Annotated in this window: 32 protein-coding genes (2 of these 32 only partly in view); 5 read left to right on the top strand and 27 right to left on the bottom strand. The window is 74.1% G+C overall.

The genetic code is table 11. The annotated features are described in order from the left end of the window. The 8 genes from ACZ6KO_RS04155 to ACZ6KO_RS04120 form a co-directional block, all read right to left on the bottom strand. A protein-coding gene (locus tag ACZ6KO_RS04155) for an amino acid adenylation domain-containing protein (RefSeq protein WP_469299693.1) crosses the window boundary here: on the bottom strand, nt 1-10,907 show its 5' portion. 1,537 nt of this gene lie to the left of the window's left edge; 10,907 of the gene's 12,444 nt are visible here — the first part of the coding sequence; it begins with the start codon at nt 10,905-10,907; the stop codon falls past the left edge of the window. A gap of 73 nt (nt 10,908-10,980) precedes the next feature. Further along, nucleotides 10,981-11,190, bottom strand: coding sequence for an MbtH family protein (locus ACZ6KO_RS04150; RefSeq protein ID WP_469299691.1), 210 nt, complete (start codon nt 11,188-11,190; stop codon nt 10,981-10,983). Between the two features lie 75 nt (nt 11,191-11,265). Beyond that, nucleotides 11,266-21,567, bottom strand: coding sequence for an amino acid adenylation domain-containing protein (locus ACZ6KO_RS04145; protein WP_469301532.1), 10,302 nt, complete (start codon nt 21,565-21,567; stop codon nt 11,266-11,268). 297 nt (nt 21,568-21,864) lie between these two features. Beyond that, nucleotides 21,865-23,271 carry a serine hydrolase domain-containing protein gene (locus ACZ6KO_RS04140; protein WP_469299689.1) on the bottom strand — a complete coding sequence of 469 codons (1,407 nt, stop codon included), beginning with the start codon at nt 23,269-23,271 and terminating at the stop codon, nt 21,865-21,867. 131 nt (nt 23,272-23,402) lie between these two features. Next, nucleotides 23,403-24,791, bottom strand: a complete 1,389-nt coding sequence (locus tag ACZ6KO_RS04135) for a sensor histidine kinase (RefSeq protein ID WP_469299686.1) — start codon at nt 24,789-24,791, stop codon at nt 23,403-23,405. A gap of 21 nt (nt 24,792-24,812) precedes the next feature. Beyond that, nucleotides 24,813-25,484, bottom strand: coding sequence for a response regulator transcription factor (locus ACZ6KO_RS04130; protein ID WP_469299684.1), 672 nt, complete (start codon nt 25,482-25,484; stop codon nt 24,813-24,815). A gap of 156 nt (nt 25,485-25,640) precedes the next feature. Next, on the bottom strand, nt 25,641-27,614 hold the full coding sequence (locus ACZ6KO_RS04125; protein ID WP_469299682.1) for an FtsX-like permease family protein: 1,974 nt from the start codon (nt 27,612-27,614) through the stop codon (nt 25,641-25,643). Next, the gene (locus ACZ6KO_RS04120; RefSeq protein ID WP_469299679.1) at nt 27,614-28,363 is read right to left on the bottom strand and encodes an ABC transporter ATP-binding protein; all 750 of its coding nucleotides are present in this window, start codon (nt 28,361-28,363) and stop codon (nt 27,614-27,616) included. The genes ACZ6KO_RS04125 and ACZ6KO_RS04120 overlap by 1 nt, the downstream gene beginning before the upstream one ends. Before the next feature lie 149 nt (nt 28,364-28,512). On the opposite strand from ACZ6KO_RS04120, the gene ACZ6KO_RS04115 reads away from it, so the two are divergent. Then, a complete protein-coding gene (locus ACZ6KO_RS04115; RefSeq protein WP_469301530.1) occupies nt 28,513-29,790 on the top strand; it encodes a sensor histidine kinase in 1,278 nt (425 codons plus the stop codon). Beyond that, a complete protein-coding gene (locus ACZ6KO_RS04110) occupies nt 29,778-30,461 on the top strand; it encodes a response regulator transcription factor (protein WP_469299677.1) in 684 nt (227 codons plus the stop codon). The genes ACZ6KO_RS04115 and ACZ6KO_RS04110 overlap by 13 nt, the downstream gene beginning before the upstream one ends. 16 nt (nt 30,462-30,477) lie before the next feature. On the opposite strand, the gene ACZ6KO_RS04105 is transcribed toward ACZ6KO_RS04110, so the two are convergent. The 6 genes from ACZ6KO_RS04105 to ACZ6KO_RS04080 all read right to left on the bottom strand — a co-directional run bounded on the left by ACZ6KO_RS04105 (nt 30,478) and on the right by ACZ6KO_RS04080 (nt 36,718). Then, complete coding sequence (locus tag ACZ6KO_RS04105) at nt 30,478-31,638, bottom strand: glycosyltransferase family 4 protein (RefSeq protein ID WP_469299675.1); 1,161 nt, start codon at nt 31,636-31,638, stop codon at nt 30,478-30,480. Nucleotides 31,639-31,713: 75 nt separating this feature from the next. Further along, complete coding sequence (locus ACZ6KO_RS04100; RefSeq protein ID WP_469299673.1) at nt 31,714-32,544, bottom strand: FkbM family methyltransferase; 831 nt, start codon at nt 32,542-32,544, stop codon at nt 31,714-31,716. After that, on the bottom strand, nt 32,541-33,827 hold the full coding sequence (locus ACZ6KO_RS04095) for a glycosyltransferase 87 family protein (RefSeq protein ID WP_469299671.1): 1,287 nt from the start codon (nt 33,825-33,827) through the stop codon (nt 32,541-32,543). Before ACZ6KO_RS04095 ends, ACZ6KO_RS04100 begins: the two co-directional genes overlap by 4 nt. A gap of 133 nt (nt 33,828-33,960) precedes the next feature. After that, complete coding sequence (locus tag ACZ6KO_RS04090) at nt 33,961-34,479, bottom strand: toxin-antitoxin system, toxin component (protein WP_469299669.1); 519 nt, start codon at nt 34,477-34,479, stop codon at nt 33,961-33,963. A 63-nt stretch (nt 34,480-34,542) separates the two neighbouring features. Next, the gene (locus tag ACZ6KO_RS04085) at nt 34,543-35,787 is read right to left on the bottom strand and encodes a DUF6545 domain-containing protein (protein WP_469299666.1); all 1,245 of its coding nucleotides are present in this window, start codon (nt 35,785-35,787) and stop codon (nt 34,543-34,545) included. A gap of 193 nt (nt 35,788-35,980) precedes the next feature. Next, nucleotides 35,981-36,718 (bottom strand): SDR family oxidoreductase, encoded by a 738-nt coding sequence (locus tag ACZ6KO_RS04080; RefSeq protein WP_469299665.1) that lies wholly within the window; start codon nt 36,716-36,718, stop codon nt 35,981-35,983. A gap of 92 nt (nt 36,719-36,810) precedes the next feature. On the opposite strand from ACZ6KO_RS04080, the gene ACZ6KO_RS04075 reads away from it, so the two are divergent. Continuing rightward, a complete protein-coding gene (locus tag ACZ6KO_RS04075) occupies nt 36,811-37,698 on the top strand; it encodes a LysR family transcriptional regulator (protein ID WP_469299663.1) in 888 nt (295 codons plus the stop codon). 85 nt (nt 37,699-37,783) lie between these two features. On the opposite strand, the gene ACZ6KO_RS04070 is transcribed toward ACZ6KO_RS04075, so the two are convergent. The 6 genes from ACZ6KO_RS04070 to ACZ6KO_RS04045 form a co-directional block, all read right to left on the bottom strand. Beyond that, the gene (locus tag ACZ6KO_RS04070) at nt 37,784-38,701 is read right to left on the bottom strand and encodes a C40 family peptidase (RefSeq protein ID WP_469299660.1); all 918 of its coding nucleotides are present in this window, start codon (nt 38,699-38,701) and stop codon (nt 37,784-37,786) included. A 43-nt stretch (nt 38,702-38,744) separates the two neighbouring features. Continuing rightward, nucleotides 38,745-39,770: an SPFH domain-containing protein gene (locus ACZ6KO_RS04065; protein WP_469299658.1), complete on the bottom strand. Its 1,026-nt coding sequence runs from the start codon at nt 39,768-39,770 to the stop codon at nt 38,745-38,747. 205 nt (nt 39,771-39,975) lie between these two features. Next, on the bottom strand, nt 39,976-40,494 hold the full coding sequence (locus ACZ6KO_RS04060; RefSeq protein ID WP_469299654.1) for a hypothetical protein: 519 nt from the start codon (nt 40,492-40,494) through the stop codon (nt 39,976-39,978). A 93-nt stretch (nt 40,495-40,587) separates the two neighbouring features. Continuing rightward, nucleotides 40,588-41,634 carry an SCO0930 family lipoprotein gene (locus ACZ6KO_RS04055; protein ID WP_469299652.1) on the bottom strand — a complete coding sequence of 349 codons (1,047 nt, stop codon included), beginning with the start codon at nt 41,632-41,634 and terminating at the stop codon, nt 40,588-40,590. Nucleotides 41,635-41,808: 174 nt separating this feature from the next. Then, a complete protein-coding gene (locus tag ACZ6KO_RS04050; protein ID WP_469299650.1) occupies nt 41,809-43,260 on the bottom strand; it encodes an NADH-ubiquinone oxidoreductase-F iron-sulfur binding region domain-containing protein in 1,452 nt (483 codons plus the stop codon). After that, nucleotides 43,257-44,270: a hypothetical protein gene (locus ACZ6KO_RS04045; protein WP_469299648.1), complete on the bottom strand. Its 1,014-nt coding sequence runs from the start codon at nt 44,268-44,270 to the stop codon at nt 43,257-43,259. The genes ACZ6KO_RS04050 and ACZ6KO_RS04045 overlap by 4 nt, the downstream gene beginning before the upstream one ends. Nucleotides 44,271-44,730: 460 nt before the next feature. Here ACZ6KO_RS04045 and ACZ6KO_RS04040 point away from each other — a divergent pair, with 460 nt between their 5' ends. Next, nucleotides 44,731-46,221: a PucR family transcriptional regulator gene (locus tag ACZ6KO_RS04040; RefSeq protein ID WP_469299646.1), complete on the top strand. Its 1,491-nt coding sequence runs from the start codon at nt 44,731-44,733 to the stop codon at nt 46,219-46,221. 416 nt (nt 46,222-46,637) lie between these two features. On the opposite strand, the gene ACZ6KO_RS04035 is transcribed toward ACZ6KO_RS04040, so the two are convergent. Continuing rightward, entirely contained in the window at nt 46,638-48,017 is a 1,380-nt protein-coding gene (locus tag ACZ6KO_RS04035; protein WP_469299643.1) for a DUF1996 domain-containing protein, read from the bottom strand. Between the two features lie 9 nt (nt 48,018-48,026). Continuing rightward, nucleotides 48,027-48,689, bottom strand: a complete 663-nt coding sequence (locus ACZ6KO_RS04030) for a DUF4142 domain-containing protein (protein WP_469299641.1) — start codon at nt 48,687-48,689, stop codon at nt 48,027-48,029. 310 nt (nt 48,690-48,999) lie between these two features. On the opposite strand from ACZ6KO_RS04030, the gene ACZ6KO_RS04025 reads away from it, so the two are divergent. Further along, entirely contained in the window at nt 49,000-49,665 is a 666-nt protein-coding gene (locus ACZ6KO_RS04025; RefSeq protein ID WP_469299638.1) for a DUF4291 domain-containing protein, read from the top strand. A 1-nt stretch (nt 49,666) separates the two neighbouring features. Here the strand turns inward: ACZ6KO_RS04025 and ACZ6KO_RS04020 are convergent, their stop codons facing one another. From ACZ6KO_RS04020 to ACZ6KO_RS04000, 5 genes are all read right to left on the bottom strand, one after another. After that, nucleotides 49,667-51,337 (bottom strand): AMP-binding protein, encoded by a 1,671-nt coding sequence (locus ACZ6KO_RS04020; RefSeq protein ID WP_469299636.1) that lies wholly within the window; start codon nt 51,335-51,337, stop codon nt 49,667-49,669. 101 nt (nt 51,338-51,438) lie between these two features. Further along, nucleotides 51,439-51,852, bottom strand: coding sequence for a PaaI family thioesterase (locus ACZ6KO_RS04015; RefSeq protein WP_469299633.1), 414 nt, complete (start codon nt 51,850-51,852; stop codon nt 51,439-51,441). 61 nt (nt 51,853-51,913) lie between these two features. Next, on the bottom strand, nt 51,914-53,929 hold the full coding sequence (locus tag ACZ6KO_RS04010; protein WP_469299630.1) for an oxidoreductase: 2,016 nt from the start codon (nt 53,927-53,929) through the stop codon (nt 51,914-51,916). Between the two features lie 108 nt (nt 53,930-54,037). Beyond that, entirely contained in the window at nt 54,038-57,130 is a 3,093-nt protein-coding gene (locus ACZ6KO_RS04005; protein WP_469299627.1) for an alpha-mannosidase, read from the bottom strand. Nucleotides 57,131-57,212: 82 nt separating this feature from the next. Next, on the bottom strand, nt 57,213-57,671 hold the 3' portion of the coding sequence (locus ACZ6KO_RS04000) for a carbohydrate ABC transporter permease (RefSeq protein WP_469301528.1). It continues 312 nt past the right edge of the window; only the last 459 of its 771 coding nucleotides appear in the window; its start codon lies off the right edge, out of view — the gene reads right to left on this strand; it ends in the stop codon at nt 57,213-57,215.

The following is a 57,671-nucleotide window of genomic DNA, read 5'->3' as shown; positions in this document are numbered from 1 at the left end:
TCGTGGACGCCGACCTTCTCCACGCCCAGCACCTCCGACCAGACCTCGGATAGGGCCTCCTCGGTGGCGTCGCGCGGGGCTGTGTAGGGGGTGCCGAGCTGCTCGGCCGGGGCCTCCGGCTCGGGCAGGGCGCGCCGGTCCACCTTGCCGCTGGGGGTGAGCGGGAGCCGTTCCAGCGGGACGAAGAGCGCCGGGACCATGTAGTCGGGCAGCGTCCGCGCCAGGTGGGCACGCAGCTCCGCCGTGGGGATCGCCTCGTCGGCGACGACGTAGGCGACGAGCCGCTTGTGGCCGTCGGCGCCCTGGTGGGCGATCACGACGGTCTCACGCACCAGGCCGTGGCGCACCAGCGCCGTCTCGATCTCGCCGAGCTCGATGCGGAACCCGCGGATCTTGACCTGGTCGTCGGCCCGGCCCAGATGCTCGAGCGTGCCGTCGGCCAGCCAGCGGGCCACGTCGCCGGAGCGGTACATCCGCTCGCCGGACGCACCGTACGGGTTGAGGGGGAAACGTTCCTCCGTCAGGTCGGGGCGGTGCAGGTAGCCGCGGGCCAGCCCGGCCCCGGCGACGTAGATCTCGCCGGCGACACCGACCGGGACGGGCCGGCGGTGCTCGTCGAGGAGCAGGACCCGGTAGCTGGGCAACGGCCGCCCCGCCGGGAGCCGGCCACCGGCCGCGAGGTGTTCGGCGGTGATCTCCTGGTAGGTGACGTGCACGGTGGTCTCGGTGATGCCGTACATGTTCACCAGCCGCGCGCCCGACGCACCGGCGTACCGCTCGAACCAGGCCAGCAGGTGCTTGGGCTCCAGCGCCTCACCGCCGAAGACCACCCACCGCAGGTCGGCGGGCACCGGGGCGCCCGACCGGACGGCCTGTTCGACCAGCTCGCGGAACATCGACGGGGTCTGGTTGAAGACCGTCACGCCCTCGTCGCGCAGCAGCTGCCACATCGACTCCGGGCTGCGGGCGGTGTCGTGGGGCACGACCACCGCCCGGCCCCCGGTGATCAGCGCACCCCACAGCTCCCACACCGAGAAGTCGAACGCGTACGAATGGAACACCGTCCACACGTCGTCCGCGCCGAAGCCGTAAGCGGGCTGGCAGTTGGCCAGCAGGTTCAGCACCGTACGGTGCTCGACCGCCACACCCTTGGGACGGCCCGTCGACCCCGACGTGTAGATCACGTACGCCAGGTGCGTGCCCGTGACGTCCGTCTCGGGTGCGGTCGCGGGCCGGGCCGCGATCACCCCGGCGTCGGCATCCAGGTCCACCACCCGTGCGCTGCCGACCGGCAGTTGACGGTTCAGTCCGCGGTGGGTGACGAGCAGTTCGGCCCCGGAGTCCGCCAGCATGTAGGCGAGCCGGTCCGCCGGATAGGCAGGATCCAGCGGCACGTACGCCGCACCCGCCTTCATGATCCCCAGCAGACCGACGGCCATGTCCAGACCGCGCTCCACCGACAACGCGACAAGCCGGTCCGGGCCCGCACCCAACCCCACGAGATGGTGTGCCAGCCGGTTCGCCCGCTCCTCCAGCTCCCGGTACGTCAAGGACTCACCCTCGAACGTCACCGCACGCGCCTCCGGAGACAGCACCGCCCGCTCCGCCACCAGACCGTGCACCGTCCCCACCGGCGCCTCGACCCCACCCGTCGCGTTCCACTCGTGCACCACCCGCTCGAACTCCCCGGGCGTGAGCAGCGGCAGCTCGGCGACGGACCGGCCCGGCTCCGCGACGGCACCGGCCAGCAGCACGTTCAGGTGCTCGCCGAACCGGGCCATCGTCGACGCGTCGAACAGCTCGGTGCTGTACTCGACCAGCGCGCGCAGCCCGCCGTCGTACTCCTCGAACTCCACGGTCAGGTCGCCGAGCGCGGTGTCCCGCTCCAGGCGGTACTCCTCGACCCGGACCGGGCCCAGGTCCGGGTGCATGCCCGGGGCGTTCTGGAGGACGACCATGGCCTGGACGAGCGGGGTGCGGCTGGTGTCGCGCTCCGGCTGGATCGCCTCCACCAGGCGCTCGTACGGCACCTCTTCGTGGGCGAAGGCGTCCAGGACCGTCTCGCGCACCTGCCCGAGCAGGGCCGCGAAGGACGTGTCCGGCTCGATGGACGAGCGCAGCACCACCGTGTTGACCAGGAAGCCGACCAGCTGCTCCAGGTCCGCGTGGCCGCGGCCCGCGGAGGCGGTGCCGACGGCGATGTCGCGCTGCCCGCTCCAGCGGGCGAAGACGGCCTTGACCGCCGCCGTCAGCGCCATGAAGAGGGTGGCGCCGTGCTCGCGGGCCAGCTCCTTGACGGCGTCGGCCGTGGCGGCCGGCACCTCGAAGGCGTGGACGGCGCCCGCGGAGGAGCGGACGGCCGGGCGGGGCCGGTCGGTGGGCAGTTCCAGCGGGGAGATGCCGGCCAGCCGCTCGCGCCACCAGTCCAGCTGCTCCGCCAGCAGACCGCCGTCCTCCAGTCGGCCGCGCTGCCAGGCGGCGAAGTCCGGGTACTGGACCGGGACTTCGGCCAGTCGGGCGGGGCGGCCCTCGGTGCGGGCCGCGTACAGCTCGCCCAGTTCGCGGGCGGCGACGCCCATGGACCAGCCGTCGGTGACGATGTGGTGCATGCCGAGCAGGAACAGGTGCTCCTCGGCGGCCAGCCGGACGAGCAGGACCCTCACCAGCGGGCCGCCGCGCAGGTCGTACGGGCGCTCCAGCTCCTCCCGGGCCAGTGCGCGCAGTCGCTCCTCGTCCCCGTCCGGCACCTCGGCCGTGCGCCACTGCGGCGCCAGCTCCGGGTGGACGATCTGCACGCCCCGGCCGCCGGCCACGTCGAACGTGGTCCGCAGGGACTCGTGGCGTGCCACCAGGTCGCCGACGGCGGCGCGCAGCGCGTCCGGGTCCAGCGGGCCCGTCAGGCGCAGGCCCGCGGCCGAGTGGTACTCGGTGCTGCCCTCGTTGAAGTCCTCCAGGAACCACAGGCGCTGCTGGCCGAAGGACATCGGCAGCACGCCGTCGCGCGGCACCACCGGGATGGCGGCGGTGTCGGCCGGCTCCTGCGGGGCCACGGCCGCCGCGAGTTCCGCGACGGTGGGGGCCTCGAAGAGCAGGCGCGGCGAGAGGCTGGTGCCCAGGGCCCGGCGGGCCCGGGAGACGACCTGGATGGTGAGGATGGAGTCGCCGCCGAGGTCGAAGAAGTTGTCGTGGACGCCGACCCGCTCCACGCCCAGGACCTCGGCCCAGACGGCGGCCAGGGCCTCCTCGGTGGCGTCGCGCGGGGCGGTGTAGGGGGTGCCGAGCTGTTCGGTGCGCAGTTCGGGGGCGGGCAGGGCGCGCCGGTCGGCCTTGCCGCTGGGGGTGAGCGGGAGCCGTTCCAGCGGGACGAAGAGTGCCGGGACCATGTAGTCGGGCAGCGTCTGCGCCAGGTGGGCACGCAGCTCCGCCGTGGGGATCGCCTCGTCGGCGACGACGTAGGCGACGAGCCGCTTGTGGCCGTCGGCGCCCTGGTGGGCGACGACGACGGTCTCGCGCACCAGGCCGTGACGCACCAGGGCCGTCTCGATCTCGCCGAGTTCGATGCGGAACCCGCGGATCTTGACCTGGTCGTCGGCGCGGCCCAGGTACTCCAGGGTGCCGTCGGCCTTCCAGCGCGCGACGTCGCCGGAGCGGTACATCCGCTCGCCGGGCGCACCGTACGGGTTGAGGGGGAAACGTTCCTCTGTCAGCTCGGGGCGGTGCAGGTAGCCCCGCGCGAGGCCGCCGCCCGCGACGTGGATCTCGCCGGCGACGCCGACCGGGACCGGCTGTCGGTGCTCGTCGAGGAGCAGGACCCGGTAGCTGGGCAACGGCCGCCCGGCCGGGAGCCGGCCACCGGCCGCGAGGTGTTCGGCGGTGATCTCCTGGTAGGTGACGTGCACGGTGGTCTCGGTGATGCCGTACATGTTCACCAGCCGCGCGCCCGACGCACCGGCATAGCGCTCGAACCAGGCCAGCAGGTGCTTGGGCTCCAGCGCCTCACCGCCGAAGACCACCCACCGCAGGTCGGCCGGAGCGGCCGCACCCGCCTGCGCGGCGTTCTCGACGAGCTCGCGGAACATCGACGGGGTCTGGTTGAAGACGGTCACGCCCTCGTCGCGCAGCAGCTGCCACATCGACTCCGGGCTGCGGGCGGTGTCGTGAGGCACGACCACCGCCCGGCCCCCGGTGATCAGCGCACCCCACAGCTCCCACACCGAGAAGTCGAACGCGTACGAGTGGAACACCGTCCACACGTCATCGGCGCCGAAACCGTACGCCGGCTGGCAGTTGGCCAGCAGGTTCAGCACCGTACGGTGCTCGACCGCCACGCCCTTGGGACGGCCCGTCGATCCCGACGTGTAGATCACGTACGCGAGGTCGGTACTGCTGACGGCGGTTTCGGGAGCCGTGGCCGGCTGCGAGCCGACCGCGGAGCGGGCGGCGTCGAGGTCGACCACGGTGACGTCGCCCTCGGGCAGCTGACGGTTCAGTCCGCGGTGGGTGACCAGCAGTTCGGCCCCGGAGTCCGCCAGCATGTAGGCCAGCCGGTCCGCCGGATAGGCAGGATCCAACGGCACGTACGCCGCACCCGCCTTCATGATCCCCAACAGACCCACGGCCATGTCCAGACCGCGCTCCACCGACAACGCCACCAACCGGTCCGGACCCGCACCCAACCCCACCAGATGATGCGCCAGCCGGTTCGCCCGCTCCTCCAGCTCCCGGTACGTCAAGGACTCACCCTCGAACGTCACCGCACGCGCCTCCGGAGACAGCACCGCCCGCTCCGCCACCAGACCGTGCACCGTCCCCACCGGCGCCTCGACCCCACCCGTCGCGTTCCACTCGTGCACCACCCGCTCGAACTCCCCGGGTGCCAGCATCGGCACCGCCGACACGGCGCGCGCGGGCTCGGCGACCATCCCCGCCAGCAGCGCGCGCAGGTGCGCCGCCATGCGGGCGACGGTGTCCGCGTCGAACAGCGCGGGGTCGTAGGCCAGGGCGTACGCCAGCTCCTCGCCGGCGTAGGCGACCAGGTTCAGCGGGAAGTTGGTGACGTCCGCGCCCTCCAGGCCGTGCAGGCGGACCGGGTCGCCGTCCTGGCCGGTGTCCCCGTCCACGGGGAAGTTCTCGAACGCCACCAGGCTCTCGAAGAGGTGGGTGCCGCGCTCGACGCCGCTCCAGCCCTGGATCTGCGGCAGCGGCACGTACTCGTACTGGCGGGCCTCCACCTGGGCCTGCTGCACCCGGGCCAGCCACTCCCCCACCGGGGCCGCGCCGTCGATCTCGACGCGCACGGGCAGGGTGTTGATGAGCATGCCGACCATGGAGTCCACACCGGGCAGATCGGCCGGGCGGCCGGAGACGGTCGCGCCGAAGACGACGTCCCGCTCGCCCGAGTAGCGGGCCAGCAGCAGCGCCCAGGCGCCCTGGAGGACGGCGTTGACCGTCAGGCGGCCGGCCCGTGCGAAGTCGTACAGCCGCCGGGAGTCCTCGGCGGACAGCCAGGTCACCAGCCGCTCGGCGGACTGCGCCCGGTGGCTCGCGGCCGGCCGGCGGTCGAAGGGCAGCGCGGTCGGCTCGGTGACCCCGCCCAGCAGGCCGCGCCAGTACGCCTCCGCCTCGGCCAGGTCCTGGCGCTCCAGCCACTCCACGTAGGCGGAGAACGGCCGGCGCGCGGGCAGCACGGGCTGCTGCCCGGCGGCCAGCGCCCGGTAGGCGGTGGTGAGTTCGTCGAGCATCTGGAAGGTGGACCAGCCGTCCAGGAGGACGTGGTGCGAGGTCCGCACCACCCGTACGGAGGTGTCGGAGATCCGTACGAGCGCCAGCCGCGTCATCGGCGCCGCGGACAGGTCGATGCCCCGGGCGCGGTCCTCGGCCAGGTAGGCCGTGAGCGCGCCCGCCTGCTCCTCGGCGGTCAGCCCCCGCCAGTCCAGGTGGACCACGGGCAGCGGGGTGCGGCGGTGCACGACCAGGAGCGGCCGGTCGACCTGCTCCCAGACCACGGCGCCGCGCAGGACCTCCAGGTGGTCGGTGACGTGCTGCCAGGCGCGCTCCAGCAGCGCGGTGTCGGTGACCCCGTCCAGCAGGAAGGACATCTGCTCGAAGTAGGCGCCGGAGCCGGGCTCGGCCAGGGTGTGGAAGAGCATGCCGCTCTGCATGGGCGTGAGCGGGTAGATGTCCTCGATGCCCGTGCCGTCGCCCACGATCCGGTCGACGGCCGCCTGGTCCAGGCGGGCCAGCGGGAAGTCGGACGGGGTCGCGCCGCCGCTGCCGGGCCGCAGGCAGTGGGTGATCAGTGCCCGCAGGGCGTCCCGGAAGGCGTCGGCGACCCGCTGGACGGTCGCCTCGTCGAAGACCTCGCCGGAGAAGATCCAGCTGAAGCCGAGGGTGCCGGACTCCACCATGCCGACGACGTCGAGGAGGTACGGGCGGGGCTCGTCCGGTTCGTGGTCCAGGCCGAGGGCGGGCAGGCGGTCGCGGACCAGGCCGTCGTCGGCGGTGGTGCGGTCCCACTGGCCGAGGTAGTTGAAGCTGATCTGCGGCAGCGGGTCGGCGGCCAGCGCGTGGCCCGGGGTGCCGGGCAGCGACAGGAAGCGCAGGGCGTCGTAGCCCAGGCCCCGGCCGGGAACCGCGCGCAGCTGCTCCTTGACCGCCTTGACGGTCTCGTCCCAGCCGCGGCCGCCGGGCAGGGCGAGGGCGACGGGGAAGTGGGTGGTGTACCAGCCGACGGTGCGGGAGAGGTCGAGGTCCTCGAAGAGCTCCTCGCGGCCGTGGCCCTCCAGGCCGAGGACGAGGCGGTCCGCGCCGGTCCAGTCGGCCAGGGTGCGGCCCAGGGCGCTGACGAGCACGTCGTTGATCTGTGTTCGGTAGACCGACGGTACGCGCTGGAGGAGGGCCTCGGTCTCCTCGCGGGTGAGGGCGACGCGGACGGTGCGCTCGTGCGCGGTTACGTTGCGGCCGGCCGGGTGGTCGACGGGCAGGGCGGGGGCGTGACCGGGGGCCACGGCGCGCCAGTGCTCGATCTCGTGGTCGAGGCCGCCGGAGCGGACGTGGTCGGTCAGGCGCCGGGACCACTGCTGGTAGCTGCTGCTCTTCGCCCCGAGGTCGGCGGGCCGGCCGGCGGCGAGCTGCGCGTAGGCGGTGGCGAGGTCCTCCAGGAGCACGCGCCAGGAGACGCCGTCCATGACGATGTGGTGCACGGCGAGGAAGAGGCGGGGGGCCTCGCCCTCGGGGAGGCGCAGGAGGACGCCCTTGACGAGGGTTCCGGAGGCCAGGTCCAGGGCGCGCTGGGCCGCGAGCGCGGTGTCGTGCAGGGCCTGCTCGCGCGCGGCGGCGCCCAGGTCGGTGAGGTCGCGCACGGAGAACGGGGCGGCCGGGTGGTCGCCGTACTCCTGGGTCCAGGTGCCGTCGGCGGTGTCGCGCCGGTAGCGCAGGCGCAGAGCGTCGTGGTGGGCGACGACCGCGGCCAGGGCCCGCTCCAGCAGGGCGGCGTCGGTGTCCGGCGCGAGTCCGAGCTGGACGGACATGGCGTAGTGGTCGGGGTTGACGGTGTGCTCGGCGAGGAACCACCGCTGGATCGGGGTGAGTTCGGCGGTGCCGCCGACCTCGGTGGGTGCCGCGGCGGCTCCCGGGGCGGCGGGCGCGCCGACAGCGCCGGCCAGGGCGGCGACGCTCTGGTGCAGGAAGAGCAGTTTGGAGGTGAGGTGCAGTCCGGCCTGGCGGGCGCGGGAGACGACCTGGATGGAGAGGATCGAATCGCCGCCGAGGTCGAAGAAGTTGTCGTGGACGCCGACCTTCGGCACGCCGAGGACCTCGGCCCAGACGGTGGCCAGGATCTCCTCGGTGGCGTCGCGCGGCGCGGTGTACTCGGTGCCGGGCCGCCCGGCCTCCGGGTCGGGCGCGGGCAGGGCGCGCCGGTCGACCTTGCCGCCCGGGGTCAGCGGCAGCCGCTCCAGGGGGACGAAGACGGCCGGGACCATGTAGTCGGGCAGGCTGCCGGAGAGGTGCGCGCGCAGGCCCGGGGTGTCGGTGTCCGGTCCGGCCACGACGTACGCCACGAGGCGGCGCCGGCCGGTGTCCTCCTGCCGGGCGAGGACGACGGCGTCGGTGACGTCGGGGTGGGCGAGCAGGGCGCTCTCGACCTCGCCGAGCTCGATGCGGAAGCCGCGGATCTTGACCTGGTCGTCGGCACGGCCGAGGAACTCCAGGTCGCCGGTGGGCAGCAGGCGGGCCCGGTCGCCGGTGCGGTAGAGCCGGTCGCCCTGGACGAAGGGGCTGGGCACGAACCGCTCGGCGGTCAGGTCCGGCCGCCCGTGGTAGCCGCGGCCGATGCCCGCGCCGCCGATCCAGATCTCGCCGGGCACGCCGACGGGGACGAGGCCGCGGCGGGCGTCGAGGACGTACACGCGGGTGTCGGGCAGCGGGCGGCCGATGGGGACGTACACGCTGTCGCGCAGGGTCTCCTCGGCCGGGACGAAGACGGTGGAGTCGATGGTGGCCTCGGTGCCGCCGTAGGCGTTGACGACGACGGCGTCGTGCCGGATCTGGCGCAGCAGGGCGCGGCAGTCCTCGACGCGCCAGCCCTCGGAGCCGACGGAGATCAGGCGCAGCGGCGGGAAGCCGTCCCCGCGCCGGTCGACCTCGGCCAGGACGGCGTTCAGCAGCGAGGGGACGATCTCCAGGCCGGTGGCGCCGGTCCGGGCGATCAGGTCCAGGAGCGCGGAGGGCTCGGTGGTGACGTCCTTGGAGGCGATGACGAGGGCGCCGCCGAAGGGCAGGGAGCGGATGAGGTCGGCGAAGAAGAGGTCGACGGAGAGGCTGGAGACGGACAGGAAGCGCAGCTTCAGCTCGTCCAGCCCGTACCGCTCGTCCCAGGCGGCGCAGATGTGCCGGACGTTGCGGTGCTCGATGGCGACGCCCTTGGGGTTGCCGGTGGAGCCGGAGGTGTAGATGACGTACGCGAGGTCGTCGGCGGTGACCGTGGTCTGCGGGGCGGTGGCGGGCCGGGCGCCGATCTCGGCGGCGTCGGCGTCGAGGTCCACGAGGCGGGCCCCGGAGCCGGCGAGCCGGTCGCGGACGGCGCCGTGGGTGACGACGAGGGGGGCGCCGGAATCGGCCAGCATGTAGCCGAGCCGGTCGGCGGGGAAGCCGGGGTCGAGCGGTACGTAGGCGGCGCCGGCCTTGAGGATGCCGAGCAGGCCCACGGCCATGGCGGAGCCCCGGGCGACGCTGAGGCCGACGAGGGAGCCGGGGCCGGCGCCGAGCGCGGTCAGGTGGTGGGCGAGCCGGTTGGCGCGCTCGTCGAGTTCGCGGTGGGTGAGGGTGGCGTCCTCGGCGATGACGGCCGGCGCGTCGGGCGTCCGGGCGGCCTGGGCGGCGAGCCGCTCGTGGATGAGGGCGGGGTCGACCGCGGCCAGTTCGGTGGCGTTCCACCGGTCGCGGATCTGCTCCTCCTCGGCGCCCGTCAGCAGCGGCAGCGCGCCGACGGCGGTACCGGGGGCCGCGATCGCCGCGTCGAGCAGGACGCCGAGGTGGCCGGTGAGGCGGGCGACGGTGGCGGTATCGAACAGGTCGGTGCTGTATTCGACGAGTCCGGCGAGGCGGCCGTCCCGCTCCTCGAACTCGAAGGTGATGTCGAAGAGCGAGGCGTCGCGCTCCAGCGGGTAGCCGGTGGTGCGGGCACCGGGCAGGTCCAGGGCGTCGGCCGGGGCGTTCTGCAGGACGACCATGGCCTGGACGAGCGCGGTGCGGCTGGGGTCGCGCTCGGGCTGGACGGCCTCGACGAGCTTGTCGAAGGGGACGTCCTCGTGGGCGAAGGCGTCCAGGACGGTGTCCTTGACCCGGTCGAGCAGGTCGGTGAAGGCGAGGTCCGCCTCGACCTGGGTCCGCAGGACGACGGTGTTGACGAGGAAGCCGACGAGGCCTTCGAGTTCCTGGTGGCCGCGGGCGGCCGAGGAGGTGCCCACCGCGATGTCCTCCTGGTCGGACCAGCGCGCGAGGACGGCCTTGACGGCCGCGGTGAGCACCATGAAGAGGCTGGCGCCCCGGTCGCGGGCGAGGTCCTTCAGGCCGTCGACGGTACCGGCGGGCAGCTCGAAGGCGTGGACGGCGCCGGCGGAGGTGCGCACGGCCGGGCGGGGCCGGTCGGTGGGCAGTTCCAGCGGGGAGATGCCCGCCAGCCGCTCGCGCCACCAGTCGGTGGTCCGCTCCAGCAGGCCGCCGTCCGCCAGCCGGGCGCGCTGCCAGGCGGCGAAGTCCGGGTACTGCACGGCGACTTCGGGCAGGCGGGCCGGACGGTTGTGGAGGCGGGCCGCGTACAGCTCGCCCAGTTCGCGGGCGACGACGCCCATGGACCAGCCGTCGGTGACGATGTGGTGCATGCCGAGCACGCAGATGTGCTCGTCGGCGGCGAGGCGTACGAGCAGGACGCGGACCAGCGGTCCGGCCGCGAGGTCGTACGGGCGGGCCATCTCCGCCCGTACGAGAGCGCGCGCCTCGTCCTCGTCACGGGCGTCGGCGGCCGTCCAGCCGGGGGCGAGGGTGTCGTGGACGATCTGGACGGGGCGGCCGTCGACGGCCCGGAAGGTCGTGCGCAGCGACTCGTGCCGGTCCACCAGGTCGCCGACGGCGGCGCGCAGCGCGCCGGCGTCCAGGGCTCCCGTGATCCGCAGGGGCAGCGCCGAGTGGTAGTCGGCGCTCTCCGGCTCGAAGTCCTCCAGGAACCACAGGCGCTGCTGTCCGAAGGACAGGGGCAGTTCGCCCCCGCGGGGGACCGCCGGGACGAGCGGTCCGGCGGCGGCCGCCCCGGCGGCGCCGGCCCGGCCGGAGAGGCGCTCGGCGAGCGCCTCCCGGAGCCGGTCGGGCAGAGCGGCTATCCGGTCCGCGCGGGAAGACGGCGTGTTCATCGAGGAATCCCCCAGGGAGTACAGGAGTACAGGGTGGTGAGCGGTACGGGCGGCGGTCGGCGGCGGGGCCGGGTCAGCCGGTGGTGGCGGCGGTCAGGCTCTGCGGGCGCATGTCGGTCCAGTGCGTCTCGACGTACGCCAGGCACGCCTCGCGGGGCCGGTCGGCGAGGACGGTGTGCCAGCCGGCCGGTACGGCGGTGGCGGCGGGCCACAGGGAGTGCTGGCCCTCGTCGTTGACGAGGACGCTGTAGGGGCGGTCGGCCTGCTCGAACGGGTTGGACACGGTGGTGCCTTTCGGTGGGGAGGAACCGGAACGGAAAGGAGGGGAAGGGGGGATGGAGGGAAGGCGGGGAAGGGGTCAGGAGAGGGCGGCGGCGGCTTCGAGTTCGGCGAGGACGAGTTCCTCGACCGCGCCCGCGCTCTGCGCGACCGTCGGGAAGTCGAAGACCGCCCGCGGTGAGAGCGTGGTGCCGAAGACCGAGTTGATCCGCGAGGTCATGCGCAGGGCGAGGAGGGAATCGCCGCCCAGCGCGAAGAAGTTGTCGTGGACGCCGATCCGGTCGTGGCCCAGCAGCTCCTGCCAGAGCTCGACGAGGACCTCCTCGACGGCGGTGGCCGGGGGCTCGTACGCGGGGCCGGTGTCCGCGCCGCGCACCGGGTCCGGCAGGGCCCGGCGGTCGACCTTGCCGTTCGCGGTGAGCGGCAGGGCGGCGAGCGTGCCGAACGCGGCCGGGACCATGTACGCCGGCAGCGAGGCCGCCAGGTGGGCGCGCAGCGCGTCGGTGTCCGGGGCGGTGCCCTCGCCGGCCGCCGGGACCACGTGGGCCACCAGCAGCGTCCGCCCGCCCTCGGTGTACGGGACGACGGCGGCCTCGGCGACCGCCGGGTGGGCGGTGAGCGCGGTCTCGATCTCGCCGGTCTCGATCCGGAAGCCGCGGATCTTGACCTGGCCGTCGGTGCGGCCGAGGAACTCCAGGGTCCCGTCGGGCCGCCAGGCCACGAGGTCGCCGGAGCGGTACATCCGCTCCCCCGGGGCGCCGTACGGGTCGGCCAGGAAACGTTCCGCCGTGAGGCCCGGCCGCCCCAGGTAGCCGCGGGCCAGGCCCGCGCCGGCGATGTACAGCTCGCCGGGCACCCCGACCGGGGCGGGCGCGAGCGCCTCGTCGAGCACGTACACGCGGGTGTTGCCGATCGGCGCGCCCAGCGGGACGGCGCCGGTGGCAGTTCCGCGCAGATCGTGGGCGGTGGTGAAGGTGGTGGCCTCGGTGGGCCCGTAGCCGTTGGTCAGGCGCAGCGCGGGGTGGGCGGCCAGCACCCGGGCGCAGTGCTCCGGCGAGAGCCGGTCGCCGCCCGCGAGCAGCTGGCGCAGCCCGGCGAAGGCGCCGATGGCGTCGTCGGCGACCTGGTGGAACAGGCCGGCGGTGAGCCAGAGGTGGGTGACCTCGTGCTCCTTCAGGAAGCGGCCGAGCTCCTCGGCGGTGGGCAGCTGCGGCGGGTGCACGGCGAGCCGCGCGCCGCCGAGCAGGGCGGCCCAAACCTCGAAGGTGGAGGCGTCGAAGGAGAGCGAGGCGAACTGCGCGACGGTGTCGCCGGGGCCGATGTCGGTGTACGCCGCCCCGTGGACGAGCCGGACGACGGCCCGGTGGCTGGTCAGCACGCCCTTGGGCCGGCCGGTCGAGCCGGAGGTGTAGATGACGTAGGCGAGGTGGTCCGGGGACAGGGTGACCTCGGGGGCCGTCGCGGGGTGCGCGGCGATGCGCTCCCGGTCCCGGTCGAGGTCCACCACGTGGGCCGGGGAGGCGGGCAGCCGCTCGCGCAGGGTCTCCTCGGTGAGCAGCAGCCGTACTCCGGCGTCCTCGATCATGTACGCGAGCCGGTCGGCCGGGTACTCGGGGTCGAGCGGGACGTACGCCGCGCCCGCCTTGAGCACCGCGAGCAGTGCGGTGACCGCGTGCGGGCCGCGTTCCAGGCACAGGCCCACCAGGTGTTCGGGGCCGGCGCCGAGGGAGGTCAGGTGGTGGGCGAGCCGGTTGGCCCGCTCGTCCAGCTCCCGGTACGTGGTCTCCCGGCCGCCGGAGACGAGGGCGACGGCGTCGGGCCGCTCGGCGGCGCGGGCCGCGAACAGCTCCGCGAGCGTGGCCTCGGGCAGCGGGCGGGCGGTGTCGTTCCAGGCCGTCAGGGTCAGTTCGGCCTCGGCCGCGCCGAGCATCGACAGGGTGGCGACCGGCCGGTCCGGGCCGCCGGCGGCGATGTCCGCGAGCAGGGCGTCGAGGTGGGCGCAGATGCGCTCGGCGCTCTCCTCGTCGTACAGCTCGGCGTCGTAGGCCAGGGTGTAGGCCAGCTCGTCGCCGGCGTAGGCGATCAGGTTGAGCGGGAAGTTGGTGGCCTCGGTGCCCTCCAGGCCGCGCAGGCGCAGCCCGTGGGCGGCGGCCGCCTCGTCGTCCATCGGGTAGTTCTCGAAGACGACCAGGCTCTCGAAGAGCGCGGTGCCGCGCTCGACGGCGCTCCAGCCCTGGATCTGCGGGAGCGGCACGTACTCGTACTGGCGGGCCTCCACCTGGGCGGCCTGCACCCGGGCGAGCCACTGTCCGACGGGGGCTGCGGGGTCGACGGCGACACGGACGGGCAGGGTGTTGATGAGCATGCCGACCATGGAGTCCACACCGGCCAGGTCGGTGGGGCGGCCGGAGACGGTCGCGCCGAAGACGACGTCGCGCGTTCCGGCGTGCCGGGCCAGCAGCAGCGCCCAGGCGCCCTGGAGCACGGTGTTGACGGTGATCCGGTTGCCGCGCGCGAAGTCGAACAGGGCCCGGGAGGTCTGCGGGGAGAGCCGCCGGGCGCGCCGTCCGGTGGAGCCGGTGCGGTGGCCGGGCGCGACGCGCCCGGCGGCGGGCAGCGCGGTCGGCGCCTCGAAGCCGGCGAGCAGCTCGCGCCAGTACGCCTCGGCCTCGGCCAGGTCCTGGCGCTCCAGCCACTCCACGTAGGCGGAGAACGGCCGGCGCGGGGGCAGGACGGGCTGCTCCCCGGCTGCCAGGGCCGCGTACGCGGAGTACGTCCGGGTCAGCACGTCGAAGGTGGACCAGCCGTCGAGCAGCACGTGGTGGAAGGCGCAGACGAGCCGGACGGTGGTGTCGGAGAGCCGGATCACGGTCAGCCGCATCAGCGGGGCGGCGCTCAGGTCCAGCGGCCGGGCCCGGTCCTCGGCGAGGAAGCGGCGTACGTCCCGCTCCTGGTCGTCGGCGGTACGGCCGCGCCAGTCGAGGTGGGTGACGGGCAGCGGTGCCTGCCGGTGGACGACCATGAGCGGACGCTCGGTGTCCTGCCAGACCAGACCGGCGCGCAGGACGTCGGTGTGGTCGGCGACCAGCTGCCAGGCGCGCTCCAGCAGGGCGGGGTCGGTGACCCCGTCGAGCTCGAACGTCATCTGCTCGAAGTAGGCGCCCGCGCCCGGCTCGGAGAGGCTGTGGAAGAGCATGCCGCTCTGCATCGGGGTGAGCGGGTGGATGTCCTCCACGCCGCGGCCGTCGCCGGCGATCCTGTCGACGGCCGCCTGGTCCAGGCGGGCCAGCGGGAAGTCCGAGGGGGTCGCGCCGCCGCTGCCGGGGCGCAGGCAGTGCGCGATCAGGTCGCGCAGGGCCTGGGCGAAGGCGTCGGCGAGCCGCTGGACCGCGGCGGTGCTGTGGGTGCCCGGGGAGTGGATCCAGTCGATGCGCAGCTCGCCGTCGCCGACGGCGGCGACGATGTCGATGAGGTGCGGGCGGGGCTGCCCGGGTGCCTGGTCGGCGCCGAGGGCGCCGAGGCGGGCGCGGACCAGGCCGGTGCGGCTGGTGGTGCCGTCCCACTGGCCCAGGTAGTTGAAGCTGATCTGCGGGTGGAGGTGCCCGGCGGCGGCCAGCGCGGTGTGGGCCGCGCTGCCGGGCTCGCCGAGGTGGCGCAGGGCGCCGTGGCCCAGGCCCCGGCCCGGGACGGCGCGCAGGTCCTCCTTGACGCTCTTGAGCGCGGTGCCCCAGTCGCCGGCCGGGACGTCGAGGGTGACGGGGTGGATGGTGGTGAACCAGCCGACGGTGCGGGAGAGGTCGAGGTCGGCGAACAGCTCCTCGCGGCCGTGGCCCTCGAGGGCGACGGTGACGGGGCCGGCGGCCCAGTCGCCGAGGATCCGGCCGAGCGCGGTCAGCAGGACGTCGTTGATCTGCGTGCGGTAGGCGGCGGGGACCCGCTGGAGCAGCGCCTCGGTGTCGGCGCGGTCCAGGCTGACGGACACGGTGGCCGCAGCGCCGAAGGTGTGCGGGTCGTGCTCGGCGCCGGGTACGTCGTGGGGCAGGGCCCGGGTGGCGGCGGCGGCCCGCTGCCAGTGGCCGATCTCGTGGTCGAGGCCGCCGGAGCGGACGTGGTCGGTCAGGCGCCGGGACCACTGCTGGTAGCTGCTGGTCTTCGCCCCGAGGTCTGCGGGGCGGCCCTCGGCGAGCTGACCGTACGCGGTGGCGAGGTCCTCCAGGACCACGCGCCAGGACACGCCGTCCATCACCAGGTGGTGCACGGTCAGGGACAGCCGGGGCGGCCGGGCGGCGCCGAGCCGGAAGAACACGCCCTTGACCAGGTTTCCGGAGGCGAGGTCCAGGGAGCGCTGGGCGGCCGAGGCGGCCTCGTGCAGCGCCTCCTCGCGGGCGTCGTCGCCGAGGGCGGACAGGTCGCGCACGGAGAGCGGGGCGGCCGGGTGGTCGCCGTACTCCTGGGTCCAGGTGCCGGTGGCGGCGTCCCGGGTGAAGCGCATCCGCAGGGCGTCGTGGTGGCCGACGACGGCGGCCAGCGCGCGCTCCAGCAGGGCCGTGTCGGTGTCGGGGGCCAGCTCGACCTGGACGGACATGCCGTAGTGGTCGGTGTCGACGGTGTGCTCGGCGAAGAACCACCGCTGGATCGGGGTGAGTTCGGCGCTGCCGCTGACCTCGGCGGGCGCGTCGGCGCCCGGCTCGGCGACGGGGGTGACGGCGCCGGCCAGGGCCGCGATGCTCTGGTGGACGAAGAGCAGCTTGGAGGTCAGCAGCAGGCCGGCCTGGCGGGCGCGGGAGACGACCTGGATGGAGAGGATCGAATCGCCGCCGAGGTCGAAGAAGTTGTCGTGGACGCCGACCCTCGCCACACCCAGGACCTCGGCCCAGACCGCGGCGAGGACCTCCTCGGTCGCGTCACGCGGCGCGGTGTGGCCGGCGTCGGGGCCGGCCGCCTGCGGCTGGGGCTCGGGCAGGGCGCGCCGGTCGACCTTGCCGCTGGGGGTCAGCGGCAGCCGCTCCAGCGGGACGAACAGCGCGGGGACCATGTAGTCGGGGAGGCTGCCGGAGAGGTGGGAGCGCAGTTCGCCGGTGGTGGGGGTGCGGTCGGCCACGACGTAGGCGACGAGCCGCTTGCGGCCCGACTCGTCCTGGTGGACCACGACGACGGCGTCGCGGACGTCCGGGTGGCCGCCCAGGGCGGTCTCGATCTCGCCGAGCTCGATGCGGAAGCCGCGCACCTTGACCTGGTCGTCGGCGCGGCCGAGGTACTCCAGGCTGCCGTCGGCGCGGCGGCGGGCGACGTCGCCGGAGCGGTACATGCGGGCGCCGGGCTCGCCGTACGGGTCGGCGGTGAACCGCTCGGCGGTCAGGCCCGGGCGGCCGTGGTAACCGCGGGCCAGGTGCGGGCCGGCGATGTACAGCTCGCCGGGCACGCCGGCCGGGACCGGCTGGAGCGCGGCGTCGAGCAGCAGGACGCGGGTGTTGGGCAGCGGGGTGCCGATGGGCGGGATGGCGGAGCCGGTGAGCGGCTCGCTCATCGTGGCGACGACGGTGGCCTCGGTCGGCCCGTACGCGTTGATCATCCGGCGGCCCTCGGACCAGCGGGCGACCAGGTCGCCGGTGCTGGCCTCGCCGCCGACGACCAGGGTGCGCAGGTCCTCCAGGCCCTCGGGGACCAGGGTGGCGACGGCGGAGGGGGCGAGCAGGGCGTGGGTGATGCGGCGCTCGCGCAGGAAGGTCTGCAGGGCATCGCCGACGACGGGGCCGTGCGGCGGCAGCACCAGGGTGGCGCCGGCGGGCAGGGCCATCAGGATCTCCATGACGGCGCCGTCGAAGGAGGAGGAGGCGAACTGCAGGACGCGGCTGTCCTCGGTGACCTCCAGCCGCTCGGCCTCGGCGGCGGCGAGGTTGCCGACGCCGGTGTGCGGGACGAGGACGCCCTTGGGGGTGCCGGTGGACCCGGAGGTGTAGATCACGTACGCCAGGTCGGCCGGGCGCAGGGTGGTGGCGGGGGCGGTGACGGGCAGGGCGGCCAGCTGCTCCCGCTCGGCCACGAGGTCGACCAGGACGGCGTCGGTGGCGGGCAGTTCGGGCAGCAGCGGGGTCTGGGTGACGACGATCCGGGCGCCGGAGTCCTGGAGCATGAAGGCGAGCCGGTCGGCCGGGTAGTTCGGGTCCAGCGGGAGGTAGGCGGCGCCGGCCTTCATGATGCCGAGCAGGCCGACGACGAGGTCGGTGCCGCGCTCGACGCACAGGCCCACGAAGGTGCCCGGGCCGGCGCCGAGGGCGGCCAGCCGGTGGGCGAGCCGGTTGGCCCGCTCGTCCAGTTCGCGGTAGCCGAGGGTGGTGCGGGTGTCCTCGACGGCGGGCGCGTCGGGGCGGCGGCGGGCCTGGGCCTCGACGAGCTGCGGGAAGGTGCCGGCCGGCACCTCGGTGCGCGGGCCGCTGCCGTCCCGTACGGCCTTGTCGAACTCCTCGTCGGTGAGCATGGGCAGGGTGGCCAGGGACCGGTCGGGGGCCACGGCCGCGGCGAGCAGCAGGGTGTTCAGGTGCCCGGCGAAGCGGGCGACGGTGGCCTCGTCGAAGAGGGCGGTGCTGTAGCCGATCCGGGCGGTGAGGCCCCCGGACCCCTCGCCGGCCTCGTGGAACTCCACGGTCAGGTCGAAGGGGGCGGCCTCGCGGTGCACCTCGTAGCCGGCGGCGTGGACGCCGGGCAGGGCGACGGGGTCGGCGGGTGCGTTCTGGAGGACGACCATCGCCTGGACGAGCGGGGTGCGGCTGGTGTCGCGCTCGGTGCGGACGGCCTCGACGAGCCGCTCGAAGGGGACGTCCTCGTGGGCGAAGGCCTCCAGGACGGTCTCCTTGACCTGGCCCAGCAGCTGCCCGAAGTTCATGTCCGGCTCGACGTGGGAGCGCAGGACGACGGTGTTGACCAGGAAGCCGATCAGGTGCTCCAGGTCGCCGTGGCCCCGGCCGGAGGTGGCGGTGCCCACCGCGATGTCCTGCTGCCCGGACCAGCGGGCGAGGACGGCCTTGACGGCGGCGGTCAGCGCCATGAAGAGGGTGGCGCCGTGCTCCTGGGCGAGGTGCCTGACGGAGGCGGTGGTCTCGGCGGGCACCGCGAAGGTGTGGACGGCGCCGGCGGAGGAGCGGACGGCCGGGCGGGGCCGGTCGGTGGGCAGTTCCAGCGGGGTGATGCCGGCCAGCCGCTCGCGCCACCAGCCGAGCTGCTCGCGCAGCAGGCCGCCGTCCTCCAGGCGGCCGCGCTGCCAGGCGGCGAAGTCGGGGTACTGCACGGGCGCGTCGGGCAGCCGCGCGGGGCGGCCCTCGACGCGGGCGGCGTAGAACTCGCCCAGTTCGCGGGTGGCGACGCCCATGGACCAGCCGTCGGTGACGATGTGGTGCATGCCGAGCACGCACACGTGCTCCTCGGCCGAGAGGCGGACGAGCAGGACGCGGACGAGGGGGCCGGTCTTGAGGTCGTACGGGCGGGCCGTCTCACCGCGTACGAGTTCCCGCAGCCGCTCCTCGCGCAGGCCGGCGGCGGTGTCGGTGAGGTCGGCGGTGCGCCACTGCGGCGCGAGGGCGGGGTGGACCACCTGGACGCCGCGGCCGCCGACCACGCCGAAGGTGGTGCGCAGCGACTCGTGGCGGGCGGTGAGGTCGGTGACGGCGGCGCGCAGGGCGTCGGTGTCGAGCGTGCCGGTCAGGCGCAGGCCGAGGGCGGTGTGGTACTCGGCGCTGCCGGGGTCGAAGTCCTCCAGGAACCACAAGCGTTGCTGGCCGAACGACATCGGCAGGGCGCCCTCGCGGGGGACGACGGGGATGGCGGCGGCCGCGGTGTCCTCCTCGGGCGCCACGGACGCGGCGAGGGCGGCGATGGTCGGGGTGTCGAACAGCACGCGCGGGGACAGCTTGACGCCGAGGGCCTGGCGCATCCGGGAGACGGCGCGGACGGAGAGGATGGAGTTGCCGCCGAGGGCGAAGAAGTCGTCGTGGATGCCGACGCGGGAGACGCCGAGGACCTCGGACCAGACGCCGGCGAGGGTCTGCTCGACGGCGCCCCGGGGTGCCTCGTGCGCGTCGCCGGCCCCGTCCTCGCCGTCCTGGCCCTGCCGGTCGGCGCCCGGTTCGGGCAGCGCCTTGCGGTCGATCTTGCCGTTGGGGGTCAGCGGGAGGGTGTCGAGGACGACGATCGCCGCGGGGATCATGTGTGCGGGCAGGCCGGCGGCGAGGTGGGCGCGCAGTTCCTCGGCGGTGGGGCGGCGCTCGCCGGCGCGGGAGACGTACGCCCGCAGGTTGGTGTTGTGGGTGAGGACGACGGCCTGGGCGACGTCGGGGTGGAGGGCGAGGGCGCTCTCGATCTCGCCGAGTTCGATGCGGAAGCCGCGGACCTTGACCTGGTCGTCGGCGCGGCCGAGGTAGTCCAGGGTGCCGTCGGCGTTCCAGCGGGCGATGTCGCCGGAGCGGTACATGCGCTCGCCGGGCTCGCCGTACGGGTTGGCGATGAATCGTTCCGCCGTGAGGCCGGGGCGGCCGTGGTAGCCGCGCGCCAGGCCGATGCCGGCGATGTACAGCTCGCCGCGCACGCCCACGGGTACGGGCCGCAGGGCCTCGTCGAGGACGTAGACGCGGAAGTTCGCGATGGGGGTGCCGATCGGGGGCACGGTCGCGCCGCTGAGCGGGGCGCTCATGGTCGCGCAGACGGTGCTCTCGGTCGGGCCGTAGGCGTTGATCATCCGGCGGCCGGCCGACCAGCGGGCCACCAGGTCGGCCGTGCTGGCCTCGCCGGCGACGATGAGGGTGGCGCCGGCGGGCAGGCCGCGGCCCTCGGGGAGGACGGCGACGGTGGCCGGGGTGAGGGTGGCGTGGGTTACGCCGTGCTCGGCGGCGTAGGCGGCGAGCGGCTCGCCGGGCGCCAGGGTCTCCTTGCTGCCCATGACCAGGGCCGCGCCGGTGAGCAGGCCCATGCAGACCTCCCAGAACGCGGCGTCGAAGCTGGTGGACGCGAACTGCAGGACCCGGCTGTCGGGGGTGACGTCGAAGGCCTCGGCCTGGACGGCGGCCAGGTTGCCGATGCCGGCGTGGGAGACGAGCACGCCCTTGGGGCGGCCGGTGGAGCCGGAGGTGTAGATGGCGTAGGCGAGGTCCTCGGGGGCGAGCGCGACCTCGGGGGCCGTGGCGGGCCGGGCCTCGATCGCGGCGCGTTCCTGGTCGAGATCCACGACAACGGCGGTGTCGGCGGTGCCGGCGGTGCCGGTGGCGGCGGCCGGGAGCCTGTCGCGCAGCGCGTGCTGGGTGAGCACGATCCGGGCGCCGGAGTCCTCGAGCATGTACGCGAGCCGGTCGGCCGGATAGGCGGGGTCGAGCGGCAGGTAGGCGGCGCCGGCCTTCATGATGCCGAGCAGGCCGGCGGCCAGGGCTGCCCCGCGTTCGACGCACAGGCCGATCAACTGGTCGCGGCCGGCGCCGAGTCCGATGAGGTGGTGGGCGATTCTGTTGGCCCGCTCGTCCAGTTCGCGGTAGCTGACCGGGCCCTGCTCGTCGATGACGGCGGTGGCGTCGGGGCGGGCGGCGGCGTGGACGGCGTACAGCTCGGGGAAGGTGGCGAGCGGGACCTCGCGGGCGGTGTCGTTCCACGCGCGGACGACCTGCTCGAACTCGCCGTCGGTGAGCATGGGCAGGGCGGCGAGCGTCCGGCCGGGCTCTTCGCCGGCCGCGGCGAGCAGGACGGTGAGGTGGCCGGCGAGCCGGGCGGCGGTGGTCTCGTCGAAGAGTGCGGTGCTGTAGCGGATCCGGACCAGGGCCTGGTCGGCATCGGCCTCGAAGGAGAGGTCGAGCGGGTCGAACGCGCGCTGGTGGAGCGGGAGTTCGTCCAGCACGGCGACCGTGGCCTGGACGAAGGGGGTGGTGCTGGTGTCGCTGTGCGGGGCGAGGGTCCGGGCCAGCTCCGCCAGCGGGAGGCCGTCGTGGGCGAGGGCGTCGGCCAGGGCGCGGGCGGTGTCGCGCAGCAGGGCGGTGAAGGGGGCGGCGGTGTCGGCGGGGGTGCGCAGGACGAGGGTGTGGCCGGTGCGCGGGGAGGGGGTGCCGAGGGCGACGTCCTCCTGGCCGGAGTACCGGGCCAGGACGGCGAACGCGGCGGCCGCCAGTACGGCGGTGGCGGGTTCCGCTCCGGCGGTCAGGGCCCGCGCGGCGGCGGCCGGCAGGGCGCACTCGTACGTCGCGGTGCTGGTCGACCGGATGACGGGGCGCGGGCGGTCGGCCGGCAGTTCGAGGGGGGCGATGCCCTCCAGCCGGCCCCGCCAGAACTCCACCTGGCGGGGGAGATCCCGGTTAACCGACGCGTCGGCGCGAGCCACTGTGTACCTCCAGAAAGAGCGGATTCCGGGCAGGGGTGTGCCGTGGTGGCAGCCCGGAATCCGGCACGGGGGATGCGGGGAGAAGAGAAGAACGGGGAGAAGAGGGGGGCGGCCCGGCGTGTGGTCAGGTCGGGCCGGGCCGCCGGCCCGGGAGGGCGCCGGGGCGGTTAGGGGGTGTCCGGTGGTTCAGGGGCGGACAGCCCGGGTCGGCTGGTGCCGTGGATTGCAAGGCGGAGGAGGGAGCCACTGCGGAGCATTGGCGACCGACGACAACGCGGCAAGCCGCGGTGCCAGGCGACCCGGGCCCGCCCATGATCCGCCGGACACCCCCTAGGCCGCCGCGCGCCGGGCGCTGCGGCCGCCGAGCTGGAGCAGGGCGGCCTCGCCCGTGGCGGGGTCGATCACGAACCGGCCGGTGTAGGGGGCCTCGTCGGCGTCGGTGCGCCGGGCGGTGAAGACGTGTCCGTCGTGGAGGGTCATCTCGGCGGTGAGGCCGGTGCCGTCGGAGAAGCGCAGTCCGGTGCCGCCGTCGTCGGTGCGGACACGGAAACAGGTGTCCCCGTTGCGGTAGGCGCCGAGCAGCCCGGCGATGTCGTCGCGGCCGACGGGGGTGGTGGCCGGGCGCTGTGGGAGCGCCGGCCGGTAGTCGCCGACGGGCAGGCCGTCCGCGCGCAGGGCGTCCACCACGTCGGCCCACATCGAGGTGCCGGTGGTGGCGTTGGTGGTCAGCGCGACGGCGGTGCCGGAGGCGGGGTGGAACCGCAGGTGGGCGGTGCCGCCGTCGACGGTGCCGTCGTGCCCGAGCCATTCGCCGTCGAACTCGCCCTCGTACGTGCCCTCGTACGCGCCCTCGTGCGCGCCCGCGGCGTCGCCCGCCGGCGGGGCGTAGTGCGCCAGGCCCAGGCCCCAGCCGTCGGCCATGCCGAAGGCGTCGGCCGCCGGGAGGCGGGTCCGCATCGCGGTGCGGTGCTCCTCGTCCAGCAGCACGTCGGACTCGGGGTGGGTGCCCAGGTGCAGGCGGGCCAGTGCGACGAGGTCGTCGGCGCTGCCGGCGAGTCCGGCGGCGGGCGCCCAGCTGGCGGGCAGGAACAGGTCCACGGGGTGGGCCGTGCGCTCGCCGGGGCGGACCACGTGGCAGTCGGCCCGGGTCCGTCCGGCGGGCGCGGGATCGTGCAGGAACAGCGGGGTGATGCCGAGCGGGCGCAGGAGGAAATTCTCCATCGCGGCCTGCCACTTCATGTCGACGACGGCTTCGACGACCCGTCCCAGAATGTTGTATCCGGAATTCGAGTAGGAGAAGCAGTCGCCGGGCGCGTGCAGTGCTCCGGTGGCCGCGACGCTCGCCGCATAACGGGCCAGGGAGGCCTCGTCGGCATTGTCGAGTTCGTGGTCGGCGACCAGGCCGGCGGTGTGGCCGAGGAGGTCGCGCACGGTGGCGGACGCGATCCGGGGATCGGCTGCCGCGTCGAACTCCGCGAGGTATTCGGCGACGGGGTCGTCGAGTTCCAGATCGCCGTCGCAGACGAGCTGGGCGACCACGGTGGCGGTGAAGGCCTTGGTCACGGATCCGAATGCGAAGGCGGTCCGCGTGGTCACCGCTTCGGCGGTTCCCGACCGGGTCACCCCGGTGACCGTGGAACGGCTTTCCCCCGCCCGGTGGACGGTCAGTTGCGCGCCGGGAACCGAGTGGGCGTGCGCGAGTTCACGCAGCCGCTCCGCCGCTGGGTGCGCTTGCAATCTCTCTCCCCTCATCGAGTCCCTTGGTGCGGGTAGCCGCACCTCGGGGGGTGCGGGTAGCCGCACCCCCTCATCCTCGGCCACGCGGTCAAAAAAGGGCAAGAAGTTTCGATGTGAGGCAAAATTGCAGGTCAGACGGTGTTTATCGACCACGGCAGGGTGGCGCGGACCGTCGTGGGACCGCCCGGCGGACTGGTGACTTCCAGTCGCCCGGTGAGCGCCGCGGCCCGGTCCTCCAGACCGCGCAGGCCCGTTCCGGCCTGCAAGGACGCGCCTCCCGTCCCGTCGTCGGTGACGGAGACGACCAGGAGGTTGTCGTCGCTCTCCAGACAGACGTGGATGCTCGTGGCCGAGGCGTGTTTGACCGCATTCGCGAGACATTCCGCGATGATGTAATACGCCGTTGATTCCACGTTCACATCCGGCCGCCGGTGGAGGCTGCTGGACACCGTGACGGGTACGTGGAATTTCTCGGTCAGAGCGGTGACGGCCGCGTCCAGTCCGCGGTCGCTGAGAATCGGCGGCTGAATGCCCCGTACCAGGTCGCGTATTTCGTCCAGGGCCCGGCTGATCTCGTCGTGGGTCTCCTCGACCAGCGCGGCGAGAAACGCCGCGTCATTGCCCTTGCGGCGGCGTGCGTGCGAAAGGCTCATCAGGAGAACGGCGAGCCGGGCCTGGGCGCCGTCGTGCAGATCGCGTTCGAGCCGGCGGTAATCGGCGTCATTGACGCGCAGGGCGGCGATGCGCTGGCGTTCGGCGGCCTCGGCCCGGCGCTGGCTCTCGGCGACGTCGATCCGCCGCAGGATGCGCCGCACCATCCGGGCGCGCAGCCGGCCCATCCAGAACAGCAGGCACAGCAGGACGGCGAAGACCAGCAGGGAGCCCGCGCCGACCAGCAGCCGGGTGGTGGCGCCGGCCACCACGATGGTGTTGCCGGGGCCGAAGGCGAGCTGTTCGGCCGGGCCGATGGGCAGCGCGACGACGAAGGAGACGACGGGGACGGCCAGGGCGGCCATGGGCACCAGCCAGATGGTGCCGAGCAGCAGCAGCCCGAGGTAGCCGATGTCGTCCCAGTTCGTCTCGACGGGCCGGCGCGGCTCCTCGCGCAGGGACGCCGTACGGTGCGGCGGGTCACCGGAGCGGGAGGAGGCGTCCCCCTCGACGGAGTGGGCCAGCAGTCGTTCGAGGTCGGCGACGGCGCGCAGCAGCGGGAGGCTGAAGGAGAGGCCCTGGTGCAGCTCGGCCATGTTGGCCGGCACCGCCCGCACGGCCTCCAGCAGGGCGTGGGCCGGCCTGGGCGGCCGGTCCTCGGGCGCCGGGCCGCCCGTCCACCGCACGACGGCGGCCACGGCGCGCACGGCCTGGGCGAGCGCGGTGGGCAGGCCGACGAGCAGCAGCCAGGACAGGGCGCGCAGGCCCAGGGAGACGACGACGAGCGGGGCCAGCAGGAGACCGACCAGGCTGCCGACGGACAGGTAGATGAGCGCGGCCGCGACGCGGTACGGGGTCGGCAATTTCACGAAGCTACGAACCACTGCATTTCATTCGGTGCCCTCCTGCAGCCTGTCCATGCCCCGGAGATAGTCGAGTACGGCCAGCACGCGCCGGTGATTCTCCCCGGAGTTGGGAATCTGCAGCTTTCCGAGGATCGAGGTGACGTGCTTTTCCACCGCGCGTTCGGAGATCCCGAGGCGATTGAGGATTCCTACGTTCGTGAGTCCGGTCGCCATGAGTTCCAGGACCTGGCGTTCACGGGGCGTCAGGAGATCGGTCGCCCTCTTCTCGCGCGGGCTGCCCACGAATTGCTTGAAAATGTCGGAGTCGAGGACGGTCTCGCCGCGCCGCACCCGCTGCAGGGCGCTGAGGAACTCGTCGAAGTCCCCCACCCGCTGCTTGAGCAGGTACCCGGTCCCACCACGGGCGTTGCGCACCAGCTCCTCGGCGTACGTGGGCTCCACGTACTGCGAGAGCAGCAGCACCGCGGTGTCCGCGCAGCCGCGCTGGATCTCGATGGCGGCGCGGATCCCTTCGTCCGTGTACGTGGGCGGCATACGGACGTCGAGAATCACCACGTGCGGCCGTGTGCTCCGGACGACTTCCAGTACATCGGTGGTGTCACCCATCGAGGCGACGACGTCAATTCCCTCGTCTGCCAGCAGCCGCGTTATTCCGGCCCTCAAGAGCGCGGAATCCTCGGCGATCGCGACGCGCATGGAGACTCCTGCTCGTAAGGATCGTGCCAGTTGACGGACTTGAGCCGTCGAATGGTGAACGTGTTGTATGACTTGTGTGTGTGGGGGGCCTCAGCATAGGGGCGACCCGGCGGAAAACGCTACGCCGCTCCCCCGTGTCGCCCGCCACGCGCAGGTCTACTGGCGCGAAGTGAGCGCCGCCACGCCCGCGTTGCGCAGGCGCCGGCCCGTCGCCGCCTGGCCGACGACGACGCCCACCAGGAGGCAGGCCGCCACCAGTGTGGCCAGCAGTGCCCACGGCACGCTCAGCGGGGGCTCGCCGCCGAGGACGGTGAGGGCTCCCCGGTAGGCGCGGGCGCCCACCGCGACCACGAGGGCCGCCGTCGCCACCCCCGCCACGGTGGTGGTGAGAGTCTCCCACAGGGCCATGCGGCGCAGCTGCCCCGCGCTCACGCCGGCCATGCGCATGCCCGCGATCTCGCGGCCGCGCCGGCTGTACGCCATCACCAGGGTGCCGGCCACGGCGATCAGCGCGTACAGCGAGGCGGGGCCGGTCAGGACGAGCAGGACGAGACGGTTCAGCCGGTCGCCCTCCGTGGCGGTGGCCGCGAACCAGTCGGCGGCCGGCTCGGCCGTGACCCGGTCCGCGCCGATCCGGCGCGTCAGTTCGGCGGCCACCTCCGTGACGGAGGCCCCCGCGGTGGGCGCCAGCAGGACGCTCGCCCGCTCGGGGGCGGCCGCCGCGCCGGCGGGGAGCAGCAGGTGCGGTACGGCCGACCCGCCGTCGAGCACCGCGACGACCTCCGCCGTGACCTGCTCGCCGCCGAAGAGCCCGTACGTGACCTCGCTGCCCGCGCGGTAGCCGTACCAGTCGGCGAACTCCCGGGAGACGGCGACGGTTCCGGCCGTCAGCGGGCCGAGCCGCCCGTCGGTGACGGTGATCCGGTGGGTGCGCGCGAGGGCGACCGGGTCGGCGACCGCCGCCTGGTCCTTCCACACCGAGTGCGCTCCGGCGACCGCGACCTCGAGCGGCGCGGGCGCCGAGACGGCGGCCACCCGCGGGTCGGTGCGCAGCCGCTCCAGGTCCCCGGCGGTCAGGGTGCCGCCCCGCGCGGGCACGACGACGAGGTCCGCGGCGGTGCGCGCCCGGTCGTCGGCGCGGGTGGCCGCGCCGGCGGTGGACAGGACGGTGAGGAAGACCCCGACGATGGCGACGACGGCCAGCACCGGGCCCACGAGCGAGGCGCTGCGGCGGCGCGAGGTGACGACGGCCTCGGCGGCCAGCCGCCCGGCGACCGGGTCGGCCCAGCGCAGCGGCAGGGACAGCACCCGCAGCAGCGGGGGCAGATAGGCGGGGCCGAGCAGGGTGGCCGCGACGGCCAGCGCCATCGTGCCGAACAGGGCCAGCGGGGTGGCGGCCTCCGCCCCGGCGCCCGGGGCGAGCAGCACCATCACGGTGCCCGTCACGAGCATGAGCACGCCCATCACGGCGCGCCCGGCGGTCATGGTCCGCGCGTCCAGGTCGGCCTCGCGCAGCGCCTCGGTGGGGCGGACCCGGGCGGCGTGCCGGGAGGCGGTGACCACGCCGAGGACGGCGATGACCAGACCGCTGGCGGCGGCGCACACCAGCGGCCACAGCAGCGGCCCCGGGCGCAGGTCGACCGGGGAGAGCCCGGTGCCGTTCAGGGCGTCCACCGCGAACGGGGCGGCGAGGGCCGCCGCCGCGCAGCCCACCGCGGCGGCGGGCACGGCCACGGCGAGGGACTCGCCCATCACCAGCAGGCGCACCTGCCGGCCGCCGGCGCCGACCAGCCGGAGCAGGCCCATGTCGCGGCGGCGCAGGGCGATGCTGAACGCGCAGGTGCCGGCGATGACGAAGACGGTCACGAAGGCGGAGACCACGCCGGCCATCGCCAGGACGCTCTGCACACCGCCCAGGTCCAGGTCACCGGTGGACAGGGTGCGGGCCGTACCGGTGCCGTCGGTGAGCGTCACCGAGGGCCTGGCGCCGGCCGGGGCGGGGACCGCCCAGGTGGCGGCCAGGGCGGTGGCCGAGACGCCGATCAGCGCCACGCCGAGTGCGAGGGCGACGAACATGCCGACGAACAGCGCGCCGTAGTGGCGCACCGCCTGTACCGAGATGCGCCACATCACCGCTCCCACACGCTGAGCTGGTGGGCGACGGCCTCGGCGGTCGGGTGGTCGAGCCGCCCGACGATCCGCCCGTCGGAGAGGAAGACGACCCGGTCCGCGCAGGCGGCGGCCGCCGGGTCGTGGGTGACCATCACGACCGTACGGCCGGCCCGGTCGACGGTGTCGCGCAGCAGGTCCATGATCTGCCGTCCGGTCCTGCGGTCCAGGGAGCCGGTGGGCTCGTCGGCGAAGACGATCTCCGGCTCGGCCACCAGGGTCCGCGCGATCGCGACCCGCTGCTGCTGGCCGCCCGACAGCTGCGAGGGCCGGCGGTCGGCCTTGTCGGCCAGGCCCACCTGGGCGAGGGCGTCCATCACCTGGGCCCGCCGCACCCGGCGGCCGCCCTGCAGGCGCAGCGGCAGCGCGACGTTCTCGTACGCGGTGAGCATGGGCAGCAGGTTGAACTGCTGGAAGACGAAGCCGATCCGGTCGCGCCGGATCCGCGTCAGGCCGCGCTCGTCGCAGGCGGCGAGGTCGGTGTCACCGAGGAAGACCGAGCCGCTGTCGGGCTTGTCGAGGCCGGCGGCGACGTGCAGCAGGGTGGTCTTGCCGGAGCCCGAGGGGCCCATCACCGCGGTCAGGGCCCGCTGCGGGAAGCCCACGCTGACCCCGTGCAGCACCGGGACGGGACCGGTGGCACCGGGGTAGCTCCTGGTGACGGAGGTCAGGTGGACGGCGGGCAGCAGAGTGTCCGTGAGCAGTGACATAACCCCAGTTCAGCAGGGTGTGCCCGGGGTGCGCAGTGGGTCTGCGGGGAGATGTGGGGGGAGGGTTTTCCCTACCATCGGCCGGCCCGGACACCCCGTAGAGTCGGTGGCAGACCATGATCCGACACGACCTCCGGGAGGACACCACCATGACGGTCGCCGTCTGGGAGGCCCTGCGGCGGCACCCCGCGCGTTTCCCGATCACCGCCTGGCCGCTGCGCGCCTGGGCCTTCCTGCTCAGCGGCACGGTCCTGGGCGCTCTGGTGCTGATGCTCTTCGTCGTGCTGCTCTTCGTCGGCCTCGGGCTGTCGGTGTTCGGCATCGGGCTGGTGGTGCTGATGGGCGCCGCCGTGTACGGGATCCCGGTCGCCGCCCTGGAGCGGCGGCGGCTGCGCCTGGTGGAGCCGGAGCCGCTGCTCGACCCGCACGGCTCGCTGCCCGGCACCGGGGCCCTGCCGTGGCTGCGGACCCGGCTGCGGGAGCGCGCGACGTGGCGCGAGCTGGCGTACACGCTGATCTTCGGGGTGGTGTTCACCGCCACCGGGATCGGTTTCACCGCGTTGCTCGGCCTGTCGCTGATCCTGGTGGCGACGCCCGTGATCGTGTGGGCGATCGCCCCCGACACGGTGATGCTGATTCCCGGGCAGCCGATCTCGGATCCGGTGGCGGCCCTGCCCGGCACCGCGGCCGGGCTGGTCGGGCTGCTGCTGTCGACGTACGCGGGCGCGGCGCTGGCCGGGGCGCAGGTGCGCATCGCCCAGCTGCTGCTGTCGGCCCGCGAGGAGGACCTCAGCAGCCGGGTCATCGAACTCACCCGGTCCCGGGCCCGGCTGATCGACGCCTTCGAGGCCGAGCGGCGCCGGATCGAGCGGGACCTGCACGACGGCGCGCAACAGCAGCTCGTGGCCCTGTCGATGACCCTGGGCCTGGCCGAACTGGAGCTGCGCGGACAGGATTCGCCCGCCTCCCCGTACCTGGCGCGGGCCCGCGCCGAGGCGCGCCAGGCGCTGGAGCAGCTGCGGGGCCTGGTACGGGGTCTGCATCCGCAGGTGCTCACCGACCACGGGCTGGCGGCGGCCGTCGCCGAACTGGCGCTGCGCAACGCCCTCCCCGTGGCCGTCGACATCGAACTGCCGCGCCGGCTGCCCTCGTCGGTGGAGACGATGGCGTACTTCACCATCACCGAGGCGCTCACCAACGCGTCCAAGCACAGCGGCGCCGACGAGGTCGCGGTCGTCGGCCGGCTCAAGGGCGACAAGCTCGTCCTGCTGATCACCGACGACGGCCGGGGCGGCGCCGACCCCTCCGCCGGGACCGGTTTGCAAGGATTGGCCGACCGTGTGGCCATTTTGAAAGGCAGGCTCATCGTGACCAGTCCGACCGGCGGACCCACCCAGCTGCGCGTGGAGGTCCCGTGCTCCGTGTAGTACTCGCCGAGGACGCCGTCCTGTTGCGCGCCGGGCTGGTCGAGCTGCTGTCCCGGGTGGGACACGAGGTGGTCGCCGCCGTCGGCGACGCCGAGGAGCTGGCCCGGGCCGTGGACGCGGACCGGCCGGACGTGGTCATCACCGACGTACGGATGCCGCCGGACTTCCGCGACGAGGGGCTGAAGGCGGCGCTCGCGCTGCGGGCCCGGCACGCGGGCCTGCCGGTGCTGGTGCTCTCGCAGTACGTCGCGACCGCGTACGCCACGCAGCTGTTCAGCGGGATGTCCCCGGCCGAGGGGGGCGGCGGCCTGGGCTATCTGCTCAAGGACCGGGTCGGTGAGGTGTCGGAGTTCCTGGACGCGCTGGACCGGGTCGCGGACGGCCAGACCGTCATCGACCCGGAGGTCGTACGGGTGCTGCTCCAGCAGCAGAGCGCCGACCGGCCGCTGGCGCGCCTGACGCCGCGCGAGCGGGAGGTGCTGGCCCTGATGGCGGAGGGCCTGAACAACCAGTCGATCGCGCAGCGGCTGACGGTCACGGAGGCCTCGGTGGTCAAGCACTCCGGCAACATCTTCATGAAGCTGGACCTGGACCCGACCGAGGGCAACCGCCGCGTCCTGGCGGTCCTGGCCCACCTCCGCGGCGAACACCCCCCGGGCCACCCGGCCTGACGCGGCGCCCGGCACGTCAGTCGGCCTGCCGGGGCGGTACGGTCACCCGGTCGTCGGCGCCCGGCGTGAGCAGCCGCGTCAGCAGCTGCGCCGAGGCCTCCCACGACCAGGTGCGCTCCACCCAGAGCCGGCCGGCCTCGCCGGTCGCCGCCCGGTCGGGGGAGAGCAGCTGGTCCGCGATCGCGCCGGCCACGGCCGCCACGTCGCGGCCGTCGACGACCGTGCCGGTCACTCCGTCGAGGACGGTATCCGGCGCGCCCCCGGAGTCGCCGACGACCACGGGCAGTCCGCTGGCCGCGGCCTCCAGGAAGACGATGCCGAGCCCCTCCGCCTCCAGCCCGGCCTTACGGGTCCGGCACGGCATCGCGAACACGTCGGCGGCCGCGTAGTAGCGGGCCGTCGACGCGTGGTCCTGGCCACCCGCGAAGACCACGTGGCCGTCGGCGTGCCGCGCGGCCAGCTTGCGCAGCCGTTCCTCGTCCGGCCCCTGACCCACGATCACCAGGACGGCGTCCGGCACCGTGCGCCGGATCAGCGGCAGCGCGCGGATCAGGGTGTCCTGGCCCTTGCGGGGCACCAGCCGCGATACGCACAGCACCACCCGCCGGCCCGCGATGCCGTGGGTGTCACGCACGTCGCGCGCACAGCTGGACGCGGGCCGGAACGCGGCCGCGTCCACGCCCGGGACCAGCCGCACCAGTTCGGCGCGCGGTCCGAGGGCGGGGGCGATGCGCCGCCGCGTGTACTCGCCGAGGTAGGTGACCACGTCGACGTGGTCACCGATCCGGCGCATCAGCCGGCGGGCCCCGGGGGTGCGGGCCCACCAGATCTCGTGGCCGTGGGTGGTGGCGACCATGCGGCGGATGCCGCCGCGCCGCAGCGCCGGCGCCATCGCGGCCAGCGGCGCGGCGGCCCCGAACCAGACCCGGTCGCAGCCGTGGGCGCGGGCGATCTCCAGGGTGCGGCGGGTGACGCGGGAGGTCGGCAGCAGCATGCGGCTGGGGTCGCGTATCACCGGGAACGGCAGGGTCGCGTCGTACGCGGCGGCGCCGGGCTCGCTGGAGGTGTAGACGACGACGTCGTAGTCCGGGACGCGGGTCGCCATCGCGTGGACGAAGGTCTCGATGCCGCCCTGGCGGGGCGGGAAGTCGTTGGTCACGATCAACGTGGTGCTCATGGCGGTCGTCGCTGCCTCGGGTTCGAAGGGCGGGGAGGGTGGGGAGGGCGGGGAGGGTGGGGAGGGTGGGGAAGGTCAGGCGGTGAAGAGGTAGTTGCGGCAGTCGTCGCTGATCCGCGGGACGGCGGTCCACCGGCCGCCGGCCCGGCGGTGGGCCCGGTAGCCGTACCCGCCCAGGTGCCGTAGCAGGTCGTCCGGGCGGGCGCCGTACTTCGCCAGGTGCCGGCCCTCGATCTCCAGCAGGAGGGTGGGCCGGTGGCGCCGCAGGGTGCGCGATCCGCCCTCCAGCACGGCGAGTTCGGCGCCCTCGACGTCGGCCTTGACGAAGTCGATCCGGCGCAGCCGCTGCTCGGCGGCGAGCTGGTCGAGGGTGCGCAGCGGGACCGGCACGGGGCGGGCGCTGCGGAACTCCGCGTTGGGGCCGGGTCCGTCGGCCCCCTCGGTCAGGTAGGCCCGGCCGTGCACCGGCAGGCCGCGCCGCCGGGGCAGGCTCAGCGTCCCGTGTCCGGAACCGGCCCCGAGCGCGGTGCGGTGGACGGTGACGTTGCCGGAGCCGAGCAGCCGGGACGCGGTCCGCAGCCAGCGGGCGGGGCCGGGCAGCGGCTCCACGCTGTGCACGTGGCCGGGCGGGCCCGCGAGCGCCGAGAGCACCCAGGTGTAGAGGCCGTACTCGGCGCCGATGTCCACGCAGACCGCCCCGGGCCGAACCAGTTCGCCGAGCCCGGCGACCTCGCTCTCCACGAACGGCAGCCGGGGCGCGCCCCAGCGCAGGGCGGCGGCGACGGCGGCCGTCCGCCGGGACCGGCCGCGCGTACGGGGGTCCTGGCGGCCGGGGCGCGGTTCCTGGCGGCCCTCGTGCCACCCGGTGTCCCGGGCCGCGGTGGCGCCCGGCCGCCACGGGCTCATCGGGCACCCCCGGCCGGCAGCAGGGCGGCGCGGTCGCCGGATCCTGCGGCGCCGACGCGTACGGAGTCGCCGGTACGTCCGGAGCCCGCGCGTACGGAGCCGCTTCGGGCGCCCGCCGGGGCCCGCCGGCGCTCGTCGGCGCAGGCCAGCCGGGCCCAGAGCACCAGCAGGACGGGCAGGGCGAGGTAGCCGAACCGGCCGGCGGGGGCCAGCAGGAAGGCCAGGCTCAGGCCGGCGGCGAGCCGGTCGGCTGCCGCGACGAGGTCGCGGGGCGGGCGTACCACGAGGGAGACGGCGACGGCCAGACCGCCGGCCAGCAGCAGCGCGACCGCCGCGTACCACCCGGCCGGGCCGAGGTCGGCGAGCAGCCGGCCCGGGAGCGGACTGCTCGCGGGGGTCGGGAACGGGCCGCGCCCGGTGGGGAAGGCCAGCACCTGCTCGGCCATGGCCCGGGGCGAGAGCACCGCGCTGGGCAGGACCGCCGCCGCCGTGCCGGCGAACGCGACGAGCGCGCACCGTACGGCGGCCCGGCGGCCGGCGCCGTACCGGAGCAGGGAGAAGGCGACCGCGACGGCGGGGGCGGCCGTCCACTTCAGGGAGCAGGCGGCGGCCAGCGCGAGGCCCGCGGCGACCGGACGGTGCCGCGCGGCCAGGGCCAGGGCCAGGCAGAGCAGCCCGACGAGCGGCAGGTCCACCCCGCTGACGGCCAGCGGCAGCGCCACCGCGGGCGAGGCGATCACCACGCCGACCGCGAAGCCGTACGGGAACTCCCCCCGCCGGACCGCGGTGGTCGTCCGGGAGCCGCCGCGCAGCACCCGGCGCCCGCCCCACAGGCAGGCCAGGAACGCGGCCGCGCACCAGAGCCGGGCGTCACCCAGCAGCCGCGGCAGCGGTCCGTCCGTGCCGGACAGCGCGCGCGGCAGCCCGAACAGGGCCATCCCGGGCAGGTACGGGGTGACGTCGACGACCGTGCGCGGTTCGGCGAGGTACGGCGTGGCCTGCTGGAGCAGCAGGCTGCCGGAGCGCTCGATCACCGCGACCTCGCTCTGCGCGCCACCGGTCAGGACGAGGTAGAGGAAGGGCACCACGACGGCCCCGGCGGCGGCGAAGGCGAGAGCGGCGGTCCGGGCCCACGGCCGCGACCACGCGAGGCCGGCGACGGCCGCCGAGCACAGGTATCCGGCGGCGGCGCAGGTCCCCCAGAGCCGATGCGTGTCCAGGGTGGAGACCAGCGGGAACGCGGCGGCCCAGCCGGCGGCGACCAGCCACCCGACGCACCACAACAGCCCGCAGTGTCCCGCCCGGTGGGCCCGATCTACCTGATGAGTAAGCACTCATCCATTGCAACGGGACGCACCCGTCCCGGTCATGACGGCCAGGTCGAGACCTGATGGTCGGGTTTCCCCTACCCCGCGATCAGCCTTTCAGGGAGGCCCAGATGCGGCCGGCCACGCCCGACGCGGGGGCCCGGCCGCGGCGGCTGCCCTCCAGGTAGGGGCGGAACTTCGCGGCCAGCATGCGGCCGAACGTCTCCGCCCGCCGCTCCTCGTCGAGATCCACGTGCGTCCGGGCGGCGACGTGGGCGACGGCTTCGGCCAGGCTCCACCGGTCCCCGAGCATGCGCGCCGCCACCGCCGCGCCGACGGCGCTGCCGTGGTGCGCGCAGCCGCCCTCCTTGCGGTGCCACAGTTCGTGGCCGAAGATCACCATCTGGTGCAGTGGTGTGGTGTTCTCCTCCACCGCGACGACCTCGAAGTCGCCCATGTCGAGCCACAGTCCGGTGACCGTGTCCGGGGGGAACGGTTCGAGCATCAGGCGTACCTCGCGCCCGTCGCTGTCCGTCAGGTACGTGCAGATCGCCTGCATCAGGGCGACCGACGTGTCCGGCAACGGCCGGGCCACCCCCGTGAACAGCTCGTCCCGGTGTCGCTTCATCTCGCGGGACATCCCCACCGCGTCAGCCCTCTCCTGCCGTTCACCCCGCCCCGTCCGGCCATTCTACGGGGCGGGCAGCGCGCGGGAGATGCGCACCATGAGGTCGCCGTACTCGGCCTCGGCCGAGCGCAGCGCGTGGGCGGCCCGCCGGCTCTCCTCCTCACCGGCGGGTGCGGTGCGGGCACGGGCGTCGGCCGCCGCCGCCAGCATGGCGGCGAAGCCGGCCGCCACGGCGTCGGGACGGCGCATTCCGCTGTGCACCGCCTCGCGGTAGGCCCGTTCGCGTATCCCGTCGGCGCAGTAGGGGCGCAGCTGGAGGATCCAGTCCTGCACGTTCGTCATGCGGTCGACCAGACGCTGGTCGGGCCCGGAGTACCAGGGCGTGGCCAGCGTCAGCGCACTCGGGCCGGCGGAGGTGGGCGGACGGACGACCCGCTGGAGCCGGGCGAGGGCGAGGAAGGTCCGTACGGGGTGGACGATCCGCTGGTCGAGCCAGGGGCCGAGGACGGGAAGGAGGAATCCGGCCGCGACGACCAGGGTCCAGACGGAGATGAAGGCGCCGACCCGTTCGTTGAGCACGTCCCAGTCCCGCCCCGTCCAACGGGCCACGACCACGGACAGTTTGACCACGCCGAAGGTGAGGCTCGCCAGGAACCCGGCGACCAGGACGTACAGACCGGCCCGCAGCCAGCCGTTCTCCTCCGACGGCGCGTCCGCGGGCCCGGAGTTCCCGGCTTCCCCCGTGTTCCCGGTGTTCGCGGTGTTCGCCGTACTCCCGGTGTTCCCGCGAATGGCGAAGGCCCAGTTCCAGCACACCGCCGTGGCGGCGGCCGCGGCCACGGTGTGCGCGAGCAGGTAGAGCAGGAGCATCTCGCGGATGAACGGGGTGGTGGCGTAGTAGGTGTCGAAGTCGCGCGGCCTCTCGTCGGGCACCTCGCCGAGGAGGAAGCAGCCGATGACCGCCGCGACCACGACCCCGTGACCCAGGATCCAGCCGCGCACCCGCCGCCGGGTCCCCGCCCGGCCCCCGGTGTGCCCGCGCCAGTTCTCCATCAGCACCAGGCAGGCGCAGGCGTGCGCGCACAGGATGCAGTGGACCAGCAGGGCCGAGAAGTTGCTGATGCCGGTGAGCCGGTTGACCACCGTGATGGTGGGCGGGGCGGAGAAGAAGAAGCCCGCGCCGTGCAGCAGGATCAGGGTGTTCACGGTCCGGACCAGCGGGCTGCGCCACCCCCTCACCAGGGCGGGGAGCTTCACCAGGAGTACGGCTCCCAGCGCGGCCGCAGGCACGTAGAAGTTGACCCCCACCGCACACTCCCCCGCGCCTGCGCCCACCGATGATCCGGACGTGTGACCGTAACATCCGTTAGCGCTGTGGCCGGAAAAGTTTGCCGGGTCGCGGTTTCCGGTGCGGTGCATCGCAAGGCGGAGGGCCGCGGCTCGTACTGGACGTACTTGAGATGGTTGTCCAGCCTGTTTGTCGTCCGCGGCGGGTTCGTGATCACCAGGGGACGACGCCGTCGTCCTCGAAGAAGGAACCGGTCGGGCCGCCGTCGGGGAGGGTGGCGAGCCGGATCGGGGTGGCTGCGCCCTGTGCGGGGGTGCGGGGTCCGTGGAAGCCTGTGAAGTCGGTCGCGACCAGGCCCGGGCAGGCGGCGTTGATGAGGATGTTGGTGCCGGCGAACTGTCGGGCGTACTGCAGGGTGAGGGCGTTGAGGAAGGATTTCGACGGTGCGTAGGCCGCCATGATGGGGCCGATCTCGGTGTCCGGGTCCGCCTGTCGGGTCAGGGAGCCGACGCTGCTGGAGACGTTGACGATGCGTGGGGAGGCGGAGCGCCGCAGCAGTGGCAGCATCGCGTTGGTGACCCGGACGACGCCCATGACGTTGGTGTCCACGACGGTGCGGAGCACTTCCAGGTCGAGCGTGGTCGGCTCCTGTAGCCATCCCGGGCCCATTTCACCCGGGATGCCGGCATTGTTGACCAGGACGTCCAGGCGTCCGGCCAGTCGTTCGATCAGTTCCGCGGCGGCGGTGACGCTGCGGTCGTCGGTCACGTCCAGTGGTACCCCGAACGCGTCCACGCCGGCGGCGCGCAGTTTGCCGACGGCGGTTTCTCGTCGGGTCGCGTCGCGGGCTCCCACACCGACGCGGTAGCCGAGGCTGCCCAGTCCGGCCGCGATCTCGTAGCCGATGCCCTTGTTCGCGCCGGTCACCAGCGCGGTGGTCGTTTCGCTCATGCCGATGATGTTGGCCCGTGGGCGGGTGGTGCGGCCAACACCGGTACGGTGCACTGTCATACCCGGCGGGTATCACCGCGTATGCTGCGGCCGTGGACACCCTGGAGACCCGCGAGTTGAGGTACTTCGTGGCTGTGGCCGAGGAGTTGCACTTCGGCCGCGCCGCCGAGCGTCTCGGCATGGCCCAGCCGCCGCTGTCGCGCGCGATCCAGCAGCTCGAACGGCGCCTGGGGGTCTGTCTGCTGGAGCGTAACCGTCGTGGTGTCCGCCTGACCGGTGCCGGGGAGGTGCTGTTGCAGGAGGGCCGGGCAGCTCTCGACGCGGCCGCTGCCGCCGTCCGCCGCACCCGGCGCGCCGGGGGTGCCGACAGTCCCGGCGGCCCCCGCGGTCGGCTGGTCCTCGCGGTGAAGGCCGCCGCGTCCCACGAACTGTTGCGGAAGCTTCTCGACGCCTACGCTGCCGAGCCCGACAGTGCCGAGATCGAGGTACTGCCGTGTGGCATTTGCGAGCAGGAAGAGCTGCTGCGCGACGGACGCGCCGATGTCGCGCTGATGCACACGCCGTGGAACTCCCTCACCGGGTTCGACAGCGAGGCGCTGGCGGCCGAGGGGCAGGTCGCCGTCCTGCCTGCCGGGCACCCCCTCGCCGCCCGCGAGACCTTGTCCCTGGCCGATGTCAGGGACGTCCCCGGTCTGCCGCTCGCCCGCTGGCCCACCCGCGGCACCTACGCACCCGGCCCTGGCCCCGAGATTCACAACCAGACACAACTGGCCCAGCTGATTGCCCTCGGACGCACCGTGGCGGTCGTCCCCGACTCCGCCCGCTCCTGGCTGTGGGCCGAGCACGCGGCCGTTCCCTTGGCCGACGCACCTTCCGTCGTGACCCACATCACCTGGCCCGCGCACAGCCGCTCCCTCGCCCTGGCCGGCCTGGTCCGCACGGCCGTACGGCTATGGCCAGGTCAGAACGCGAAACAGTGAGAATCCGACGACACGCGACCGACACACTGACGACAGATCACTTGGACACTGTCATCTCTTTCGGAACCTACATCCGGTCACGGCGCTAGCCGACGCGGCCGTACAGGTTGGGGGCGTAGGCGCTGAACGACGAGACACGGACGTGCTCGCCGGGGCGCGGGGCCTCCAGGTACTGGCCGCCGCCCAGGTAGACGGCCACGTGGTGGACGCCCGAGGCGCGGCCGTTGCTGGACCAGAAGACGAGGTCGCCGCGGCGGAGCTCGGACCGGGAGACGGGGGTGGTGGCCCGGTACTGGTCGTCCGCGACCCGGGGGAGGGTGATCCCCGCGTTCCGGTACGCCGCCTTCACCAGGCCGGAACAGTCCCAGCCGTGGGGGCCGTTGCCGCCCCACACGTACGGGTCGCCGAGGTGGGCCATCGCATACGAGACGGCCGCCTCCATGCCGTATCGCACCGGGGTGCCGGAGCCGGAGCCGCTTCCCTGGCCGGATCCGTGGCCCCTGTCGCCGTTCGCCGGGGGGCCGGGCTGCGCCGACGTGCCGGTGTGGCGCTCGTACTTCTCCTTGTGGCTGGTCCACCACCACTGGCCGGCCCGCTCGTACCAGTACACGCGGTCGGCCGGGTCCCACCCCTGCCGGCCCCGGAACACCGGCTCGGAGGTGCGGGGCCCCGACGGGGCCGTGGCCGGGGGCTGCGGCTGGGGGTTCTGGCCGGACTTCGCCAGGTACCTGCCGTAGTGCGAGGTCCAGCGCCACCAGCCGGTCTCGTCCTTGTACCAGTACTTGGAACCGTCCCAGCCCGCCCCGCTGGGCGCCGGCTCGGCGGACGCCACACCGGCGCCCGTGCCCGCCAGTACGGCCGCACCGACCGCCGCCACCACCGCGCCGCGCAGCGTGCAGCGGGTGCGGTCGCGGGTGGCGGTGACGGCAGTGACGGCGGCGTGTGCGCAGCCGGCGCAGTCGCAGTGGTCGGGCCTCTCCTCGGTGAACTCGGGTGCTCGCATGGCTCCGTCCTTCCGCTGTGGGGGTGTTGGGGGGAACGGTGGTTCAGGGGGTGTCGGCGGCGGGGCCGCGCGCGGTGTAGAAGGCCACGGTCAAGTCCTTGACGAGGGCCTTGCGTTCGTAGTCGTCCAGGCTCACGAGGCCGCGGGCGGACATCCGTCGGACGGTGTCGTCCACGGCGTCGATGACGGAGGTGAGCACCGCGTCCCGGTTGCGGGCGTCGATCGCCGCGACGCGGCGGCGCTGCATGGCTCCGGCCACCTCCGGTGCGTACTCGACGCGCACCGGGCGGGCGGAGAACACCTCGACGCCGACGGCCCGGCACTCGGCGGCCAGCAGCCGGGTCAGCTCGTCGCCGACGGCGTCCGTGTCGCGCAGCGTGGCCGGTCCGTCCGGGCCGAAGGAGTCGGCGGGCAGCCGCGACAGCACCCGCGCGGTCACAGATTCCACCTGCTCCCGCAGGTAGCGGACGTGGTCGTCGACGGCGAGCAGGGCCCGCGAGGTGTCCCGCACCCGCCAGACGACCAGTACCACCGCCCGCAGCGCGGTGCCCTCGGCGTCCACGACCGGCAGGGGTTCGCTGCGCCAGTGCCGCAGCCGTACGTCGATCCGGGTGAGGCGGCGGAACGGGAAGGTCCACAGCAGGCCGGTCCGCCGGACGGTGCCCCGGTACCGCCCGAACCGGGTCAGCGCGGCGGCCTGGCCGGCCCGGACCCGCCGCAGCCCGGCCAGGGCGAGCAGCGCGGCCGTGAGGCAGCCGGCCAGGCCCGCGGTGGGCCACGCGTCCGCGGCGAGGGCGGGGCGGGGCACCCCGTACCGGAGCACCAGCCGGGCCGCCACGGCCCCCGCGAGGGCCGCCACGAGCAGGGCCCACCAGCCGGAACAGGCCCGTGCCGGCCGCTCGGTGAGCTCGAGGTCGAGGACCGGTGGCAGCGTCCGGCGCTCCGCCCGTACCCCGCTCCGGTCCCGGGCACCGTCCTCGGCCCGCACCCGCGGCGGCGCCGCCGGTACGGCCGGCTGCTCGGCGGTCTCGGCCTCCGTCTCGTCGCGGTACAGCGGTCCGAGGATCACCGGAGCCTTGTACGGCTTCACCGACGCCCCGGGTACCCGTGCTCCGCCGGTCCGGATCCCGGTACGGTTCGACGTTTCCGGCACGGCCACCCCACAGTTCGGCGAAAGATCATCAACGCAGAACGATCTTCGCGGAACCGGACAAGTCGACCGCACGGCAAACGTCCCGAAGCGGCGGGACTTCCGTCCCGAACTCCGCACACGGTCAGGACCCCGGGCCGTGTCCGCCGCCGTGGGAGTCGCCCGACTCGACGGTGCCGCCGAGGCGGTCGCGCAGGGGGGCCAGGGCTTCGGCGGAGGCCGCGGTGACGATCCAGCGGTCGCCGACGAGGTAGGTGCCGCCGTAGTTCCGGGCCTCGGCCAGCCAGGCGCGCATGCCCTCCTCGGCGGTGAAGGTGAGCATGCGGTAGGCGTCCTTGCCCGTCCCGCAGGCGCCCTCGCGCAGTTCCTCGGCGTCGACCGTGATCTCGGCCGTGCAGCCAGCGGCGGCGGCGATCTCCTGCACGGTGACGGTGCGGCCCCCGGACTCACGGCCCGCCGCCGCATGTCCCTGCGGGTGCCCCGGCGCGGGGGACGCGGTGGGAGGGGTCTCGTGGTCCGCCGCCCCGTGCGCGGGACCGGAACCCCGCCCGTCCCCGGCGCAGCCGCCGCACAGCAGGGCGGCGGCCAGCACGGCGACGGCGGGCAGGCAGTGGCGGGCGCCGATACGGGACGGGTGGGACACGTTTCCCTCGCAGGGGTCGCAGGACCAGAGAGTGGGGGTCCGGGTGGACCAAGGGCCCGGGGTGGGCCGGGGGTCCGGGGCCGTCGTGCGGTCTCAGCCGGTCGCCTTGGCCTTCTTTCCGGCGTCCGTCACCGCGAACCACAGCCCCTGTTTGTTGTGTCCGTTGGTCTGGCCCGGCGCGGTGTCACCGGTGAACGAATAGACCGGCCAGCAGTCGATCGTCAATTGTTCGGTCCCGTCCGGCCGCTTCACCGTACCGATCCATTCCGCCGGAATTCCCGACACCTTCGACTTGTCCACCGGAGCGGCCGGCTTCCAGGTGTCCGTGCAGGAATCGAGGCAGCCGATTTTCATCGGCCAGGCACTGTCCTTGTCGAAACGGTAGAGCGTACGTCCCTGTCCGTCCGCGAGAATCCTGCCGAGTTTCGCGTCGTTCACCACGGCGAGTCCGGCGCCCGGTGCAGCCGCGCCCTGCCGGTCGACGGCCTTCCCGCCGTCGGCCGCCAGCGCGTGCCAGGTGCCGCCGACCCCCTCGCCCTTCGCCTCGCCCGGCCGGGTGTCCTTGGCATAGCGGTAGACGGGCCAGCCGGCGAGGGTCAGCTGCTTGGTCCCGTCGGTGCGGACGACCTCGCCGAGCAGGCTCGCGTCGATGCCCTCGGCGACCCTGGCGTCATCGGCCGGCACCGGGGGCCAGGCCGCGGCGCAGTCGCCGTCGCAGGCCGATTTGGCCGGCTGGGCGGTGTCCTTGTCGAAGCGGTAGAGGGTGGCGCCGGCGCCGTCGGTGACCACGCTGCCGACGGCCGGTATGTCCCGTACGGCCAGCTGCCCGGCCGAGCCGCCCTTCCCGGCGGCGGCACCCGACCCGTACCCCGCTCCCGACCCGTACCCGGACCCCGATCCGGAGCCCGATCCGGAGCCGGACCCCGATCCGGAGCCGGAGCCGGAGCCGGCGGACGGGTCCGCGCCGTATCCGCCCGCGCCATAGGGCGACCCGTATCCGTTTCCCAGCGCCTTGGCCCCACCGGCCGGCTGCGCGGAATTCACATTGCGGGTGCCGTCGCCGTCGCTCCCGCAGCCGGACGCCAGCAGCATGACGGCGACGACCGAACCGACGGCCGCCCCTCGACGCTTGTTGTTCACGGTCACTCCTTCGTTGTCGGCCCGGCGCCTCGACGCCCTCGCCCTCTTCATTCCTCACCCCCATTCATAGGGCCTGCCGGGGCCATCGAATTCGAATTCCCGGGAATTTGTCAGATCGCGCCAAAGCAGGAACTCCGCATGAACTCGGGACGGCGGCGGCCGCTCACCGGGCGTTCATTCCTGGATGCGCAGGGCGAGCGCGGGACAGCGGCGGACCGCGCGCAGCGCCTTCGGCCGCAGCCGGCCGGGCACCGGCATGACCCCCTGGGCCGGGAAGCCGTCGGCGTCCAGCCGGACGACGTCGGGCAGCAGGTCCACGCACAGTCCGTGGCCCTTGCACAACGTCCAGTCCACGACGAGCCGTTCGGGGTTCTCGTCGGCCGGCAGCGGCAGGGCGCCCAGCACCCGGCGGCCGCAGCCGCTGCCGAGCGCGTGATCGCGGAACTCCTCCGGGAACACCGCGAGCGCGGAGGCCACGAAGGCGGACGTGCCGTCGGGGTGGCTGCACGCGCCGCGGCCGCGAACCGCCCGCATGCGCGCCTGGACCCCCTCGAGCGCGGCCCGGCCGCCCCCGCCGACCAGGTTCTCCACCGCGTCGGCGAGCGAGGGCAGACCGCGTACGCACGGCCCGCACTGGCCCGCCGACTCGTCGGCCATCCAGCGGGTCACACGGGCCACTTCGCCGACCGGACAGGTGTCCTCGGGCAGCGGCAGGACGGCGCCGGCGCCCAGCACCGCGTCGAACCCGGACAGCGACTGCCGTGAGAGCGCGGCCGAGCGGGCCGCGCCGGGCCCCAGCCAGCGGCCGTGGTAGCCGCCGACCAGGACGCCCTGGCCGGGCCCGGAGCCGCACAGGTCCAGCACGTACGGCAGCGAGGTGCCGGTGGGCACCTCGACCACCGTGGCCCCGCCGACCGTCAGCAGGAGGGTGCCGGGCTCGGCGGGCAGTCCCACGGCCCGGTACTCCGCCCCGCCGAGCCGCGCGGCGACGGCGAGCTGGGCGTACGTCTCGGTGTTGGACAGCAGGGTGGGCACCCCGCCCAGGCCCCGCTCGCTGGTGCGGACCTTCTGCCCGGAGGGCAGTGTGGGCCCGCCGTCCAGCCCGCGCACCATGGCGGTGCCCTCGCCGGTGACGAAGCGCTCGGGCAGCAGGGTGACCCGTACCCGGCGGCCCGCGGGGCCGCGTTCGGCGACGGCGGCGCGCACCGACTGCTCCACGTCCTGGCGGGTCACCCCGACGACGACGTCCTCGGCGCCGAGCGCGCCGGCCGCCAGCAGGGCGCCGTCGAGGACCAGGTGCGGGACGTGCAGGAGCAGGGCGGTGTCCTTGAGGCAACTCGGTTCGCCCTCGCTGCCGTTGACGACGACGGCGGTACGGCCGCCCTCCCGCGCCCGGGCGGAGCGGGTGACCGCCCGCAGCTTGCGGGCGAAGGGGAAGCCGGCCCCGCCGCGGCCGCGCAGGTCGATGTACTCGGTGAGTTCGACGAGTTCGTCGACGTGGTAGGCGGGCACCTGGCCATGTACGCCGAGGTGCCCGGCCCGGTCGAGCCGGGGGGCGGTGTCGAGACCGGCGAGCAGCCGGGGCTGCCCCACGCAGCCGAGGGCCGGGCGCGGTACGGGGTTCACAGCCGCCCCCGGATCCCGTCGAGGGGTTCACCGCCCCGGTCCGGGGCCGGCTGGAGCCCACTGGGGACGAACACCGCACCGTACGGCGGCTGTCCGGGCCAGGGCGGCGGAACCGGCCGGGCGGCGGCGGCCGGTCCGGTGAGCCGGGCCACGAGCTGCTCGGTGGGTGCCTGGGCGGGCTGCCGCACGAAGGGGCGGGGGGCCCGCGGCGGCTCCGCGGGCGCCGACCGGGGTACGGACGGGGCCGGCGCGCCGGCCGGCCTGGCGGGCGCCGCGAGCAGCCGCGCCCTCAGCCGTACGACGAGCACGCCGGCGACGGCGACCACGCACAGGGCGTAAGCCACGGTCACCCAGGCACTGGCGGCGCGGCCGGCCTTCAACCCGTGCACCAGGGACGCGCCCCACGCGGGGTAGGCGCCCATGTGCAGGGCCCGCCACCACAGGGAGCGGCCCTTGGTGGCGAACGCGCTGCGCACGGCGCCGGAGACCGCCACGGAGACGAACAGGTAGCCGGCCAGGGTACCGAGCCCGATGAGCACGGGCCGCTCGCGGTCGGCGAAGGGGAGGACCGCGGCCGCGGCGGAGGTCCGGCTCTCCGCGATCTTGACCCAGACGTGCAGGGCGAGGAAGCCCAGTCCCGCCACGGCGAGGCCGCGGTGCGCCCCCTGGGCGACGATGCGGTGGCCCGAGGTCAGCAGGGTGCGGTCGGTGGCGGCCAGGCCCCACAGCACGGCGGAGGTCAGCGAGACGAGCGAGAGGACGCCCGCGCCGTAGTCCAGGAACTCCCACAGGTTCGTCAGGGCACCGGCCCGGGCGGCCACGATCAGCGCGACCAGGGCGGCGAGGGCGGCGACGCACAGGGCCGCGGGGTGCGGACCGCCGCCGGCGGAGAGCAGGGGCGGCCGCCGTACGGCCCGCCGTCCCGCGGCCGCTGCCGCGGCCGCGCCGGCATGGCGTCTGGTGCGGCGGGCCCGGTGCGAGCGGGGCGTGCGGGTATGGGGCAGGGGCATCGAGTTCTCCCATACGCCCGGGTTCGCGAGCACTCCACCTCGCGCTCGGCGCCCGGGGTAGTCGTCGGAACTGCTCGGCGGCGGGCGGTAGTTGTCCGCGACGCCGACCGGGAGCGGGGGCCGGAGTGTTGAAGCATTGTGGAGCTTCGCAACCCCTCCACAGGATTTATCGAATCGTGACAAGTTCTTGCGGCCACGGCATCATCACCTCCAACACCACCGGAAGATGCCCTTCCAGAGGTGCGGTTGCGACAGGACGGACGTCTTGTCCTCCGCCACGGGTCCCGGCGGCGCGTCTGCGCGCCATCCCGGGACTGCAAGTGGATGGCACGCTCCTGGAGGGAGTACGAGGTGCACGACTCCCCCGTCGGCACTGGCGCCGGTGGGGCGGCTGACCCGCCTCCACAGGCCTGTCACCCTCCCGCGGAGCGGGCCATACCCCGGCATGAACGAGGTAACAATGTGCGAACTTCTGAACCGCATCTGGGCCCGCCCCCGCGGCGAATGGACCCGGGTCCTGCGCAGGGAACTGCCCGCGCTGGCCGAGGGGATGGTGGAGGAGCTCCGCGAATCCATACCCGGCTTCGCGGAGCTGATCGAGGACACCGGCGACGAGGTGGTCCGGGAGGCCGTGGAGGCGGCCCTGCTCGCGGCCCTCGGATACGACGAGTCCGCGGCGCGGGGGCAGCAGCCGTGCCCGGACGCCGCCACTGACCACGCGGCGGCCGCCGCCCACGGGTCCGGGCGCCCCGACGAGGGCCCCGGCCGCGCGGCGGAGACCGGCCGCGCCCGGGACCGGACCCCCGGCCGGGACCGCCACTCCGGCCCCGAGCGGGACCTTCCCGGCCACGAGCAGGACCGCTCCGGCCATGAGCGGGACCGTCCCGGCCGTGAACGGGACCTTCCCGAACACGAGCAGGACCTGCCCGGCCACGAGCGGGATCACCCCGGCCACGACCACGACCACGACCGGCACACCGGCCGGGTGCTGGGCCGGGACCAGGGGCGTGAGCCGGACCGGGACCCGGGCCGGGTTCTGGACCGGGACCACGAACGCAAGCACGGCCGCGACCGCGCGCCGGGCCTGATCCCGCGCCAGCGGCCACGGATCGCCCCCGTGACCACCCTCCCCACGGCGGCGTTCGGCGGCAGCGGCCCCGAGTCCGCCCGGCGCGAGCTGTTCACCGTCCTTACGAGTGACATGACCATGCCTGACCAGGCGCTCGCCGAACTCGCCGCCGCGGCCGGCTGGCCGCTCCCTGCCGCGATCCGGGCCATCGCCCTGGCCACCCCCGGCGAGACCCAGCAGCTGGCCTCCGTCCTGGACGACGGCCTCGCCGGCATGGTCGGCGGCCAGCCGTGCCTGCTGGTCCCCAGCCCCGACCCGGATGCCCGCGCCGCCCTGGAGGCCGCGCTGCGCGGGCGGTTCGCCGCCGTCGGCCACACCGTCGCCCTGCGCGACACGGCCTCCTCCCTGCGCTGGGCCCTGCGGCTGCTGACCCTGACCCCGGCCCGCTCCGCCCCCGACGCACGGGCCGTCTTCGTCGACGACCACCTCTCGACCCTGATGCTGCTCCAGGACGAGCCGCTGGCCCACGCGCTGGCCGCGCGCTGGCTGCGGCCGCTGGCGAACCTGACCCCGCGCCAGAGCGAGCGGCTCGAAGTGACCCTGCTGGCCTGGCTGGAGGGCGGCGGCGCCCCCGAGGCCGCCAAGGCGCTGAGCGTGCACCCGCAGACCGTGCGCTACCGGATGCGGCAACTGGAGAAGCTCTTCGGCCCCGGGCTGCGCGACCCGCGCACCCGCTTCGAACTGGAGATGGCCCTGCGCAGCCGCCGCCTCATGGCCCAGGTACGGCGTCAGCACTCACGGGTGGGCCGCCGGGCGCGCGCCGTGGCGGCCGACTTCCGCCCGCTGGGCGTCGGCCGCATGGCCCGCGTCAACGGCCTGTAACCCGGCCCGCCCCGCAGATCCGGCTCCGGCCCCTCGTCCGCCCGCACGGCGGCCGAGGGGCCGCTGCCGTTCCCGTACCGGCACCCGCCCGGCGCAGCCGCCCGCCCGGCCGCCCGGGTCCCCGGGGCTCCGCACCGGACCGCACGGGGGGGCGGGGCAGGGGGTACAGGGTCCGGAAGCCGGCCCCGTACGACGGAGACCGGCCCGTACCCGGAGGGCCGGACCTCACGCGGGAAGCCGGCCCGGTACGACCGGAAGTCGATGCCGTACGGAGGCCAGGACGCCGTACGCCGGGCCCGGGCTCCGTACGCCGGGCCGGGGAACGCGAAAGGTGCCGGCCCGCGGTCTGCTGCGGGCCGGCACCGTTCTCGGGGCGACGCGGGGGGAGGTGGGAGGACGCGCGCCGCCCCGAGGTCTCAGCGGCAGGCGCGCCCGCCGTTGATGCAGCGCACCGCGTCGCCCATCAGCCGGTCCGACATGACGTTGATGAAGTCGCCGTGATCGGTGACGGGCTTGTGCAGCTGCTCGGGGAAGCTGTCCACCGCGAACCGGGCGCCGGGCTGCACGCCGTAGGTGATCCGCTGCACGAGCTGCGGCACCGCCTTGAACCCGGCCGGGCAGGCGCCGTTACGGCCCGCGAAGGCCACGTGCGTACGGTGGTTGGCGCTGTCGATGTTCTTGCCGTCCCAGCAGCTCTGGAAGGTGAACGTACGCACCACGTCGCTGCCCTTGGGGCAGATCGGGTACTTGTCCTTCAGCTGCCGGTTCTCGAAGCCGGTGCAGCTCCACGAGGCGTTGGCGTTGCCGGGGCCGTTGGTGAACGCCTTGGCGTCGCCCGTGATGATCCGCAGGAAGCGGGGCATGGCCGCGACCCGGGAGACGGGGCTGCCCTTGAACTCGATCGTGACCTGCTTCGGTTTCAGGATGGTGCCCACGTTGGCGTCCAGGCCGCCGCCGGGCGCGTTGGCGTCCCGCTCGGCCCGCCCGTCCCGCAGCCGCAGCACCGGCCAGTAGTACGTGGACTGGTCGCCGTTGGTGCACGTGGTTCCGGAGGCGGCCAGGCTGTTGTTGGTGGAGAAGGCGTCGGTGGTCTTGTTGCCGACGTAGTCGTGCATGTGGTGGGCGCCGTTGCTGACGCCGGGCGCGACGATGACGTTGTCGGGGTTGAAGTGGTTGTTCTCGTTGCGGCCGCAGTTGACGGAGAACGAGCCGGTGGACGCCCCCGGACCGCGGGCGGGGGTACGCACGTTGGGGCGTACCGTGCCGATGGCGACGAAGTCGCTGCGGGCCGGGCCACCGCGGTTCTGCCCGGCGGCCGCGGCGGCGCTCTGCCCCTTGGCCGCGTCGGCGGACACGTCGGCCGGGTCGGCGGCCGGGGCCTGTTTCATCGCGCAGGCGCTGAGCGTGTCCAGCCCGGTGGGACGGGCTGCGGCCTTGCCTATGGTGTCCGACAACTGACCGATCGTTCCGGCTCGTTGGTCTTTCAGCCGGCCGAGCAGGGCACCGCCCTGTGCCTGCCCCGTGGCCAGCTGCCGGTAGGCGTCGGCGATCTGGGTGTCCAGTTCGGCGAGGTTCTTGTCGACCTCGGGACGGACCTGGCCGGGCACGTCCTTCAACTGGTCGCCCACGTCGGGGCAGTCGATGGTGGCGGTCACGGGCGCTCTGCGGGAGTCCTGCCCCGCGGAGGCCTGCTGGGCCAGGATCACGACTCCGCCACCGCCCAGGACCAGGGCGGACACCAGGGCGACGGCCTTGTACGACGGCCGGAGTCGGCGTGTGCGGCCCTCTTGCCTCATGCGATCACTTCACTTCGTCGGTCGGGGAACGGTGGGGTTCGGTGCGGTGTCCGCGAGGCCGTCGAAGTCGACCAGACCGGTGGCCTCGAGAACCGAGATGTGGTCCAGGACCGTGGCGTTGGCGTCCGAGGCCAGGGCCCGGACCATGGAGTTGCGGGTCTGTGCGCGGATCTGGGCCACCAGGGCGAAGACCTTGCCGTGGGCGCGCCGCAGCAGCTGGGCGAACAACCGCTCGTACTCGGCGCCCTGCGCCCGGTCCATCTGGTCGAGCCAGCCCTGCTGCTGGTCGGTGGGCCGGGCGGGCAGGTCGATGCCGAGGGCCCCGCCCACCTCCAGGGAGCGCCGGTCCAGTTCGGTGTGGCCGTCGATGAGGTGCTCGCCGGCGGTCCGTACGGAGGGCCGGGTACCGCGCTGCAGGGCCTGGCGGCCGGCGGGCAGCTCCCACAGGCCGGCGAGCCGTACCTTGCGGACGAAGTCCCGGTCCTGGGGGGTGAGGGGTCCGAAGGCCGTGCTCAGGGTTCCGGCGCCGTCGTCGTCGGCGGCCGGGACGGTGGCGGCCGTGGCGGAGCCGCCGCCGAACTTCTGCACGGGGATCAGCAACGCGATCAGCGTGAACGCGAGGGCGCCGATGACGACGGCCGTGCCCACCACATGTCTCGAAGCGAGCGACATGCCGCCGACGGCCGACCTGCGCAATGACAGCACTGTGCCTCCTTGCTACGCGCCGGGTGCTCCTGCACCTGCGGGTGGCAGGGACGTTAGTGGCGGTTGTGGTACCCGAACCGAAGGACCATCACGAACGGACAAACATCCGGGCGAGGCCCCGAAACGCTGCTACGGTGCGCCCGACCGCCGGACGCCCCCGGGCCTGCCGGCCTGCCCCCGGCCGTAATCCGTTCGAGGTCGGGGCGCGTTCTTGCGAGACTCCGTGCAGGAGTCCGGGCCGCAGGAAGAGCCGGGGCCCGGCCCGGAGGACAGGTACGTGACGGTGAACCAGATCGCGGCGGCGGCGCACGCCGTCCGCCCGGCGCGCGAGGTCCGTGCTCGGTTCGACGACGAGACAATCACCGTGTACCAGGCGTACGCCGCGCGGATCGCGGTACCGGCACTGGCCGCGGGGACCTTCGTGGATCCCTTCAAGCGCGCCCGCATGACGTGGATCAAGCCGTCGTTCCTGTGGATGATGTACCGCGCCGGGTGGGGCCGGAAGCCGGACCAGGAGCGGATCCTGGCCATCGACATCACGCGCCGCGGCTTCGAGGAGGCGCTGTCGCAGGCGGTCCTGAGCCACTTCGACCGGTCGCGGCACGCGACGCGGGAGGAGTGGAGCGCGGCCGTGCGCTCCAGCCCGGTCCGCGTCCAGTGGGACCCCGAGCGGGACCTGTCGCTGAACCCGCTGCCGCACCGCGCGATCCAGATCGGGCTGTCGGGGACGGCCGTCGACCGGTACGTGGAGGACTGGATCACCGGCATCCGGGACGTGACGACGACCGCGCACGAGATCCACGCGGCGGTCCGCTCCGGCGACCTGTCCGCGGCGGCGTCCCTGCTCCCCCGCGAACGCCCCTACCCGCTGCCCGCGCCGCTCGCCGGACAGGTCGGCGAGCAGGTCGCCGGACCGGTCACCGAGGCGGTCGCCGGTCCCTGACCTAGCGGTCCGCCAGGCCCAGGATGCCGATGGCCCGTTCCCGCATCTCGACCTTGCGGATCTTGCCGGTGACCGTCATCGGGAACTCGTCGACGACGTGCACGTAGCGCGGGATCTTGAAGTGGGCGAGGCGGCCGGAGCAGAACGCGTGGACGGCCTCGGCGGTGAGCGGCACGGCGCCGTCCCGCATGCGCAGCCAGGCCATCAGCTCCTCGCCGTACCGGGCGTCGGGAACGCCGATCACCTGGACGTCGAGGATGTCCGGGTGGGCGTGCAGGAACTCCTCGATCTCGCGCGGGTAGAGGTTCTCCCCGCCCCGGATCACCATGTCCTTGATGCGTCCGGTGATGCTGAGGTAGCCGTCGTCGTCCATGACCGCGAGGTCGCCCGTGTGCATCCAGCGCGCGGCGTCGACGGCCTCGGCGGTCTTCTCCGGCTCGCCCCAGTAGCCGAGCATGACCGAGTAGCCGCGGGTGCACAGTTCGCCCGGCTCGCCCCGGGGCACGGTCCGGCCGGTGTCCGGGTCGACCACCTTGACCTCCAGGTGCGGGCCCACCCGGCCGACGGTGGAGACCCGGCGTTCGACGGTGTCGTCGGCGCGGGTCTGGGTGGAGACCGGCGAGGTCTCCGTCATGCCGTAGCAGATGGACACCTCCGTCATGCCCATCCGTTCGATGACCTCCTTCATCACCTCGATCGGGCAGGGCGAGCCCGCCATGATCCCGGTCCGCAGACTGGAGAGGTCGTAGGAGTCGAAGCGGGGGTGGGCCAGTTCGGCGATGAACATGGTGGGCACGCCGTAGAGCGAGGTGCAGGATTCCGCCGCGACCGTGGCCAAGGTGGCCTCGGGTTCGAAGGACGGCGCCGGGATCACGATGGCCGCGCCGTGACTGGTGCAGGCCAGGTTTCCCATGACCATGCCGAAGCAGTGGTAGAAGGGCACCGGGACGCAGACCCGGTCGCGCTCGGTGTAGTGGCACAACTCGCCCACGAAGTAACCGTTGTTGAGGATGTTGTGGTGCGAGAGGGTGGCGCCCTTGGGGAAGCCGGTGGTCCCCGACGTGTACTGGATGTTGATCGGGTCGTCCGGGCTCAGTTCCTCCTGCGCGCGGGCGAGGACGGCGGGGTCGGCCCGCCGGCCGGTGGCCAGCAGGGCGTCCCAGCCCGCGGAGCCGAGCAGCACGACGTGCTCCAGCGCCGGGCAGCGCGGCCCGACCTCGTCGATCATGCCGGCGTAGTCGGAGGTCTTGAACGTCTCGGCGGCCGCGAGCAGCCGGATCCCGGACTGGCGCAGTACGTACTCCAGCTCGTGCGAGCGGTAGGCCGGGTTGACGGTGACCAGCACGGCGCCGATCTTGGCGGTGGCGTACTGGACCAGCGCCCACTCGGCGCAGTTGGGCGCCCAGATCCCGACCCGGTCGCCCCGGGCGATGCCGAGGTCCAGCAGACCGAGCGCGAGCGCGTCGACGTCGGCGGCCAGTTCGGCGTACGTCCAGCGGCGCCCGGTGGCGGCCTCGATCAGCGCGTCGCGCCCGGGGAAGGCCCGGACCGTCCGGTCGAGGTCGGCTCCGATCGTGTCGCCCAGCAGCGGCACTGCGGAGGCTCCGGACGCGTAGCTCGGCGCGGTCGACACGACGTACCTCCTGGGACGGGGCTGCGGCAGCCCCACCATGATCCTCGTCCGGCGGACCGGCCACTACCCCCCGGACGGAGGAGGGCCGAAGCCGAGGAAGACCGTCTCGCGCGGCCCCGCGACCCGCGGCCCCGCGGGGCTCAGCCCAGCAGGGCGTACACGGTGGAGGCCTTCGCCGCCGGGGCGTCGTCGCCCTCGGCCGTCAGGGTGACGTCCGCGAAGGCCATGCGGCGCCCGAGTTTGGTGACGGTCACCTCGATCAGGACGTCCGAGCCGGTCACCGGCCGCTGGAAGCTCGTGGACTGCTGGACGGTGGTCATCGGGCCGTACGCGCCGCGGGCCGCGGAGATGGCGATCACCGTGGCGGTGTCGGCGGCCGCCATCATCGCCTGCCCGGACAGGCCGCCGCCGTCCCGGGCGAGCGTGTCGGACCAGGGCAGGCGCAGCACGGCGTGGCGTTCGCCGGTCTCCTGGACGGTCAGGCCCAGGGCCAGGACCCACGGGGCGAAGTTGTCGGCGAGGATCTTGTCGGCGTCTGCGGGAGTCAGCGTCACACGCGCGATTGTGACCCCCGGACGGGCCGCCGACAACACCCCCGGCGCCCGGCTCCGTCTCTCAGAGCGTCGCGGCCAGTTCCGTGCCCTGGCGGATCGCCCGCTTCGCGTCCAGTTCCGCGGCCACGTCCGCGCCGCCGATCAGGTGGGCCTCGACGCCGGCGGCGCGCAGCTCGTCGTACAGGCCGCGGCGCGGCTCCTGGCCGGTGCAGAGCACGACGGTGTCGGCGGGGATCAGCCGCCGCTCGCCGTCGACGGTGATGTGCAGGCCCTCGTCGTCGATGCGGTCGTACGTCGCGCCGGCGACGCTGACCACGCCGCGGTGCTTGAGCTCGGCGCGGTGGATCCAGCCGGTGGTGACGCCGAGGCCGGCGCCGACCTTGGTGGTCTTGCGCTGGAGCAGGTGGACCTGGCGGGGCGGCGCCGGGCGCTCGGGGGCGGCCAGCCCGCCGGGGCCGGTGTAGGAGGTGTCGACGCCCCAGTGACGGAAGTAGACCTCCGGGTCCTGGGCGGCGCCCTCACCGCTGTCGGTGAGGTACTCGGCGACGTCGAAGCCGATGCCGCCGGCGCCGAGGACCGCGACGCGCTCGCCGACGGGGGCGCCGTCGCGCAGGACGTCGAGGTAGCTGACCACGCGCTCGTGGCCGACGCCGTCGATGTCCGGGATGCGCGGGGTGACGCCGGTGGCGACGACGACCTCGTCGTAGCCGGCGAGGGCGGCGACGTCGGCGCGGGTGTTCAGGCGGACCTCGATGCCGCACTCCTCCAGCCGGCTGCCGAAGTAGCGGATGGTCTCGTTGAACTCCTCCTTGCCCGGGATGCGGCGCGCGATGTCCAGCTGGCCGCCGATGTGCCCGGCGGCCTCGAACACGGTGACGGTGTGGCCGCGTTCGGCGGCCGAGACAGCGCAGGCCAGGCCGGCGGGGCCGGCGCCGACGACGGCGACGGTCTTCTTGAGCCGGGTGGGGGCGAGGACGAGCTCGGTCTCGTGGCAGGCCCGCGGGTTGACCAGGCAGGAGGTGATCCGGCCGCTGAAGGTGTGGTCGAGGCAGGCCTGGTTGCAGCCGATGCAGGTGTTGATGGTGGCGGGGCGGCCGGCCTGCGCCTTGGCGACGAAGTCGGCGTCGGCGAGGAAGGGGCGGGCCATCGACACCAGGTCCGCGCGGCCCTCGGCGAGCACCTGCTCGGCGGTCTCGGGGGTGTTGATGCGGTTGCTGGTGACGAGCGGTACGGAGACCGCGCCCATCAGGCGCTGGGTGACCCAGGTGTAGGCGCCGCGCGGGACGGAGGTGGCGATGGTGGGGATACGGGCCTCGTGCCAGCCGATGCCCGTGTTGATGATGGTCGCGCCGGCCGCCTCGATCTCCTTGGCGAGGTGGACGACCTCGTCGAGGGTGGAGCCGCCCGGGACCAGGTCCAACATGGAGAGCCGGTAGATCAGGATGAAGTCCTCGCCGACGGCCTCACGGGTGCGGCGGACGATCTCCAGCGGGAAGCGGACCCGGTTCTCGTAGCTGCCGCCCCAGCGGTCCTCGCGCCGGTTGGTGGCGGCGGCGATGAACTCGTTGATCAGGTAGCCCTCGGAGCCCATGATCTCGACACCGTCGTAGCCGGCGAGCCGGGCCAGGCGGGCGGCGCGGACGAAGTCCTCGACGGTCTCCTCGACCTCGTCGTCGGTCAGCGCGTGCGGGACGAAGGGGCTGATGGGGGCCTGGAGGGCGCTGGGGGCGACGAGGTCCTTGTGGTAGGCGTACCGGCCGAAGTGCAGGATCTGCATGGCGATCTTGCCGCCGGCGGCGTGCACGGCGTCGGTGATCAGCCGGTGCTCCTCGGCCTCCGCCTCGGTGGTGAGCCGGGAGCCGCCCTCGAGGGGGCGGCCCCGGTCGTTGGGGGCGATGCCGCCGGTGACGATGAGCCCGACCCCGCCGCGCGCCCGCTCGGCGTAGAAGGCGGCGAGCCGCTCGAAGCCGCGCTCGTGCTCCTCCAGCCCGGTGTGCATCGACCCCATGATCACGCGGTTGGGCAGGGTGGTGAAGCCGAGGTCCAGGGGGCTCAGCAGGTGCGGGTACTGGCTCATCGGGGCTCCTCGTCACACAGGTGGGGTCCCCCCTGTTGTAGCGAGCGCGGACCCCTTTTGCAACTAAGTGCATAATCGAGTGGGCGAGGTCACCACGCCCCCTTCCCGTCACACCCCCGGCCGGACCAGGCGCAGGGTGAGGATCTGGAACGGGCGCAGGGTCAGGGTCACCCGGGAGGGCGGGGGTGACGTGTCGGCGGCGGTCGTGGGGCCGGCGGGCGGGAGCGGGCCCACCGCGGGGGGCGGGCCGGTGGGGGTGGGTTCCACCGGGCGTTCCAGGAGGTCGCACTCGACCGCCGACGTGACGGCGAAGCCCGGGGTCAGGGTCGCGCGGGCGCGGCCGCCGCGGGACTCGTACAGCCGGACGATCACGTCGCCGCCGCGGTCCTCGGCCAGTTTGACCGCCTCGACGACCACCGCGTCGTCGTCCACCGTGACCAGGGGCTCGACCGGTCCGGCGCCCCGGACTGTGCGCTCGGGCAGGTTCAGCCAGTGGCCCTCGCGGACCGCGTCGCCGATGTCCGCGCCCGGGGCCAGCGCGTAGCGCAACGTGTGGGTGCCCTGGTCGGTCTCGGGGTCGGGGTAGCGCGGGGCACGCAGCAGGGAGAGCCGGACCGTGGTGGTCTGGCCGCCGTCGGGCCGCATGTCCCGGGTGACGTCGTGGCCGTAGGTGGAGTCGTTGACCAGGGCGATCCCCCAGCCGGGCTCGGCCACCCGGATCCAGCGGTGGGCGCAGATCTCGAATTTGGCCGCCTCCCACGAGGTGTTGGTGTGGGTGGCCCGGTGGACGTGCCCGAACTGCGTCTCGGACGCGGAGCGTTCGGCCTTCACGTCCAGCGGGAAGGTGGCCTTGAGCAGCTTCTCGCCCTCGTGCCAGTCCACCTCCGTGACGATGTCGAGCGTCCGCGCGCCGGCCCGCAGGGTCAGGGACTGGACGGCCTTCGACGCGCCGAAGGAGCGGGTGACGGTGACCGTGGCCGCCTCCGCGCCCGCCTCGGTGACCTCCATCGCGTCCAGGTCCACCAGGTCGGTGACGTTGTGGCGGTAGAAGGCGTCGATGTCCCAGGCGTCCCACATGTTGGGGAAGTCGGGGTGGATCTGGAGCAGGTTCGCGGCCGAGCCCGGCGCGACCGCCTCGCGGCCGGCCGCCAGGTCGTACGCGGAGACCACCAGCCCCCGGCCGTCGATCTCCACCAGCAGCCGGCCGTTGGCGAGCACGTGTCCGCCGCCGTGCCGCTCCTCCACCGTCACGGGCGTCGTCCCGGCACCGGGCCGGCGGACCGTGCCCGCGCCGCCCGCCGGGACGCCGCGCCGGGTGTGCGGGGCGCAGTTGAAGACCAGCTCGGTCCGGCCCTGCCCGGCGAGCGCGATCTGGGCCGCCAGGGTGATCGCGGTGAGCTCCTCGCGTACGGTCGCGTACGTCGCCCGCGCCTCGCGGTGCACCCAGGCGATGGACGAGCCGGGCAGGATGTCGTGGAACTGGTGCAGCAGCACCGTCTTCCAGATCCGCTCCAGGTCCTCGTACGGGTACGCGTACCCCGCCACCCGGACGGCCGCCGTCGCCGCCCACAGCTCCGCCTCCCGCAGCAGTGACTCGCTGCGCCGGTTGCCCTGCTTGGTCTTCGCCTGCGAGGTGTACGTACCGCGGTGCAGCTCCAGGTAGAGCTCGCCGGCCCAGACCGGCGCGTCCGGGTACTCGGCCTGCGCCCGTGCGAAGAACGCCGACGGCCGTTCGATGTCCACCCGCGGCGAGCCCTCCAGGTCCCGCTGGCGCCGGGCGCGCGCCAGGTGTTCGCGGGTGGGGCCGCCGCCGCCGTCGCCCCAGCCGAAGGGCGCCAGCGAGGACGAGGCCCGGCCCTTCTCGCGGTAGCCGCGGGCGGCGTGGGCGAGCTGGGCCCCGCCGAGGTCGCCGTTGTAGGTGTCGACGGGCGGGAAGTGGGTGAAGACCCGGGTCCCGTCGATGCCCTCCCACCAGAAGGTGTGGTGGGGGAAGGTGTTCACCTGCGACCAGGAGATCTTCTGGGTCAGGAACCACCGGGACCCGGACAGCTTCACGATCTGCGGCATCGCGGCCGTGTAGCCGAAGGAGTCGGGCAGCCAGACCTCCTGCGTGTCGATGCCGAACTCGTCCCGGAAGAACTTCTTCCCGTACAGGAACTGCCGGGCCATCGCCTCGCCGCCGACCATGTTGGTGTCGGACTCCACCCACATCCCGCCGACCGGCACGAACTGCCCGTCGGCCACCTTCTTCTTGATCCGTTCGAAGAGCTCGGGCCGGTAGGTCTTCATCCAGTCGAGCTGCTGCGCCTGGGACATCGCGAAGACGAAGTCGGGGTGCTCGTCCATCAGGGCGAGCACGTTCGACGTGGTCCGCGCCACCTTGCGGACCGTCTCGCGCAGCGGCCACAGCCACGCCGAGTCGATGTGCGCGTGGCCGACCGCGCTGATCCGGTGCGCGGAGCCGGCGGCGGGGGCGGCCAGCACCCCGGCGAGCCGCTCCCGGGCGGCGGCCGCCGTGCCCGGGACGTCGCCCAGGTCGAGCGCGTCCAGCGCCCGCTCGCTCGCGCGCAGGATCTCGTGGCGCCGGGCGTCCTCCACCGGCAGCTGCGTCATCAGCTCGTACAGCACCTCCAGGTCCTGGACGAGCTCCCAGACCCCGGTTTCGAACACGGCCAGGTCCATCCGGGCCAGCCGGTACAGCGGCTCCGTCCCGCTGGTGCGCCGGTCGCCCTCGTACGTCGGCCGGTGGTCGACCAGGACCGGGTTGGAGGCGGCCTCGACGTACCACTCGACGCGCTCGCCGCCCTCGGCCCGGTCGGCCACGCGCACCCAGGCGCTGTACGGGTTGAGGGCCTTGATCTCGCTGCCGTCGGCCCGGTGGACCAGGCCCTCGCACTGGAAGCCCGGCATCATCGCGTCGAAGCCGAGGTCGAGGACGGCCTCGACGGTGCGCCCCGCCCAGGCGGCGGGGACGGCGCCGGTGACCCGGAACCAGGTGGTGCCCCACGCCGGGCCCCAGGTCTCGCCGACCGCGCAGGGCTCGTACGGCGCGGCCAGGCCCTCGGCCACGGGCACGGGTTCGCCCGGGGCCTGCCAGCGCTCGACGGTCAGCGGGACGCGGGGCCCGTGGACGGCGGGCTTGATGCGCTCGGCCAGGACGCGGCGCAGGCGGTGCTCGGTGATGCTGCGGTCGTCATGCATGGCGGCTGCTCCAGGGAGGCGAGGAGTCCGGAGAAGGGCAGGGGCGGGGCGGGTGGCGGGGCAGGGGGCTCGGCGGGTGGTCTCAGATCTTGACGGCTCCCTCCCCGACGCCCTTGAAGAAGAACCGCTGGAGGAGGAGGAAGAGCAGCATCATCGGCAGCAGCGCGGACATGGCGCCGGCCGCGATCAGCCGCTGGTCGTTGACGGTGGTCGCGCCCGCCAGGGTCTTCAGTCCGAGTTGCAGCGTGTAGTGGTCGCTGTCGGTCAGCACCAGCAGCGGCCACAGGAAGTCGTCCCAGGCACCCATGAAGCTGGTGATGCATACGACGGCCAGCGCGCCCCTTGCCCCGGGCAGGAAGACCCGGGTGAACCGGGTCCACTCGTTCGCGCCGTCCAGCACGGCGGCCTCCTCGAGCTCCTTCGGCACGGCGAGGAAGGCCGCCCGCATGACCATGATGTTCAGGACGGACACCGCGCCGGGCAGCCACACGCCGATCAGGGTGTCGACCAGACCCATGTCGCGGACGGTCAGGAACATCGA

The sequence above is a fragment of the Streptomyces sp. NPDC042102 genome, assembly GCF_055582305.1.
The sequence above is the reverse complement of the archived record's forward strand: the minus strand, read 5'-3'. Positions and strand labels throughout refer to the sequence as shown.

Excerpts from the sequence above, each read along its gene's own strand:
- ACZ6KO_RS04130 (WP_469299684.1), bottom strand. The coding sequence starts at position 25,484 with ATGCGCGTCGCGATCGCCGAGGATTCCGCGCTCTTGAGGGCCGGAATA.
- ACZ6KO_RS04125 (WP_469299682.1), bottom strand. The coding sequence starts at position 27,614 with ATGTGGCGCATCTCGGTACAGGCGGTGCGCCACTACGGCGCGCTGTTC.
- ACZ6KO_RS04120 (WP_469299679.1), bottom strand. The coding sequence starts at position 28,363 with ATGTCACTGCTCACGGACACTCTGCTGCCCGCCGTCCACCTGACCTCC.
- ACZ6KO_RS04115 (WP_469301530.1), top strand. The coding sequence starts at position 28,513 with ATGACGGTCGCCGTCTGGGAGGCCCTGCGGCGGCACCCCGCGCGTTTC.
- ACZ6KO_RS04105 (WP_469299675.1), bottom strand. The coding sequence starts at position 31,638 with ATGAGCACCACGTTGATCGTGACCAACGACTTCCCGCCCCGCCAGGGC.
- ACZ6KO_RS04100 (WP_469299673.1), bottom strand. The coding sequence starts at position 32,544 with ATGAGCCCGTGGCGGCCGGGCGCCACCGCGGCCCGGGACACCGGGTGG.
- ACZ6KO_RS04090 (WP_469299669.1), bottom strand. The coding sequence starts at position 34,479 with ATGAAGCGACACCGGGACGAGCTGTTCACGGGGGTGGCCCGGCCGTTG.
- ACZ6KO_RS04080 (WP_469299665.1), bottom strand. The coding sequence starts at position 36,718 with ATGAGCGAAACGACCACCGCGCTGGTGACCGGCGCGAACAAGGGCATC.
- ACZ6KO_RS04070 (WP_469299660.1), bottom strand. The coding sequence starts at position 38,701 with ATGCGAGCACCCGAGTTCACCGAGGAGAGGCCCGACCACTGCGACTGC.
- ACZ6KO_RS04045 (WP_469299648.1), bottom strand. The coding sequence starts at position 44,270 with ATGCCCCTGCCCCATACCCGCACGCCCCGCTCGCACCGGGCCCGCCGC.
- ACZ6KO_RS04040 (WP_469299646.1), top strand. The coding sequence starts at position 44,731 with ATGTGCGAACTTCTGAACCGCATCTGGGCCCGCCCCCGCGGCGAATGG.
- ACZ6KO_RS04035 (WP_469299643.1), bottom strand. The coding sequence starts at position 48,017 with ATGAGGCAAGAGGGCCGCACACGCCGACTCCGGCCGTCGTACAAGGCC.
- ACZ6KO_RS04030 (WP_469299641.1), bottom strand. The coding sequence starts at position 48,689 with ATGTCGCTCGCTTCGAGACATGTGGTGGGCACGGCCGTCGTCATCGGC.
- ACZ6KO_RS04020 (WP_469299636.1), bottom strand. The coding sequence starts at position 51,337 with ATGGTGGGGCTGCCGCAGCCCCGTCCCAGGAGGTACGTCGTGTCGACC.
- ACZ6KO_RS04010 (WP_469299630.1), bottom strand. The coding sequence starts at position 53,929 with ATGAGCCAGTACCCGCACCTGCTGAGCCCCCTGGACCTCGGCTTCACC.
- ACZ6KO_RS04005 (WP_469299627.1), bottom strand. The coding sequence starts at position 57,130 with ATGCATGACGACCGCAGCATCACCGAGCACCGCCTGCGCCGCGTCCTG.